Annotated in this window: 56 protein-coding genes and 3 pseudogenes (1 of these 59 cut by a window edge); 21 read left to right on the top strand and 38 right to left on the bottom strand. The window is 50.5% G+C overall.

Going from position 1 to position 57,325, the window contains the following annotated elements:
* Both mppA and pgrR read right to left on the bottom strand, forming a co-directional pair.
* Window positions 1-132 carry the 5' portion of a murein tripeptide ABC transporter substrate-binding protein MppA gene (gene mppA / locus HBM92_RS12740; RefSeq protein WP_000682995.1) on the bottom strand. 1,482 nt of this gene lie to the left of the window's left edge, so the window shows 132 of its 1,614 coding nt (coding positions 1-132); it begins with the start codon at window positions 130-132; its stop codon lies beyond the left edge, outside the window.
* A gap of 336 nt (window positions 133-468) precedes the next feature.
* Entirely contained in the window at window positions 469-1,368 is a 900-nt protein-coding gene (pgrR, locus tag HBM92_RS12745; RefSeq protein ID WP_000817700.1) for a DNA-binding transcriptional regulator PgrR, read from the bottom strand.
* A gap of 137 nt (window positions 1,369-1,505) precedes the next feature.
* Between pgrR and HBM92_RS12750 the strand changes: the two genes are divergently transcribed.
* From HBM92_RS12750 to mpaA, 3 genes and pseudogenes are all read left to right on the top strand, one after another.
* On the top strand, window positions 1,506-2,426 hold the full coding sequence (locus HBM92_RS12750; protein WP_001529058.1) for an alpha/beta hydrolase: 921 nt from the start codon (window positions 1,506-1,508) through the stop codon (window positions 2,424-2,426).
* Between the two features lie 70 nt (window positions 2,427-2,496).
* Complete coding sequence (locus tag HBM92_RS12760; RefSeq protein WP_000800178.1) at window positions 2,497-3,135, top strand: SDR family oxidoreductase; 639 nt, start codon at window positions 2,497-2,499, stop codon at window positions 3,133-3,135.
* A 290-nt stretch (window positions 3,136-3,425) separates the two neighbouring features.
* Window positions 3,426-4,154 (top strand): annotated as a pseudogene (mpaA, locus tag HBM92_RS12765) (murein tripeptide amidase MpaA).
* Here the strand turns inward: mpaA and ycjG are convergent.
* Entirely contained in the window at window positions 4,129-5,094 is a 966-nt protein-coding gene (ycjG, locus tag HBM92_RS12770; RefSeq protein WP_001304405.1) for an L-Ala-D/L-Glu epimerase, read from the bottom strand. The pseudogene mpaA and the gene ycjG overlap by 26 nt on opposite strands.
* A gap of 118 nt (window positions 5,095-5,212) precedes the next feature.
* Here ycjG and tpx point away from each other — a divergent pair, with 118 nt between their 5' ends.
* Window positions 5,213-5,719, top strand: coding sequence for a thiol peroxidase (tpx, locus tag HBM92_RS12775; protein ID WP_000084387.1), 507 nt, complete (start codon window positions 5,213-5,215; stop codon window positions 5,717-5,719).
* Between the two features lie 43 nt (window positions 5,720-5,762).
* On the opposite strand, the gene tyrR is transcribed toward tpx, so the two are convergent.
* From tyrR to HBM92_RS12790, 3 genes are all read right to left on the bottom strand, one after another.
* On the bottom strand, window positions 5,763-7,304 hold the full coding sequence (gene tyrR, locus HBM92_RS12780; protein WP_001304406.1) for a transcriptional regulator TyrR: 1,542 nt from the start codon (window positions 7,302-7,304) through the stop codon (window positions 5,763-5,765).
* A gap of 147 nt (window positions 7,305-7,451) precedes the next feature.
* Window positions 7,452-8,513, bottom strand: coding sequence for a YcjF family protein (locus HBM92_RS12785; RefSeq protein ID WP_000138728.1), 1,062 nt, complete (start codon window positions 8,511-8,513; stop codon window positions 7,452-7,454).
* Window positions 8,510-9,907, bottom strand: coding sequence for a YcjX family protein (locus HBM92_RS12790; protein WP_001304407.1), 1,398 nt, complete (start codon window positions 9,905-9,907; stop codon window positions 8,510-8,512). The genes HBM92_RS12785 and HBM92_RS12790 overlap by 4 nt, the downstream gene beginning before the upstream one ends.
* Before the next feature lie 155 nt (window positions 9,908-10,062).
* On the opposite strand from HBM92_RS12790, the gene HBM92_RS12795 reads away from it, so the two are divergent.
* Window positions 10,063-11,061 carry a LacI family DNA-binding transcriptional regulator gene (locus tag HBM92_RS12795; RefSeq protein WP_000075386.1) on the top strand — a complete coding sequence of 333 codons (999 nt, stop codon included), beginning with the start codon at window positions 10,063-10,065 and terminating at the stop codon, window positions 11,059-11,061.
* Window positions 11,062-11,111: 50 nt separating this feature from the next.
* Here HBM92_RS12795 and ompG read toward each other — a convergent pair whose 3' ends face one another.
* The 16 genes from ompG to pspA all read right to left on the bottom strand — a co-directional run bounded on the left by ompG (window position 11,112) and on the right by pspA (window position 25,887).
* Window positions 11,112-12,017, bottom strand: coding sequence for a monomeric porin OmpG (gene ompG, locus HBM92_RS12800; RefSeq protein ID WP_001304408.1), 906 nt, complete (start codon window positions 12,015-12,017; stop codon window positions 11,112-11,114).
* A 44-nt stretch (window positions 12,018-12,061) separates the two neighbouring features.
* Window positions 12,062-13,144 (bottom strand): ABC transporter ATP-binding protein, encoded by a 1,083-nt coding sequence (locus HBM92_RS12805; RefSeq protein ID WP_000057992.1) that lies wholly within the window; start codon window positions 13,142-13,144, stop codon window positions 12,062-12,064.
* A gap of 13 nt (window positions 13,145-13,157) precedes the next feature.
* Window positions 13,158-13,817: a beta-phosphoglucomutase gene (gene pgmB / locus HBM92_RS12810; RefSeq protein WP_000775772.1), complete on the bottom strand. Its 660-nt coding sequence runs from the start codon at window positions 13,815-13,817 to the stop codon at window positions 13,158-13,160.
* On the bottom strand, window positions 13,814-16,081 hold the full coding sequence (gene ycjT, locus HBM92_RS12815; protein WP_000620931.1) for a kojibiose phosphorylase: 2,268 nt from the start codon (window positions 16,079-16,081) through the stop codon (window positions 13,814-13,816). Before ycjT ends, pgmB begins: the two co-directional genes overlap by 4 nt.
* Entirely contained in the window at window positions 16,078-17,133 is a 1,056-nt protein-coding gene (locus tag HBM92_RS12820; RefSeq protein WP_000833590.1) for a Gfo/Idh/MocA family protein, read from the bottom strand. The genes ycjT and HBM92_RS12820 overlap by 4 nt, the downstream gene beginning before the upstream one ends.
* A gap of 9 nt (window positions 17,134-17,142) precedes the next feature.
* Window positions 17,143-17,931, bottom strand: a complete 789-nt coding sequence (locus HBM92_RS12825; RefSeq protein ID WP_001441954.1) for a sugar phosphate isomerase/epimerase family protein — start codon at window positions 17,929-17,931, stop codon at window positions 17,143-17,145.
* Between the two features lie 18 nt (window positions 17,932-17,949).
* A complete protein-coding gene (locus HBM92_RS12830; protein WP_000737369.1) occupies window positions 17,950-19,002 on the bottom strand; it encodes a zinc-dependent alcohol dehydrogenase in 1,053 nt (350 codons plus the stop codon).
* Between the two features lie 30 nt (window positions 19,003-19,032).
* The gene (locus HBM92_RS12835; RefSeq protein WP_000224675.1) at window positions 19,033-19,875 is read right to left on the bottom strand and encodes a carbohydrate ABC transporter permease; all 843 of its coding nucleotides are present in this window, start codon (window positions 19,873-19,875) and stop codon (window positions 19,033-19,035) included.
* Window positions 19,862-20,743: a carbohydrate ABC transporter permease gene (locus HBM92_RS12840; protein WP_001080774.1), complete on the bottom strand. Its 882-nt coding sequence runs from the start codon at window positions 20,741-20,743 to the stop codon at window positions 19,862-19,864. Before HBM92_RS12840 ends, HBM92_RS12835 begins: the two co-directional genes overlap by 14 nt.
* A 20-nt stretch (window positions 20,744-20,763) precedes the next feature.
* Window positions 20,764-22,056, bottom strand: coding sequence for an ABC transporter substrate-binding protein (locus tag HBM92_RS12845; protein ID WP_000597415.1), 1,293 nt, complete (start codon window positions 22,054-22,056; stop codon window positions 20,764-20,766).
* Between the two features lie 13 nt (window positions 22,057-22,069).
* Window positions 22,070-23,749 (bottom strand): glucosylglycerate phosphorylase, encoded by a 1,680-nt coding sequence (ycjM, locus tag HBM92_RS12850; RefSeq protein WP_001441953.1) that lies wholly within the window; start codon window positions 23,747-23,749, stop codon window positions 22,070-22,072.
* A gap of 213 nt (window positions 23,750-23,962) precedes the next feature.
* The gene (pspE, locus tag HBM92_RS12855; protein WP_000473127.1) at window positions 23,963-24,277 is read right to left on the bottom strand and encodes a thiosulfate sulfurtransferase PspE; all 315 of its coding nucleotides are present in this window, start codon (window positions 24,275-24,277) and stop codon (window positions 23,963-23,965) included.
* A 74-nt stretch (window positions 24,278-24,351) separates the two neighbouring features.
* The gene (pspD, locus tag HBM92_RS12860) at window positions 24,352-24,573 is read right to left on the bottom strand and encodes a phage shock protein PspD (RefSeq protein ID WP_001441952.1); all 222 of its coding nucleotides are present in this window, start codon (window positions 24,571-24,573) and stop codon (window positions 24,352-24,354) included.
* Window positions 24,574-24,581: 8 nt separating this feature from the next.
* Window positions 24,582-24,941: an envelope stress response membrane protein PspC gene (gene pspC / locus HBM92_RS12865; RefSeq protein ID WP_000907387.1), complete on the bottom strand. Its 360-nt coding sequence runs from the start codon at window positions 24,939-24,941 to the stop codon at window positions 24,582-24,584.
* Window positions 24,941-25,165 (bottom strand): envelope stress response membrane protein PspB, encoded by a 225-nt coding sequence (gene pspB / locus HBM92_RS12870; RefSeq protein WP_001274963.1) that lies wholly within the window; start codon window positions 25,163-25,165, stop codon window positions 24,941-24,943. Before pspB ends, pspC begins: the two co-directional genes overlap by 1 nt.
* A gap of 53 nt (window positions 25,166-25,218) precedes the next feature.
* A complete protein-coding gene (gene pspA / locus HBM92_RS12875) occupies window positions 25,219-25,887 on the bottom strand; it encodes a phage shock protein PspA (RefSeq protein ID WP_000511015.1) in 669 nt (222 codons plus the stop codon).
* A 165-nt stretch (window positions 25,888-26,052) separates the two neighbouring features.
* Between pspA and pspF the strand changes: the two genes are divergently transcribed.
* The 8 genes and pseudogenes from pspF to sapF all read left to right on the top strand — a co-directional run bounded on the left by pspF (window position 26,053) and on the right by sapF (window position 33,297).
* Window positions 26,053-27,030, top strand: a complete 978-nt coding sequence (gene pspF, locus HBM92_RS12880) for a phage shock protein operon transcriptional activator (protein WP_001327153.1) — start codon at window positions 26,053-26,055, stop codon at window positions 27,028-27,030.
* Window positions 27,031-27,215: 185 nt separating this feature from the next.
* Window positions 27,216-27,323: pseudogene (locus HBM92_RS12885) on the top strand (hypothetical protein); the annotation flags it as partial.
* Between the two features lie 133 nt (window positions 27,324-27,456).
* The gene (locus HBM92_RS12890; protein WP_001015099.1) at window positions 27,457-27,702 is read left to right on the top strand and encodes a YmjA family protein; all 246 of its coding nucleotides are present in this window, start codon (window positions 27,457-27,459) and stop codon (window positions 27,700-27,702) included.
* 312 nt (window positions 27,703-28,014) lie between these two features.
* On the top strand, window positions 28,015-29,658 hold the full coding sequence (sapA, locus tag HBM92_RS12895) for an ABC transporter substrate-binding protein SapA (RefSeq protein ID WP_001250202.1): 1,644 nt from the start codon (window positions 28,015-28,017) through the stop codon (window positions 29,656-29,658).
* The gene (gene sapB / locus HBM92_RS12900; protein WP_000583286.1) at window positions 29,655-30,620 is read left to right on the top strand and encodes a putrescine export ABC transporter permease SapB; all 966 of its coding nucleotides are present in this window, start codon (window positions 29,655-29,657) and stop codon (window positions 30,618-30,620) included. The genes sapA and sapB overlap by 4 nt, the downstream gene beginning before the upstream one ends.
* On the top strand, window positions 30,607-31,497 hold the full coding sequence (sapC, locus tag HBM92_RS12905) for a peptide ABC transporter permease SapC (RefSeq protein WP_001146163.1): 891 nt from the start codon (window positions 30,607-30,609) through the stop codon (window positions 31,495-31,497). The genes sapB and sapC overlap by 14 nt, the downstream gene beginning before the upstream one ends.
* The gene (gene sapD, locus HBM92_RS12910) at window positions 31,497-32,489 is read left to right on the top strand and encodes a peptide ABC transporter ATP-binding protein SapD (protein ID WP_001128858.1); all 993 of its coding nucleotides are present in this window, start codon (window positions 31,497-31,499) and stop codon (window positions 32,487-32,489) included. The genes sapC and sapD overlap by 1 nt, the downstream gene beginning before the upstream one ends.
* 1 nt (window position 32,490) lies before the next feature.
* Complete coding sequence (sapF, locus tag HBM92_RS12915) at window positions 32,491-33,297, top strand: peptide ABC transporter ATP-binding protein SapF (protein WP_000573407.1); 807 nt, start codon at window positions 32,491-32,493, stop codon at window positions 33,295-33,297.
* 47 nt (window positions 33,298-33,344) lie between these two features.
* Here sapF and HBM92_RS12920 read toward each other — a convergent pair whose 3' ends face one another.
* The 5 genes from HBM92_RS12920 to HBM92_RS12940 all read right to left on the bottom strand — a co-directional run bounded on the left by HBM92_RS12920 (window position 33,345) and on the right by HBM92_RS12940 (window position 40,837).
* Window positions 33,345-34,508 carry a multidrug effflux MFS transporter gene (locus HBM92_RS12920; protein ID WP_000135018.1) on the bottom strand — a complete coding sequence of 388 codons (1,164 nt, stop codon included), beginning with the start codon at window positions 34,506-34,508 and terminating at the stop codon, window positions 33,345-33,347.
* Window positions 34,509-34,516: 8 nt separating this feature from the next.
* Window positions 34,517-35,890 (bottom strand): efflux transporter outer membrane subunit, encoded by a 1,374-nt coding sequence (locus tag HBM92_RS12925; protein WP_000946214.1) that lies wholly within the window; start codon window positions 35,888-35,890, stop codon window positions 34,517-34,519.
* Window positions 35,891-35,893: 3 nt separating this feature from the next.
* Window positions 35,894-39,001 (bottom strand): efflux RND transporter permease subunit, encoded by a 3,108-nt coding sequence (locus HBM92_RS12930; protein WP_000492814.1) that lies wholly within the window; start codon window positions 38,999-39,001, stop codon window positions 35,894-35,896.
* Window positions 39,001-40,122 carry an efflux RND transporter periplasmic adaptor subunit gene (locus tag HBM92_RS12935; RefSeq protein ID WP_000873806.1) on the bottom strand — a complete coding sequence of 374 codons (1,122 nt, stop codon included), beginning with the start codon at window positions 40,120-40,122 and terminating at the stop codon, window positions 39,001-39,003. Before HBM92_RS12935 ends, HBM92_RS12930 begins: the two co-directional genes overlap by 1 nt.
* Before the next feature lie 148 nt (window positions 40,123-40,270).
* Window positions 40,271-40,837, bottom strand: coding sequence for a TetR/AcrR family transcriptional regulator (locus tag HBM92_RS12940; RefSeq protein WP_000202113.1), 567 nt, complete (start codon window positions 40,835-40,837; stop codon window positions 40,271-40,273).
* Between the two features lie 477 nt (window positions 40,838-41,314).
* Here HBM92_RS12940 and fabI point away from each other — a divergent pair, with 477 nt between their 5' ends.
* The 3 genes from fabI (at window position 41,315) to rnb (ending at window position 45,377) form a co-directional block, all read left to right on the top strand.
* Window positions 41,315-42,103 carry an enoyl-ACP reductase FabI gene (fabI, locus tag HBM92_RS12945; RefSeq protein WP_000506492.1) on the top strand — a complete coding sequence of 263 codons (789 nt, stop codon included), beginning with the start codon at window positions 41,315-41,317 and terminating at the stop codon, window positions 42,101-42,103.
* Window positions 42,104-42,247: 144 nt separating this feature from the next.
* Complete coding sequence (locus HBM92_RS12950; protein WP_001443124.1) at window positions 42,248-43,375, top strand: carboxymuconolactone decarboxylase family protein; 1,128 nt, start codon at window positions 42,248-42,250, stop codon at window positions 43,373-43,375.
* Between the two features lie 67 nt (window positions 43,376-43,442).
* The gene (rnb, locus tag HBM92_RS12955) at window positions 43,443-45,377 is read left to right on the top strand and encodes an exoribonuclease II (protein WP_000485012.1); all 1,935 of its coding nucleotides are present in this window, start codon (window positions 43,443-43,445) and stop codon (window positions 45,375-45,377) included.
* A 76-nt stretch (window positions 45,378-45,453) separates the two neighbouring features.
* On the opposite strand, the pseudogene HBM92_RS12960 reads toward rnb, so the two are convergent.
* Window positions 45,454-45,557, bottom strand: a pseudogene (locus HBM92_RS12960) (hypothetical protein).
* Window positions 45,558-45,610: 53 nt separating this feature from the next.
* On the opposite strand from HBM92_RS12960, the gene pdeR reads away from it, so the two are divergent.
* Complete coding sequence (gene pdeR, locus HBM92_RS12965) at window positions 45,611-47,596, top strand: cyclic di-GMP phosphodiesterase (protein WP_000859933.1); 1,986 nt, start codon at window positions 45,611-45,613, stop codon at window positions 47,594-47,596.
* Here pdeR and ymiD read toward each other — a convergent pair.
* Window positions 47,578-47,706 (bottom strand): protein YmiD, encoded by a 129-nt coding sequence (gene ymiD / locus HBM92_RS25355; RefSeq protein ID WP_023148853.1) that lies wholly within the window; start codon window positions 47,704-47,706, stop codon window positions 47,578-47,580. The genes pdeR and ymiD overlap by 19 nt on opposite strands.
* Window positions 47,707-47,743: 37 nt before the next feature.
* Here ymiD and yciZ point away from each other — a divergent pair, with 37 nt between their 5' ends.
* From yciZ to osmB, 3 genes are all read left to right on the top strand, one after another.
* Window positions 47,744-47,917 (top strand): protein YciZ, encoded by a 174-nt coding sequence (gene yciZ, locus HBM92_RS12970; RefSeq protein WP_001288368.1) that lies wholly within the window; start codon window positions 47,744-47,746, stop codon window positions 47,915-47,917.
* 88 nt (window positions 47,918-48,005) lie between these two features.
* On the top strand, window positions 48,006-48,755 hold the full coding sequence (locus HBM92_RS12975; RefSeq protein WP_001088608.1) for a DNA-binding transcriptional regulator YciT: 750 nt from the start codon (window positions 48,006-48,008) through the stop codon (window positions 48,753-48,755).
* A 268-nt stretch (window positions 48,756-49,023) separates the two neighbouring features.
* Window positions 49,024-49,242: an osmotically-inducible lipoprotein OsmB gene (gene osmB / locus HBM92_RS12980; RefSeq protein WP_000498253.1), complete on the top strand. Its 219-nt coding sequence runs from the start codon at window positions 49,024-49,026 to the stop codon at window positions 49,240-49,242.
* 125 nt (window positions 49,243-49,367) lie between these two features.
* On the opposite strand, the gene yciH is transcribed toward osmB, so the two are convergent.
* The 5 genes from yciH to pgpB all read right to left on the bottom strand — a co-directional run bounded on the left by yciH (window position 49,368) and on the right by pgpB (window position 53,019).
* Window positions 49,368-49,694, bottom strand: a complete 327-nt coding sequence (yciH, locus tag HBM92_RS12985) for a stress response translation initiation inhibitor YciH (protein WP_001443123.1) — start codon at window positions 49,692-49,694, stop codon at window positions 49,368-49,370.
* A complete protein-coding gene (gene pyrF / locus HBM92_RS12990) occupies window positions 49,694-50,431 on the bottom strand; it encodes an orotidine-5'-phosphate decarboxylase (RefSeq protein WP_001357400.1) in 738 nt (245 codons plus the stop codon). The genes yciH and pyrF overlap by 1 nt, the downstream gene beginning before the upstream one ends.
* Window positions 50,432-50,621: 190 nt before the next feature.
* A complete protein-coding gene (lapB, locus tag HBM92_RS12995) occupies window positions 50,622-51,791 on the bottom strand; it encodes a lipopolysaccharide assembly protein LapB (protein ID WP_000891370.1) in 1,170 nt (389 codons plus the stop codon).
* Window positions 51,792-51,797: 6 nt separating this feature from the next.
* On the bottom strand, window positions 51,798-52,106 hold the full coding sequence (gene lapA, locus HBM92_RS13000; protein WP_000876285.1) for a lipopolysaccharide assembly protein LapA: 309 nt from the start codon (window positions 52,104-52,106) through the stop codon (window positions 51,798-51,800).
* Window positions 52,107-52,254: 148 nt separating this feature from the next.
* Window positions 52,255-53,019 carry a phosphatidylglycerophosphatase B gene (gene pgpB / locus HBM92_RS13005; protein ID WP_001256548.1) on the bottom strand — a complete coding sequence of 255 codons (765 nt, stop codon included), beginning with the start codon at window positions 53,017-53,019 and terminating at the stop codon, window positions 52,255-52,257.
* 169 nt (window positions 53,020-53,188) lie between these two features.
* On the opposite strand from pgpB, the gene ribA reads away from it, so the two are divergent.
* On the top strand, window positions 53,189-53,779 hold the full coding sequence (gene ribA, locus HBM92_RS13010; RefSeq protein ID WP_001176294.1) for a GTP cyclohydrolase II: 591 nt from the start codon (window positions 53,189-53,191) through the stop codon (window positions 53,777-53,779).
* A gap of 63 nt (window positions 53,780-53,842) precedes the next feature.
* On the opposite strand, the gene acnA is transcribed toward ribA, so the two are convergent.
* The 4 genes from acnA to HBM92_RS13030 all read right to left on the bottom strand — a co-directional run bounded on the left by acnA (window position 53,843) and on the right by HBM92_RS13030 (window position 57,187).
* Entirely contained in the window at window positions 53,843-56,518 is a 2,676-nt protein-coding gene (gene acnA / locus HBM92_RS13015; protein ID WP_000099498.1) for an aconitate hydratase AcnA, read from the bottom strand.
* Window positions 56,519-56,667: 149 nt separating this feature from the next.
* The gene (gene ymiC / locus HBM92_RS13020) at window positions 56,668-56,763 is read right to left on the bottom strand and encodes a small membrane protein YmiC (RefSeq protein ID WP_001310756.1); all 96 of its coding nucleotides are present in this window, start codon (window positions 56,761-56,763) and stop codon (window positions 56,668-56,670) included.
* 113 nt (window positions 56,764-56,876) lie between these two features.
* The gene (gene yciX, locus HBM92_RS13025; protein WP_001296035.1) at window positions 56,877-57,044 is read right to left on the bottom strand and encodes a protein YciX; all 168 of its coding nucleotides are present in this window, start codon (window positions 57,042-57,044) and stop codon (window positions 56,877-56,879) included.
* Window positions 57,045-57,046: 2 nt separating this feature from the next.
* Window positions 57,047-57,187 carry a YmiA family putative membrane protein gene (locus HBM92_RS13030; RefSeq protein ID WP_001815854.1) on the bottom strand — a complete coding sequence of 47 codons (141 nt, stop codon included), beginning with the start codon at window positions 57,185-57,187 and terminating at the stop codon, window positions 57,047-57,049.
* Between the last annotated feature and the right edge of the window lie 138 nt (window positions 57,188-57,325).

Below are 57,325 nucleotides of genomic sequence, written 5' to 3' on the forward strand. Positions count from 1 at the left end.
CTCATCTTTAATGTGGCGCACCAGCTCCTGCTTCTCTGCCAGTACTGTGCCGCTCGGAACTTCAGCAGCATACGAAAGAGAAATGCTGCTGACCAACAGCGCACAACACGTGACTGAAACAGAGTGCTTCATAAGTTTCCCTCTAACCGACATTAAAATTGATGCGTAATTATTTGTTTCGCCTTAAAGAAATGCAAACAACTTCCATCAAAAAAGTGACAAAGGAAGCATCAAATGTTTTAAGTATCAATATATCAAATCAGATTTAGTGTAAATAATAGTCTCCAAAATGCGGTAAAGCACATAGAACTCCGAACACTACGTTCGGGCTTCGCACGTTCAAACCCGTTTTCGGTATCATAATCAGCATCTGTCGCCATTGTGCGAAGAATAAAAAATAACCAAAACGTTGAAAGGAACTGAGAATACGTTAAGAGAAGAATTAAATTAATGTATCAGCAAGTAGTGCTAAACAGCACCTTTATACTTCAGCCTATCTATAAATAATGAGAATGCCGAGCCAGCATGTCGACGGTGTGGATAGTACAGGTGATAACCGGGTAAATCTGGTGTGAATTTATCCAAAACACGTATCAGTTTTTTTTCTTTAATAGCCCGCTCAACCTGATCATAAGGTAGATACGCCAATCCATGCCCATCAATTGCAGCATCAATGATCAGGTCTATCGTATTCAGTAAAAGCTGACCTTCCATGCGAACACGAACTTCACGTCCACCGCGTATTAATCTCCAGCGATTTGCTGTACCCGATGTGGGAAGATACAAATTAATTGCCTGATGATCTATTAATTGTGACACTGACGTTGGAGCACTTCGACGAGAAAAATAATCCGGTGAGCCAACAATAGCCATTGGTATGTCTGGCCCGATTCGAATGGCGATCATATCTTTATCCATCTCCCCACCCAGACGGACGCCTGCATCAAAACGTTCAGAAACGACATCGGTCAAACCATAATCAATGGTAAGCTGAATATCAATTTCAGGATGCGATTTCAGGAATGTGCGCATAGCTGGTAACAATATCGTTTTTGCTGCATGTTCTACAGTAGTAATACGTATTGTCCCGGATGGGCGGTTCTGCAGATCGCTCAGGGATGTCAGGGCAGAATCTATGTCATGCAACATAGGGCCAAGAACAGACAAAAGATGCTCGCCCGCTTCAGTGGGTACAACGCTGCGCGTGGTTCGCGTCAGAAGCCGCAATCCCAATCGTTCTTCTATACGGCGCACTATCTGGCTTAAAGCTGACTGCGCCATGCTCAGGCGGGCTGCTGCGCGAGTGAAGCTACGCTCCTCTGCAACGACGACAAACGCCATCAGATCAGCGATTTCTTCACGCTTCATTCAGTATCTCCATACAATCTATTAATCATTTAAATGATAGGTCTAATCATGATTTTGGGTCTAATCAACTTAATGATCAATATCTATAGTGATATCACCAACCGTTAAAACGAACCGACAACTCCATGAGGAACGGAATGATGAATAATAAAGTCAGCGTCACTAACAGCAATAATCCAACCATCTCTTTGTCTGCAGTGATCTATTTCCCTCCAAAATTTGATGAAACCCGTCAGTATCCGGCAATTGTGGTATCTCACCCAGGTGGGGGCGTTAAAGAGCAAACGGCCGGAACCTATGCCGAAAAACTGGCGGAAAAGGGATTTGTCACTATTGCTTATGACGCATCTTATCAAGGTGAAAGCGGCGGCGAGCCGCGTCAGTTAGAAAACCCATACATTCGTACTGAAGACGTCAGTGCCGTGATTGATTACCTGACAACGCTTTCTTATGTCGACAATACCCGAATTGGTGCGATGGGAATTTGTGCCGGAGCAGGATATACAGCCAATGCTGCAATTCAGGATCGCCGCATCAAGGCCATCGGTACTGTTAGTGCGGTCAATATTGGTTCGATGTTCCGTAATGGTTGGGAAAACAATGTGAAATCTATTGATGCCCTACCATACGTTGACGCGGGTTCAAACGCCCGAACCAGCGATATTAGCAGCGGAGAATACGCCACTATGCCACTGGCACCAATGAAGGAGTCCGATGCGCCGAACGAAGAACTGCGTCAGGCCTGGGAGTATTACCACACCCCTCGCGCGCAGTATCCAACAGCACCGGGTTACGCTACTTTGCGCAGCCTTAACCAGATTATTACCTATGATGCTTACCATATGGCGGAAGTGTACCTGACTCAGCCGATACAGATTGTGGCGGGCAGCCAGGCTGGGAGCAAATGGATGAGTGACGACCTGTACGATCGAGCATCAAGCCAGGATAAACGCTATCACATTGTTGAAGGCGCAAACCATATGGATCTTTATGATGGCAAAGTCTATGTGGCTGAAGCAATTTCAGTATTAGCTCCGTTCTTTGAGGAAACTCTGTAATGAAACATATTCAAATCCGTAATAGTGATATGGCCTGGCATATTGCTGCCAATAATCTGGGAAAAGTTTCATGAAAAATGTACTGATTCTTGGTGCTGGCGGTCAGATAGCCCGCCATGTGATTAATCAACTGGCAGATAAACAAACCATTAAACAAACTTTATTTGCCCGTCAGCCAGCAAAAATCCACAAACCCTATCCAACTAATAGCAAGATTATTATGGGGGATGTACTGAATCATGCAGCACTGAAGCAGGCCATGCAGGGACAGGATGTTGTGTATGCCAACCTTACGGGGGAAGATTTAGATATTCAGGCAAATTCAGTGATCGCTGCGATGAAAGCCTGTGATGTTAAACGTCTGATCTTTGTTCTTTCCCTCGGTATTTATAATGAAGTTCCAGGAAAATTTGGCGAATGGAATAATGCAGTTATTGGTGAACCCCTAAAACCATTCCGCAGGGCTGCGGATGCAATTGAGGCTTCTGGACTGGAATATACAATTCTTCGCCCTGCCTGGCTGACTGATGAAGATATTATTGATTATGAGCTTACCTCACGCAATGAACCATTCAAAGGTACGATCGTATCACGTAAGAGTGTCGCAGCATTAATCACAGATATCATCAATAAACCTGAGAAACACATTGGTGAGAATATAGGCATCAATCAACCCGGGACTGATGGTGATAAGCCCTTCTTCATGTAAATCAATTATATAGCTACCATCGTACTGTACTATGTGCAGTACGATTTATTAAACTTATTAAGGTGAACTGATCAATCAGATGCGATTAACATGTGTAGAACCAGTAAGAATAAAATACGCCATGTATATAACATTACGACAATTCTAATATCTGCACATCAATGAAAATACAAACAACTTCCGGCAAAAAAGTGATACAAGATCGATGGCATAGCGTTGAAGAAAAGGATTTGATAATCCGCAAAATTTGCACAACACTGCCTGTAATACTTCCTGAACCAGAGACGATCATGACCGTAACTCGCCCACGCGCCGAACGCGGCGCATTTCCGCCCGGAACAGAACATTACGGACGTTCATTATTGGGCGCGCCGTTAATCTGGTTTCCGGCCCCAGCCGCCAGTCACGAAAGTGGTTTGATTCTGGCTGGCACTCACGGTGATGAAAACTCTTCGATCGTCACGCTCTCCTGTGCTCTGCGGACTTTGACACCGTCTTTGCGCCGCCATCATGTGGTGCTGTGTGTGAATCCTGACGGCTGCCAGTTAGGGTTACGGGCCAATGCTAATGGTGTGGATTTAAACCGAAACTTTCCGGCAGCGAACTGGAAGGAAGGTGAAACAGTTTATCGCTGGAACAGCGCCGCTGAAGAACGTGATGTCGTTTTACTGACAGGTGACAAACCTGGCTCCGAACCTGAAACCCAGGCGCTGTGCCAACTTATACACCGCATTCAACCTGCCTAGGTGGTCTCATTCCACGATCCGCTGGCCTGTATTGAAGATCCCAGACACAGCGAATTAGGTGAATGGCTGGCCCAGGCGTTTGAATTGCCTCTGGTAACCAGCGTCGGTTATGAAACGCCTGGCTCTTTCGGCAGTTGGTGTGCAGATCTCAACTTGCATTGCATCACCGCAGAGTTTCCACCCATCTCCTCCGACGAAGCCAGCGAAAAATATCTCTTTGCGATGGCAAACTTGCTGCGCTGGCATCCTAAAGATGCAATTCGCCCGTCGTGAACTGAAGCGCCGGTTCCACATCTACCGCCAGCCAGGTCGGTCCGTCAAGATCGGCGAAACTGACCTGCGGCACCAGCGGTAAAGCGGCGCTAATGGCCCGAGAGGTACACAACATGCAGCCCAGCATCAGACGAAAACCTTGTGCACGCGCTTCAGTCGCCAGCGCCAGCGCTTCCGTCAGACCACCGGTTTTATCAAGCTTAATGTTAACCATCTCATAGCGCCCTTTCAGCGCCTTCAGATTGCTACGAGTATGACAACTTTCATCAGCACAAATCGGTAACGGATGAATAAAATTCTCCAGCGCCGCATCGTCCTGCGCAGGAAGCGGTTGTTCAAGCATCGCAACGCCTAAATCTGCCAATAGCTGGCAACGCGCCGCCAACCCTTCTGCACGCCAGGATTCATTTGCATCAACGATCAGCGTCGCATCGGGCACAGCTGTGCGAATTGCCACCATCCGCTCACTGATAAGATGGTTATCCAGCTTCACTTTCAGTAATTTCGCGCCTGCCTGCCAGAGTGTTGATGCACTATTGGCCATCTGATCAGGCGTACCGATGACTATCGTCTGTGCCGTGGTGACTGTCTCGGGAAGCGTTATGCCGATCAAATCAGCCAGCGATTGCTGCTGTTTTCGCGCCGCCAGATCCCACAATGCACAATCCAGCGCATTACGTGCTGCGCCGGCAGGGAGGATTTTTTGCAACTCCTCCCGTGTCAGCCCTTTCTCTAATTGCGGCACGACGCTCATAATTTGCGCCATTACCGAGGCATCACTTTCCCCATAACGCGGATACGGCGTGCATTCGCCGGTGCCTTTAATACCTTCTTCTTCCAGTTCAACCACCACCACGCGCACTTCACTGCGACTTCCCCGAGCAATCACAAACGGGGTATGTAAGGGCCAGGCCTCCTCAAATACCTTAACGGTTCTCATCTTTACTCCTTGTTGTCGCGGTGGTCTGCGGATTAAGCGCAAATAGCGTTTGCTGTGTTATTGACAGTTAGCATAAACTAGGTGTGACGTTAACTATATGTAAACAGGAAAGATAATCATGTCACAAACCGTTCATTTCCAGGGCAACCCGGTTACAGTCGCCAATTCCATCCCGCAGGCGGGTAGCAAAGCGCAGACTTTTACTCTCGTGGCAAAAGATCTGTCTGACGTCACCCTCGGTCAGTTTGCGGGTAAACGCAAAGTGCTGAACATTTTCCCGAGTATTGATACCGGTGTTTGCGCCGCATCAGTACGTAAGTTTAACCAACTGGCAACCGAGATCGACAACACCGTTGTGCTGTGTATCTCTGCCGATCTGCCGTTCGCCCAGTCTCGTTTCTGCGGCGCAGAAGGTCTGAACAACGTTATCACCCTCTCCACTTTCCGTAACGCTGAATTCCTGCAAGCCTACGGTGTGGCAATTGCTGATGGCCCACTGAAAGGTCTGGCAGCGCGTGCCGTTGTGGTTATTGATGAAAATGACAATGTGATTTTCAGCCAGCTGGTGGATGAAATCACCACCGAGCCGGATTACGAAGCAGCTCTGGCTGTACTGAAAGCATAAGTTAATATGCCTGATGGTGTTGCACCATCAGGCATATTCACGCTTACTCTTCGTTCTTCTTCTGACTCAGACCATATTCCCGCAACTTATTGGCAATCGCGGTATGTGAAACGCCGAGACGTTTTGCCAGTTTGCGCGTGCTGGGATAATTGCGATAAAGCTGGGTTAATACCGAGCGTTCAAAACGGCTGGTGATTTCGTCCAGCGAACCTTCCATCGCATCTTCGCCCACGGCTACCGTTGCGGCGTCATAATCCGGCAACAAAATATCCTGTGGACGCAGCTCATAACCGTCCAGTTGTGTCAGTGCGCGATAGATAGCGTTCTTTAACTGCCGCACATTTCCCGGCCACGCATAACGCGTAAGTACAGTATTCAGATCAGCGGCCAGTTTCGGACGCGGCACGCCCTGCTCGTCGGCAAAGCGGGCGACGAACAACTCGGTTAACGGCATGATGTCCTGCGGACAGTCACGTAGCGGCGGCAGATTGAGCGTCAACACGTTCAGACGATAATAGAGATCTTCACGGAACACGCCTTTTTGCACCAGTTCGACCAGATTCTTCTGCGTAGCACAAATCACCCGCACATCGACATGCACCTCATGGTCTTCGCCAACCCGACGGAAGGTGCCATCATTAAGGAAACGCAGTAATTTCGCCTGCATCCGTGGTGACATCTCACCTATTTCATCCAACAGCACCGAACCACCGTTCGCCTGCTCAAAGAACCCTTTCTTCCCTTCCGGAGCATGACCAAACAGTTCACTCTCGACCGCATCTTCCGGTATAGACGCACAGTTCAGCGCCAGGTAAGGTTTGCTCGCTCTGGGGCTTGCCTGATGACAGGCATACGCAAAGAGATCTTTTCCGGTGCCGGTATCACCCGTAATCAGCAGCGGCGCGCTTAGCATCGCCAGTTTCTGCGCCTGTTCGACAACATGCTTCATTTTCGGGCTGACAGCGACAATTTGACTGAAGGCGCTGACATCCTGGGCGGCGACATTTTGCAACTGACGGCCCATACGAATCGTTGATCGCAGCATCACCACCGCACCGGTCAGGACGTGTTGATCATTTTCATCCTGAAGATAAACAGGCGTAATCTCCATCAGGAAATTCTGCCCATTAATAACGACATGCTCGTTATGCGAATCTTGCGGTTCGCTTTCCAGCCAGCGTAAAAAATTAAAGCCGTTAATCAATTGCGCGGCGGTATGGTTGCGCAGGCGATCCAATTTTTGCCCAAAAAGCTGACAGCTCGCCGGGTTCGCCATATCCACTTTGCTTTTCATATCGACAGAGAGCACAGGTTCAGGCAACGCCTCCAGTAACGCGCTCAACGCCAGATGCTCACGTTCGGAAGGCATCCACGGGACAGTACGCACATCGGTAACACCTGCAATACGGCGTATTTCGGCCATCAGAGTGCTGAAACTCTCAAACTCCAGTTCAGCAAAATTGAGGTAGATTCGCCCAATGGGGTCAATCTCAATACCGCGTAAATCAATGCCTCTTAGCACGAGTAGATCGAGTAATTCGCGGGTCAGACCGAGTCGGTCTTCACAAAAGACTTCCAGACGCATGGGAACCTTCACCTGAAAAAAGAACAATTAATATGATGATATGACACTATTTGGATAGCAGGAAGGTTTCTGTCAACAATCATTGACACAAAGACGGAAAAACGGGCACTTCGGCGTAAAGATATCCGGTCAGCACCCGATATTGCATTATTTTTCGCTGGGCGTTTTGCCTTTTTGCAGAGTTTCTTTCACCTGACCGATAAGCTGACGACGGAAATCCCCGAGGCGAGGTTTGTCATCGTCAATCCACGGCAGCGGGCGGCAAAGCTCCATAGCTTTAATCCCCAGTCGTGCCGTCAGAAGTCCAGCACCAATCCCCTGAGCTGCGCGGGTAGACAAACGCGCAGCGAGATCTTGCGACATCCAGTCCATCCCCACTTCGCGCACCAGTTCGCTGGCTCCGGCAAAAGCAATATTCAGCAATACCAGCTTAAACAGGCGCAAACGGCTGTAATATCCCAGTTCAATGCCATACAGCGTGGCGATGCGATTAATCAAACGCAGATTGCGCCAGGCGATAAACGCCATATCCACCAGCGCCAGTGGGCTAACGGCAATCATTAACGTTGATTCCGCCGCTGAGCGGCTGATTTCGCGCCGCGCCTGGGCATCTAAAACTGGCTGGACCAGGTGAGCATACAGGCTGACCACTTCACGATCGTTCTGCGTTTCATGGATTGAGGCATACCAGCGCTGCAGCGCCGGATGTGACTGATCGATGCCCGCCTGCTGCGCCAGTTTTTCGCAGAATGCACGGCCTTTACCCGTGCCGTGACTGTGCAACAAATCGCGCGCTTCGTCGCGTTCATGGGCGCGCTGTCGCAAGCGCCATAAGCGCCGCCACTCTGTTACCACAGAACCTACGCCAGCGCCGATAATCAATGCCCCAGCGGCACATCCACCCAGCGCCACCCAGTCCTGGGTTTGCCAGGCGTTCATTGTCCACTGCACGCCCTGCCCGACAACGCTTGCGCCAAACAGAGCCAGCCCGCCCATCACCATTTTGCGCCACAGGCTGCGTTTCGGACGTAACGCTGCGTCCATCACCGCTTCAACTTGCCCCTCTTCTTCCTGCGCTTCATCGAGCGTGGCTGGGGCAAAATTTTGCGCCTGATTTTCGTCAAAGGTCTGCTGCGCCCTGAATTTTGGATTCTGATCGACCTCCAGTGGACCGTCGAAATCAATACGTGGTTTTAACGGTTCGGTCATCGCAATTTATCTCCTATTAAAAATTCCAGCGCAGCATCAAGACGAATATGCGGTAGCGGTTTGTCGACATCCATCACCTGCGGACGAAACGCCTCAAACTGGAAGCCTTGCTTATCCCAGAACGCCTGACCTGGCAAACGTGCGGGAACTTCGCCAGGATAAACAGTGAGCGGTGCGCCATCGCTGAGTCGATTACCGCGCAGCGCCGGGATTTTCTCACCGTTAACATCAATAATTCCGCCGGTGGTCGCCTGAACAGACGCCAGCCCCAGGCAGTCCATACTGATCCCTTCGAACGCCGCATTTTGCCAGGCATCCTGAATCAGTTGTTGCAGCAATGAAACCATATTGGCGTGCTGATCGATGGTCACATGGTCCGCTTTAGTGGCAGCAAACAATAGCTTATCGATAACCGGCGAAAACAAACGCCGGAACAGGGTACGCTGCCCGTAGTGGAAACTTTGCATCAGCTGCGTCAGCGCCAGACGCATATCATTAAATGCCTGTGGTCCACTGTTGAGCGGTTGCAGGCAGTCCACCAGCACAATCTGGCGGTCAAAACGCAGGAAGTGATTCTTATAGAACCCCTTCACCACTTTCTCGCAGTAATAATTAAAACGCTCGCGCAACATTCCGGCATTGGTGTGCTTATCGGCCTGCGCCAGTTTGGACTCGCCCCAGGCATCGACATCTGGCCATGGGAAGAATTGCAGCGCGGGCGCTCCTGCCATATCGCCAGGCAAAACAAAGCGTCCTGGCTGAATAAAGTGCAGCCCCTGCTGTTTGCAGTGGTGGAGATAATCGGTCCACGCGGCGGCAATGTCTGCCAGTCGGTTTTCGTCGGCAGGCGCTAGCGGGTCCAGCCCTTCGCACATCATTCGCCATTTCGCCGACCATTCGCCGCGCTGACCATTGAGTAAGCCCGTCATCTGGCGCGACCAGCTTAAATAGTCCTGCGCCAGCATCGGCAGGTCGAGCAACCATTCGCCGGGGTAATCCACAATCTCCAGATACAGCGTGGAGGTGTCCTTAAAGTGGCGCAGCAGCGAATCGTTCGATTTATAGCGTAGCGCCAGGCGAATTTCGCTGACGCCGCGCGTTGGCGTCGGCCAGGCGGGAGGATCGCCATATAACTGCGCCAGTCCTTCATCATAGGTGAAGCGCGGAATGCCAAAGTCACGCTGAGGAATGCGTTTTACGCCCAGCAGGCGCTCTTCACGCACCGCACTTAAAAGCGGCAAACGTGCTCCGGCATGAATATTGAGCAACTGATTAACCATCGCGGTGATAAACGCTGTTTTGCCGCTGCGGCTAAGTCCGGTTACAGCGAGGCGCAGATGTCTGTCGACACCCCGATTCACCAGCGCATTGAGTTCATTTTTAAGTCGCTTCATTGCTGTCCTGTGCTGCTCTGAAGACCAGAAAAAAAATCGTTCGTAAGAATATGAATGTGGGGGCCAGGCCATTGATTATCAACTACCCGTGTTGTCATCGACGGGCGAACTCCATAAGATGTGCAGCATTCACGTTCGGACGGAGTTCCTGACCTATGTCCCCTACTATTTATGATATTGCCAGGGTTGCAGGCGTATCAAAATCCACCGTATCACGCGTGCTGAATAAGCAAACCAATATCTCCCCGGAAGCGCGCGAAAAAGTGTTACGGGCCATTGAAGAATTACAGTATCAACCAAACAAGCTGGCCCGCGCGCTGACCTCTTCGGGTTTTGATGCCATTATGGTGATTTCTACCCGTTCGACCAAAACTACGGCGGGTAATCCGTTTTTCTCTGAAGTTTTGCATGCCATCACCGCCAAAGCGGAAGAAGAAGGTTTCGACGTGATATTACAAACGTCGCACAATCCAGCAGAAGATCTGCAAAAATGCGAAAGCAAAATTAAGCAGAAAATGATTAAAGGCATTATTATGCTAAGTTCGCCTGCCGATGAATCCTTCTTTGCACAACTCGACAAATACGAGATCCCGGTGGTGGTGATCGGTAAAGTTGAAGGTCAATACAGCCATGTTTATTCCGTCGATACCGATAATTATGGCGACAGTATTGCGCTAACCGATGCGTTAATTGAAAGCGGGCATAAGAATATTGCATGCCTGCATGCGCCGCTTGATGTTCATGTTTCAGTGGATCGGGTAAATGGTTATAAGCAAAGCCTGGCTACGCATAATATTGCAGTGCGTGATGAATGGATTGTTGACGGCGGTTATACCCATGAGACAGCATTAAAAGCAGCACGGGAATTATTAAGCCAGTCACCGTTGCCTGAGGCAGTGTTTGCTACTGACAGCCTGAAATTAATGAGTATTTATCGTGCGGCGGCAGAGAAAAACATTGCTATTCCGCAGCAGTTAGCGGTGGTGGGTTATAGTAATGAAACGCTGTCGTTTATATTAACGCCTGCACCAGGCGGCATCGATGTTCCGACGCAGGAGTTAGGTCAACAAAGCTGCGAGTTATTATTCCAGCTAATTGCCGGAAAACCGTCACCACAAAATATTACCGTTGCTACGCATATGTCGTTGAAATAAATGTATGCCGGATTTGGCGCTCGCCCCGCATCCGGCAATTTAGCACATTATCAGAACGAGTAATTCACCCCAACACCCGCATAATGGAATTTATCGCTGTCGCCTTCGTCGTGATCCTGCCACTCAAACGCGTATTCCAGCGAAACGGAAAGACCATTCTGGAAATCATAACCGTAAAATAAACCCACACGGTTAAAATCATGGCCTTCACGTTCAATATCATCCTGCCAGTCCCAGTTACTCCAGCGATCCAGCCCAATGCGCGTATACGGCGTCACCGAGTGGTTGCCGAGCGTCAGCAGCAAATAGGCGCGAATTTCTTGCGTGGAAAACTCACCGTTATTGCGGCTATCATCCATATTGAAACCGCGCTCGAGATAATAGTTCACTCGCAAGGCAACCGTTTCGTTGAAGGTATATTGCAGACCCGTTTCCGTTTCGACACGGGTATCAGCGTAACCGGTCGTGTTCAAATCGTTGGCAAATTTATACATCGACAGCCAACCGTTGAAACGTAAATCGTCAGTCAGTTTCACATCCCAGTCTGGCGCAATTTTCCAGCGCTGCATATTCGCCGTGTCTTTACCCGGTTCATCAACGTAGTGATAACCATAATTACGGAAACCACCAGTCAGACCGAAACTGAAATCATCGCTTTCGAGGAACTGATAATGTACCTCCAGCTCCGGGCGATCAAACCACGTTCCACGTTTACCCGCGCTATAATCTACCGGCCCTTCCTGATAATAGGCCAGAGAAATTCTCCACGGCCCGTTGGCGGCATTAAAATAGACAGAAGGCTCCGCCAGCCCATCCATATCTTCGCCATAACCTTCGACGTTTTCTATTTCGTACATCGCGCCGATATTAAAGTGCCAGTCGTTCTTTTCCTCGGCCTGTGCGCAGGCCATTCCCGCACACATCACCAGTGCGGTACAGAGTAATAACTTTTTCATTATTGTTCCTTGTATTATCCTGGGAGAATGCCTTCCCCCTGTATTTAGCAAATTGCTATTTCCGTTTCTGCATCAAAGAAATGACATTTAGTCATATCAAAATGAATAGTGATATTTTCTCCTGCATGATAATCATTTAACGCACCAGCACGGACCACTAACTCGTGCCCCCCAACCGTGGTGTAGAGCATAAATTCCGCACCGGTTAATTCCGCCACGCTAATTTTGGCGGAAATGTTATTTTCCTCTTGCGCGTCCGGATGAATATCTTCCGGGCGTATTCCCATTACGATGGGCTTATGCAAACTTTCCTGTGTTTTCAGAACCGCTAATTTCTCTTCGGGTATGGTTAATTTAAGCGTTTCCGTAACGAATTTATTGCCATCGATCGTGCCGCGAATAAAATTCATCGCTGGTGATCCAATAAATCCGGCAACAAACATATTCGCAGGTTGGTTATAAACCGTTTTCGGCGCACCGACCTGCTGAACAATCCCATCCTTCATAATGACAATCCGCGTCGCCATGGTCATCGCTTCGGTCTGATCGTGGGTCACGTAGATCATGGTGGTGTTCAGTTTCTGATGCAGCTTGCTGATCTCTGCGCGCATTTGCACGCGCAGCTTGGCATCCAGGTTAGAGAGCGGCTCATCCATTAAAAACACGCCCGCTTCGCGCACAATCGCCCGCCCAAGCGCCACTCGCTGACGTTGCCCGCCGGAAAGCGCGCCCGGCTTGCGTTTCAGGTACTCACGCAGGCCGAGAATTTGCGCCGCCCAGTTCACCCGCTCATCAATCACCTCTCTGGCGATTTTTTGCATCTTCAGGCCAAACGCCATGTTGTCGTAGACCGTCATATGCGGATACAGCGCGTAGTTCTGGAACACCATCGCGATATTGCGTGCTTTGGCTGGAACGTCATTCATTCGTTTGCCGTCGATCAACAGATCACCGCCGCTGATCTCCTCAAGCCCGGCAATCATACGCAGGGTGGTCGATTTACCGCAGCCCGACGGACCGACAAACACGATGAACTCTTTATCGGCAATCTCCAGGTTGAAGTCCTTCACCACATGCACCTGGTTATCGTAGATCTTTTGAATATGTTGTAACGAAAGCTGTGCCATGTTGATTCCTTTGCTATACGTTTTGCCAGAAGGCCGATAACCGCGGCCAGGTCAGGGAGTCCGTTGAGGGCAACAATAATTGCGCCCCGGTTAAGCCCGCGCCGATCCCCACCGAGCGCATACCGCTGGCGTTAATGGCTTCAATGCCCGCCTGCGCATCTTCAATGCCGATACATGCCTGTGGCGGCACGCCCAGCCCTGCACAGGCGGCGAGAAAGATTTCCGGGTCCGGTTTCGAATTTTTGAGTTGGGAAGCGTCCGCGCAGAAGGTGAAAAACTCGCGCAGCTCCAGCGCTGCTAAAATCGTCGGCGCATTCAGGGAGACAGAAGCCAGCCCAACCGGAATCTGCTGTGCTCGGAGATCTACCAGCAAATTGTGAATGCCAGGCAGCACAGCATTAACCGTCAGTTCGCGCAGTGAGTGGACGTAAAGCAGATTTTTGCGATACGCCAGTTGCGCCCGTTCCTGTGGGTTAAAATCGCCCTCTTTACCCCCGTGCTGCAGAATTCGCCGCAGGGACTCATCGCGGCTGATCCCTTTTAGGAATTCGTTAAACTGCGCATCAATGCTGATGCCAATTTCAGCGGCAATCTGCTGCCACGCCTGGAAATGCAGATGCGCGGTATCTGTGATTACTCCATCCAGATCGAAAATTACCCCCTGCAGTTTCATTCACCCTCCAGATGCGTGGTAGCGGTCCCATTGAAGGGCAAAATAAAATCCCCCAAACAGAAAACAGATTCTTCAGCCACAGATATAAGCTGACCGTTCAAGCGCAGTGAAACGGGCGCAGAAGTTCGAATCGCAATACGCTGCGCGTCGAGAGTGACCTGTAATTCGCAGCCCTGCCAGAACAGAGGGAAAGACAACTGTTGCCACTGCTCAGGTAACGCCGGATTGAGATGTAATTCACCGTCACGCACGCTCACCCCGGCAAAACCCTGAATCGCCCCCAGCCAGATAGCGCCAGTTGCGGCAGCGTGGATACCGTCATCACAGCTATGTGGATCAGCACCAAGATCGATTTCAGTCCCCTCGCGCCAGAACTGATAACTTTGGGTCAGCAGGCCACAGCGTGCGGCAACAATGCCGTGGATTGCTTTACTTAATGACGAGTCGTGAATAGTGCGCGGTTCATAAAATTGCAGATTGGCAAGACACGATGCCGCTGAGAACTGCTCCGGCAGCATGTAATTGAGCATCACCACATCAGCTTGTTTGAGGATCTGCATCTCGTTCACTTCTGCGCGTGAATAATCCAGCAGAATGGTTTGCTTCCCCGCCGCCGCTTTGTATTTCGCCAGATTAATCACCGGCTTAGCCATAAACGAATCATCCTGCGGCAAAACGCCGTCGGGCTGAATTTCTGGCAGCAGCAGTTCTTTGAGGTACATTTCTGCACGATGAATAAACGCGTCGTCGCTACAGCCAAACTGACGAGCGATATTCAGCGCCTGCTGGACGTTGTAATACGCCATATAGCTGGTGAAGGCGTTATTATTGACATGTTCGGTATATTCGTCTGGCCCAATAACATCATGAATTTCCAGACGGTCGTTAACCCTCACCGCGCGGCTAATCCAGAACTTTGCCGTCTCCAGAAGTAGCGCCATGCCTTCATGAGCAATGAAACTTTCATCCCCCGTGGTCCGCCAGTATTGAATAACCGCCCAGGCGATATCGGCCACCAGATGATGTTCCGCCTGCGCAGAGGCCACTTTTTGCCGCAACCCGGTACGAATGTTAATGGCGGCAAATTCCGGCGTCTCTTCTTCGCCACTACGCGCGCTTTCCCACGGAAACAGAGCGCCCTGCCAGCCGTTGCGTCGCGCTTTCTCCTGCGCGCCAGGCAAGTTGTGCCAGCGATAACGCAGTAAACTTCGGGCAACCGTCGGATCGCTAAACAGATGGAACGGTAGCAAAAATACTTCTGTATCCCAGAAAACGTGGCCTTTGTAGCCTTCGCCGGTTAAACCTTTCGCCGCAATGCTGCTGCGCTCATCGTGGGCAGGCGTCATGATGCGCAGGTGATAAAGCGCATAATCTAACGCTTGCTGATCGTGCGCATCGCCGCCGTTTACCGTGATACGACGTTTCTGCCACCATTGACGCCAGTTTTCTGTTGATGCTGCAAGAAGTTGGTCGTAACTCTGCTGCGCGCACATTTCAAGCTGACGAAGCGACGCACTGCCCCATTCGTCTAAAGCGGCTTGTCTGTCGTCCCGCCAGTCGATCCACACCCGTTTTTGCAGCGTCAGCGTCTCACCTGCGTGAAGCTGCGCGCAGGTATGTTGCAGTAAACGGCGCTCTTTGGCGGTATAGCATTGCTGCACATCACCGCTCACCTTACAGCAACAGCTGATGGCCACATCACTGCGCCCATCCTGGGTGGTGTAGATCCCCTGCATCAGATGCTGACCAAATACCCGCACCTGGGTTTCGTCGAGATGTTGGCGACCGTGGTTGGTTTGCGTGGCGTCAATGCCTGTTGAAATCAGCACTAACGCGTCGGCGTCCAGTGGCGTAATAGTGATTTCCAGCGCAATGAGCGGCAGTTGGTCTGCCGAAACAAAGCGACGGCTGGTGATGGTGTAACCTGCGCCGTTGCTGGTACGCCAGACAACGTTGCGGCGTAATTCGCCACTGGCAAAGTTAAGCTCACGCTGCCATGCTTCGCGGGATAACGAGAAAATCTCACCATTTATGGCAATCTCCATCCCCACGACATCAGGCAGGTTCACCAGTTCGTTGATTTCACCTTTACCCGCCCGATGATAAAGCCCTGCCAGATACATCCCACGGGTCTGGCGCGTGTAATCTTCTTCATGGCTGGCGCGAAGCCCAAGATAGCCGTTCCCCTGCGCCATCAGCGAAGCATACTTGTTCAGGGTATGCTGGCTGAAATGGGGTTCCGTTAACGTTACTGGCCTGATCATAATTCCACACGCGTCCCTGTTTCTGCGGATTGATAAAGCGTCGCCACCAGTTGCTGGATGATGTATCCCTGCTCGGCGTCGGCTATCATCACGGGCTTACCTTGTACGTGGTTGATAAAGGCTTCCATACTGCGCAGATGACGGTTGTCGTCTGCCATTTCCCGTTGCATCAGCGTCATTAATTCACCGTTGTTATCGGTGTAGATATGTGCCGGAAACAGCGTCGCCCCGGCTTTATCACCACAAAAGCTGACGTTCATAATCGACTGTTCGCGGATGTTGAGTGCAAATGACGTTTCCAGCCACAGAATGCCGCCGTTATGAAATTCAATGGTGCCAAACAGCGAATCTTCGACGCTGTAGGTTGCCGGGTCCCACTCGCCAAATTGACCGCAGCTCTTTTGCGTGCCGATCTTTTGAAAGCTATGCGCAGTCACGCTTTTCACCGCTGGAAAACCCAGCACATACATCGCCGCATCCAGCATATGAATGCCGATGTCGATCAGCGGGCCTCCGCCCTGCAATTCTTTATTAGTAAAGACACCCCAGCCGGGAACACCGCAACGACGCAGGGCGCGGGCGGTGGTAACGTAAATCTCTCCCAAAACGCCGTTGGTCACCTGTTCACGCAGCTGTTGCGTATCGAGTGCAAAACGATGGTGAAAGTCGTAGGCCAGCACCTTGCCCTGTTTGCGCGCGGTATCGCACATTTCCCGCGCCTGTTCTGGCGTCATGGCGGGCGGTTTTTCGCACATCACATGGCAGCCCGCTTCCAGCGCCATCAGGGTATGTTCGTAATGAAAACGGTTAGGTGAGCAGACGCTAACCACATCAGGTTTCACCGCCAGCAGCATGGCCTGCGGATCGTCCCACACGGATGCATTCCCGTATTTTTCTGCCAGCGCCTGCGCCTGGGAAAGGCGGCTGCCACAGACAGCCACCAGTTCCAGATCGTTGCGGGTGCAGTAGTACGAAGCATGAACTTTATCCGCCACCTGGCCCGCGCCTATGATCGCGACTCGCAGCGGAGAGCTTGTCATTGCACTTTTCACAAAGACCTCTTAGCAGGTACGCACCCAGGCCAAAGAATCACGGTACGCCTGGGCAGGATCTTCTGCCCGGATACGCCCTTCATACACCACATAACCCTGATAGTTATCGGCGCGCAGCTGTTCAAACAGCGCGTGGAAATCGAGGGTGCCGCTGCCCGGCTGGTAACGATGGTTATCGGCAATATGCACATGACCGAGCAAGTCGCGGTTGTCGTGCAACGCCTGCGCCAGGTTATCTTCTTCGATATTCATGTGATAGAAATCGCCGATAATCTGTACATGTTTAAGATCGTTTTCGACGATGTAACGACGAGCATCGGCGAGGGTGTTGATCATGTGATCCTGATAGCGGTTTAACGGTTCGAGGTACACCACGGTTCCGGTACGTGCGGCCGCCTGTTCCAGTACGCGCAGGGAATCACTCACCATTTTGCGGTCGCCGTCCAGGCTACGCGGCGAGGTCATCGGCGGTAAGCGGAAGGTAAACATGCCCCATGCAGCCGGAACGACGATACCTTTACCGCCCACTTCTGCCAGCGCTTCAAGAATGCGTTCGATCTGCTTTAAGCCATTAAGTCGACGCTCTTCGATAAAGTCGCCAATCCAACCGTCATAGCCACCACAGGCGGTGGTCACCGGTAAACCGGTTTCTTTGATTGCTGCTTTGACTTCTTCGAGATTGTTGACCAGCAGTTTGCCGTCGATCTCAAAACCATCGAAACCCATCTCTTTGATATAACGAAATTTCTCCAGAATGTTTTCCGGAAAGAACGCCTGATTCTGTGTGCCGATTTTCATTTTTTTCATTCCTTTGAATTAAAACGTAACGCCCATTTTGATGCTCTGTTCCGGATGCTGGTCGACATACTGCATGTAACTTTCCGGGCTATTGGCAAAGGTCACCACCGGGTCGATTAAATCTTCACAATTGAGATAACCGTTCATCAGCAGTTCCCAACAGGTTTCTTCGATACGTTTGCGGCTCCAGCGCGGATAATCCGGGTTCGGCTCGCTGCACGCACGGGAGAAAACAATTTTGGCGTTATTGAAATGCGCTTCGCGTCCGAGGTTAAAACCTTCAGCAAATGGTTTGGCAAACGCGACATAGGAGATGGTGCCGCCGTAGGCCAGACCGCGGAGCGCCGATTGCAGCGCGTCGGCGTAACCGCTGGTTTCGATAATCACATCGGCACCCTGCTTGCCGGTCAGCGTTTTGATCTCTTTACCTACGTCAGCGCCAATGGGGTTAAGACAGAAATCCGCACCGTGGCGACGGGCAATATCACAACGACGGGTAATAGGATCGACGCCAATTACCACCGACGCGCCAGCGCGTTTTGCCAGTTGAATGGCAATTTGACCAATCGCGCCAAGCCCGACCACCACGACAAAATCCCCTACGCGTACGTTGGCATCGCGCACGCCGCTCATGGCAAACTGCGCCGGGTCGTAGCAGACGGCGTTTTTCCAGGAGCTGCCTTGCGGCATTTTGCGCAGCTTGTAGTTATTCACTGCGTTAATGATGACCGTCTCGGAGAGCGGGCCGTAGCCGCATACGCTGTCGCCCACCGCGTAGTCGTTAACGTCGCTGCCGCACTCGATAATGTCGCCAACCACCATGTTGCCAAGCTGGAACTTGCCAAACTCAATGCCGCGCGGCGCATCTGCCGGACGCGGGGTGAACATCTGCCATTCGCCATTAAAGTCGTCATTAATAAACGGGCTGGCGGCGCGGAAATCAACCACTTCCGTCCCGTGTTTCGGCGCGCCGAATCGCACGCGGATCTTCACTTCATTGGCTGAAATCGCCCGATCTTCATACTCAACCAGCGCAGCAACGCGCGGTGCTGTGGCTACTAACTTTTTCATGTAAAACTCCTTGTAAAGAAACTGGCCGCTTTATCCCTTCACGCCACCGGCGGTCAAACCACTCTTAATAAAACGTTCAGAAAGCGCGTACATAATCACCACCGGCAATGCGGTCACCAGCGAGGCCGCCATCATCCGTCCCCAGATGTAATCTGGCGTACTGAACAGCGCGTTCAGGCCTACCGGTAAAGTGAAATTGCTGGCGCTGGAGAGGAAAATCGACGCAAAGAGATAGTCGTTCCACGCCACCATAAAGCAGTAGACGAACACGGAGATCAGCCCCGACATCGCCAACGGCACGGTGATACGGAAGATAATTTGCAGACGATTGAGGCCATCCATCATTGCCGCTTCTTCGATTTCATCGGGGATGGTGTCGAAGTAGCTTTTCAGCATAAACACGGCGGTAGGCAGAGTTTGCGTCACCATGGTGATGATCAGCGCCATCTCAGTGTCGTAAATGCCAAGCGCGGTGATGATTTTGAACAGCGGCACCACCAGCAAAATGCCGGAGAACATGTACACCGTGTAAAAGCTGGCGTTGATGGTCATCCGCCCTTTAAAGCGCAGGCGGGAAAGCGCGTAAGCCCCAAGAATGCCGAGAAATACCGCCACCACGGATGAAACCACCGACACCACCATGCTGTTACGGAAGTAGTCGACAAACGGGAAAATCACCGGATTAAAAATGTCGACGTAATGCTCCAGCGTCCACTGCTGTGGCAGCAGCGTAGGATGCAGCGAGATCGCCTCTTTTGCGCTCTTGAACGAGGTCATCAGCATCACAAAAAATGGAAACAGCGTGATGATGAGAAACAGCGCCAGCCCGCAGTAAAAACCGATTCGACTGAGTGTGCGTTTATTTGTTGCCATTGAGGTTCACCCGTTTCCTGGTCAGCAGAATGACAGCGAAAATAATGATGAAAAGCACCACCGAGATCGCCGCCGCTTTCCCTAAGTCATTAAAGGCAAAGGCGGTTTTGTAGAGATAGACACCGAGAATATCGACCTTGGTCGTCAGCAGATAAACATCCGCGAACATGTAGAACATCCAGATAGTGCGCAGGGTCACCACCGTCGCCAGGACCGGCATAATCGCGGGCAGCGTGACGATGCGAAACCGCTGCCAGGCATTCGCGCCATCCATCTCTGCCGCTTCGTACAGCGATTTGTCGATGGTCTGCAAAATCGCCAGAAACGAAATAAAGGCATAGGGGAAGTAGCGCCAGATGGCGAACAGCACCACCAGCACAAAGCTACTGCCCGGATTATCGAACCACAGCGGTGCCTGCTCATAGAGATGCAGAAGATCGACGCCGAGGTAGTTCACAATGCCGTAACCGTTGTTGAACATGTATTTCCAGGCGAACACCAGCGAAATAGACGGCGTTACGTAGGAGAGGAGCACCAGCGAACGCGCGGTTTTGCGCAGGCGGAACTCGCGGTTGAAAAACATCGCCACGGCCAGCCCGAGCACGGTGCTGCCCGCCACCACCAGTGTGGTATACCAGACCGTCATCCACAGCGAGTGCCAGAAGCCGGGATCGGAGAGAATACGCACGTAGTTGCTTACCCCAACAAACGTTGACTCGATGTTGGGATTGAGCGGCAGACGTAAAAAACTGATTTCGATATTCGACAGCATCGGCCACGCCACCAGACCGCCCAGCAGTAATAAGCTGGGCGCGAGAAGCAGCAGTGCAAAAGGCATATCGGAACGACCTGAAAAAAGCCTGTTCATTGCGGATTCCTGTCCTGGGTTTAGTGCTGTTCGATCAGTTCATCCAGCTTTTTCTGGCTCGCTTGCAGCGTGCCAGGGAGATCGGCTTTCCCCACGGTGACGTTATGCACCATTGAACTCACCACGCCAGACCCCGTCACATCGCCCATGCGGGTAAAGTTTTTATCCCCTACTGCGCCAAAGACCTGAATATTTGGCAGTTCGCTGATTAGCTGATTCGGCAATTCTCCCAGCGCCTTAATAACGTCGTTGTCTTTCCAGGTGGCGGTAGTCACCACCGCTTTGTTCACCGGCAGCGCCGCGCCTGGCGACATCATCACCCAGTCGGCAATGTTGTCCGCCTGCTCCATAAAGGTGACAAATTTTTCTGCTGCTTCCGTCTCTTCGGCCTTTTGCCCGGCGGTAATGGTCAGCGAGGTCAACATGCCGTAGACCGCAGAATTTTTCTCGGTTGGCACCACGAAACCGACGTTTTTCGGATCGCCTTCTTTAATCACAGCCGGAAGGATATAGGTGGAGTAAATCGCCATCGGCGCGGTGCCGTTCATAAAAGCGTCTTTCACTTCCATGATGTCGTTAGAACCTGGCATGGTGTTGGCAGCAAGGTTGCGGTAATAGGTCAGCGCCTGCATCATCTCTGGTGTATCAAGGGTGATTTTGCCTTCGGCGTTAAAGACGTTAGCCTGATTGGATAACGCAAACTGGGAGAAAGACTGTTCCGTCAACACGCTTTCTGCTGTAGGCAGCGCAATACCGTATTTTTTATTCGCCGGGTCATTCAGTTTCTGTGCAACGTCCAGCAATTGCTGCCAGTTTTTTGGCTCCTCCAGCCCAGCTTTTGCCAGCACATCTTTGCGATACCAGATCCCGCCAATCCATGCGCTGACAGGAACACCGGTCCAGGCGCTGCCATCTTCGGTGCGCACAATCCGCAGTACGCCATCGTAGAACGCGCCTTCACCGACGTTGCTGATGACCGTGGCAACCGCCTGGCGATCGATAAGCTGCTCTTTGTCCATCACTTTGGCGTAGTCATGGCTGGTTTCGATCACTTCCGGCAGCGAACCGCTACGTGAAAGGGTAATGACTTTGGTGTTATAGGCGTCTTCTTCCACGGGCACTTGTTTTACGGTGATACCTGGGTTTTCTTTTTCAAAACGGGCAATCAATTTGCTGATGACGGCCTGGCGCTCCTGCTCCACCGAAGAATGCATAAATTCGATGGATACATTATTTTTATTTTCTTCTTTACAGCCTGAAATCAGGGCGCAGGAAACCAGTGCTGATAACAGCACGATTTTTGATTTAATCATGAAATGTTCCTTTTTATTTAATCCACATAACCTGCCAGGGATGCAGTGTTATTTCATTACCCAATATATCAACTTCACTAATCAGATCCCGACCGTGCAGGTCAGTAATATTTATATGCTGAATATTTTCACTGACATTAAACAATCCCGTCAGGCAATCGCCATCCGCATTGCTTCTTTGAATTCGCATTACAAATGAATTAATCGCATCAATGGTGAAATTATTATCCGGATGAAACTCTTTATGACTGCGACGAAGTGTAATTAAATGCGACAACTTATAATATATCGAATACCTTAATGTCGCTTTATTGTTCAGTTCTGTCGTTATCTCTTTACTAGAGTATTTTTTACGGTTAATCGCGCGATTATATCCAAGTTTTTCGACACCTGCGTAATCATTACGCGACCCCAGAATGCTTTGAATATATATCGCTGGCACACCGGGAAAACTTAACAAAATCGCATGGGCGAGAATAAACCTGGCACACCGTTCTTCGTCGCTACACTCACGGCGGCTCAACGCATCCATATAGGTGACATTCATTTCATAGGGGCTACGCGTACCGTCGGGATTATTTTTCCAGTTTACTAATGCCCCTTCCTGCTGTAACACCTCGACCAGCGCTAATATTTCGTTTTCGGGCAACAACCCCCGCAGTGGGTTAAGCCCGATGCCATCGTGAGAGGCAAGGAAGTTAAACCAGGTGGTGTTGCTGGAAGGTAGTGTCAGGTTTTGCGCCCACGCACAAAGTGCCTCAACGTTCTGTTTTTGCACCGCATGCAGCACCAGCGGCGGCATCGAGAACTGGTACACCATATGCGCTTCGTCATCGCCTTCGCCAAAGTAAGCAATGTTGTCTTTATGCGGAACATTGGTCTCGGTAATGATCACTGTGCCTGGCGCGACGTTATCAATAATCGACCGTAACAGTTTGATAATCAGATGTGTTTTTTCCAGATGGATGCAGCTTGTTCCCGGCTCTTTCCACATAAAGCCAACGGCATCCAGACGGACATACTCTGCGCCCTTTTCCAGGTAGCACAGCAATACATCCACCATCGCCAGCAACACTTCAGGGCTACGGTAATTGAGGTCAATTTGATCGTCGCTAAAGGTGGTCCATAAATGGCGCATTGAATGATCGCGCATCTGGAATGGCGTTAATAACGGTAACGCACGCGGGCGAGTGACGGCGCTGAGATCGGTTTTCGGATCAATGGCAATAAAAAAATCTTCAAAACCTGGCTGCTGTTGTAAATAGTTTTTAAACCATTCACTTTTTGCCGACATATGGTTGCAGACAAAATCAAACATTAAATGGCTGCATTCACCGAGTTGCTGAATATCCTGCCACTCCCCCGCTTCACTGGCGACCTGATGATAATCAATTACCGAAAATCCATCATCAGATGACCATGGATAAAAAGGTAATAAATGAACATGTGAAAAAATTCTTTGCAGCCATTGAGGGTAAAACTGATTAAATGTGGGTAGTGGCTTTAAATCATTACTGTGAAATTGATCGGCATAGGTAATTAACACGACATCACTTTCATCCCAGTGTTTTTTACGTCGCTGTGTAATTAATCGTTTCGCACTCTCAAGACGCGTTACAAGTTTCTGTAAATGAGTCGCGGTAAATGTTCCACCGTAGATTTCGTCCAGGTAATCCGTAATTTTCTGTTTCATGTTGCCTTTCCGTGGTAGCGGTCCCATGAAACGAGAGACTACTCCGCATAAAATAAACTGTCAATTGAGCTCAAGGGGTTTAGTCACGCAGGAAATCTTTTTTTACCTGGGAAAAAGCGTATTTGTGAGCTGACGCAAATAATCTATGGGGATGTAAATAAGGTGTGACAGAAAAAGTAAACGGCGCATAAGCGCCGCTTAGGGTGGATTCTTTTAACCTTTGACCTTCGGCATTGCGATGTCTTTCAGGCCGCCGGCGTTCTCAACGTGGGTATATCCCATCTCGCTAAGGATGTCTTTTGCCTGCCCTGACTGGCGTCCGGCATTGCAATACACTTTCACGGTGTCGTTTTTATCCGGAACGGCGGTGGCAATGCGCTCTTTCACTTCCTTCAGGGGAATATTGATGGCTCCCTGAACGTGCTCTTGCTGATACTGCTCTGGAACACGAACATCGATCCAGTGTTCAGCGGCGAAAACGGGCAGTGAAAACACCAGTGTCAGAGCAAGTAAGCCTTTTTTAAACATGTAAGCGTCCTTCTATGGATGAAAATTGCCATCCATAATACGCCTTAGCTTTAACAATTTTTGCGAAATTCCCCTCACCTTTTATAACGCCGCGCCAGTTTATTGGCAGCCCGACTTAACAGCGGTTCCAGCGCCACAGCCAGCAACATTTTCAGTGGTCGGCGAGCAACTGATTTTATCGCCCAGCCAGCTACACCCGCCGGGCCATAGCGCAGCGCGGTAAGAAGTACCAGCTTGCCTGCTAATTTGAAACCAGGCTTCACCTTTTGCCCGGCCTGTTGCCAGCGAGTATTCATAACTTTCCTCACAGTTGACGGAAACGGCTACGTAACGTGAAAGTATCGGAAGTGACATAACGTTCCATCTCGCGTAAACGCGTTTCACTTGCCGCCAGTTCACGGTCGACTTCATCCAGCAATTCACTGCTGGAAGGTAGCTGCTCACCAAAGGCCATGTTGTCCGGCATTGGATCAAGCGCAAATGACAAAATGATGTAAGCAACCAGGGTAAACAGCGCCAGACCGAAGAAAATCGACAGCACCACCAGGATACGCACCAGTTTTACTGGTACATCAAAATAGTTGGCAATCCCGGCGCAGACGCCACGGACCATGCCCTGCTGTGGAATACGCCATAATTTTTTATTGAGATTAATGCCCGCCATTAGCGATCCCTCCAGTTCGGATGTTCTGCATCAAGAATGGATTCCAGCGCCTGAATACGTTCGCGCATCCGTTTTGCTTCATCAGCCAGTTGCGCTAATCGCTGCTGCTCACTTTGCGACAATTCACTGCGACCAGAACGATTGCTGTAATGCAGCCATAACCAGATCGGTAAAACAAACAGCACAAAAATGGTTAACGGAATAGCCAGAAATAGCGCGCTCATAAGTACTCCTTAGACGATGAGCGGCGGCGCGTTCGGACGCCGCCTGGATGTTATTATTGATTGTCTTGCTTCATTTTGGCTTTTAATTGTGCCAGTTGCTCGCTGATTGCATCATCGGCTTTCAGTTCGGCAAACTGATCGTCCAGCGATTTTTGTTTACCGAAGCTGTGGCTTTCTGCTTCCGCTTCCATCTGGTCGATACGGCGTTCGAAAGATTCGAAACGAGCCATTGCTTCATCCAGTTTGCCACTGTCCAGCTGACGACGCACATCGCGCGACGAGTTTGCCGCCTGATGGCGTAACATCAATGCCTGCTGGCGAGCGCGTGTTTCGCTCAATTTGTTTTCCAGCTCGCCGATCTCTTTCTTCATACGCACTAGCGTATCGTCCACCAGCGTCACTTCATGTTCCAGGCTCTTAATCAGATCGGTCAGTTTCTGTTTTTCAATTAACGCCGCACGCGCCAGATCCTCTCTATCTTTCAGCAGTGCCAGTTCCGCTTTTTCCTGCCATTCAATTTCACGCGCCGACGCTTGTTCAATACGACGAGTCAGCTGTTTCTTTTCTGCCAGCGCACGCGCCGAAGTAGAACGTACTTCAACCAATGTATCTTCCATCTCCTGGATCATCAGACGCACCAGTTTCTGTGGATCTTCCGCTTTCTCTAACAGAGCGTTGATGTTGGCATTCACGATGTCGGCAAAGCGAGAAAAAATACCCATAATGTTGTCCTCTTGATTTCTGCGTTCAGGATTGTCCTGCTGAACTGTTAATACAATTTGCGTGCCAATTTTTATCTTTTTGATTTATAAAGATCTGATTGAAGAATCAACAGCAACATGCCAGGATGAATTAGCGAATTACACTAACAAGTGGCGAATTTCATCATGGCAGAATACAAAGATAATTTACTCGGTGAGGCGAACAGCTTTCTCGAAGTGCTGGAACAGGTTTCGCATCTCGCACCGCTGGACAAACCGGTGCTCATCATCGGCGAGCGCGGCACCGGTAAAGAGCTGATCGCCAGCCGCCTGCATTATCTCTCCTCCCGTTGGCAAGGGCCGTTTATTTCCCTTAACTGCGCGGCGTTAAATGAAAATCTGTTGGATTCCGAACTGTTTGGTCACGAAGCGGGGGCGTTTACCGGTGCGCAAAAACGTCATCCAGGGAGATTTGAACGTGCCGACGGCGGTACGCTATTTTTTGATGAACTCGCTACGGCACCGATGATGGTGCAGGAAAAATTATTGCGTGTGATTGAGTACGGTGAACTGGAGCGCGTCGGCGGCAGCCAGCCATTGCAGGTGAATGTGCGGTTGGTATGCGCGACGAATGCCGATCTCCCGGCGATGGTCAATGAAGGTACTTTTCGAGCTGACCTGCTCGACCGGCTGGCTTTCGATGTAGTGCAACTGCCACCACTGCGCGAGCGTGAAAGCGACATTATGTTGATGGCAGAACACTTTGCCATCCAGATGTGTCGGGAAATCAAGCTGCCTCTGTTCCCGGGTTTTACAGAGCACGCCAGAGAAACATTGCTGAATTATCGCTGGCCGGGAAATATACGTGAATTGAAAAACGTGGTGGAACGTTCAGTGTATCGTCACGGCACCAGCGATTATCCGCTTGATGACATCATTATTGATCCCTTTAAACGCCGTCCATCTGAAGAAGCCATCGCCGTTTCAGAAAACACCTCGCTTCCGACGCTGCCACTGGATTTACGCGAGTTTCAGATGCAGCAGGAAAAAGAGTTGCTGCAACTCAGTTTGCAACAGGGGAAATATAACCAGAAGCGCGCCGCTGAATTGCTGGGGTTAACCTATCATCAGTTCCGCGCGTTGTTGAAAAAGCACCAGATTTAGCGAAGTTGGGCAATACAACTTGCCGGATGCAGCGTGAACGCTTTATCCGGCATACATAATCAATACGTCGTTTGCAGGCCTGATAAGCGCTGCGCATCAGGCATTATTGCGTTAACCCTGCTTCTGCGTATTAATCTCTCAGCGCATCCTGCAAAATTTTCATTGCCGCATCGAATTGCGCAACCGGGATGGTATGGGCTTCGTTAGGCGGCGCATATTTGTGGTATTTGATCCGCCGCTATCGCAAAGTGCCGTTGTATGATGGCGACAGAACGCCGGTGAGCGAAACGTAATAGTCGAATGCGCGGCGCATTATCCTGCCTGAGGGTAATGCACCGCGCCATTAACTATAAAAATATGTATGACCCGGATCACGAGTGCTATCATCCGCCTTTATGCTTAGCGCATTAACCCCAGGGGCAAATAATGAACCACGATATCCCGCTAAAATATTTTGATATTGCCGATGAGTACGCGACCGAATGCGCAGAGCCTGTCGCAGACGCTGAACGCACACCGCTGGCCCACTACTTCCAGTTACTGCTCACCCGTTTGATGAATAATGAAGAGATCAGTGAAGAAGCCCAACATGAAATGGCTGCTGAAGCGGGGATTAATCCCGTACGCATTGATGAGATCGCAGAGTTTTTGAATCAATGGGGTAATGAGTAATTATTTAATTGCAGACTATCGGTCAGTATCGTTGCCCGGATAAAGCGTTCGCGCCGCATCCGGCTAAAAATGACACGCACTGCAGCATGCTTTAATGGGTTTCTCACGATCGTACCGCTATGCTCCTCGCTAAGTTGTTCTGTGAGTTATAGTTATAAAGAAATCACGGGTACGAATGTTGAACTGATGGCGACGCCACCTGTTCAATGACCAACCACACGGCCCTCATTACGACCTCTGAACACAAACGGTAATGGCAAATGTCATTAAATATTAGTAAGATAGCCTCTTTACATAAAATCCCTTAATATTATGCGCCAGGTATTATCGTCTCTTTTGGTGATTGCTGGACTTGTGAGTGGTCAGGCAATCGCCGCGCCTGAATCCCCCCCGCATGCTGATATCCGCGACAGCGGTTTTGTCTATTGCGTCAGCGGGCAAGTCAACACCTTTAACCCATCCAAAGCGAGCAGTGGGTTAATTGTCGATACCCTTGCCGCCCAGTTTTATGATCGACTGCTGGATGTCGATCCCTATACCTATCGCCTGATGCCGGAACTTGCCGAAAGCTGGGAAGTACTCGACAACGGCGCGACCTATCGCTTCCACCTGCGTCGCGATGTTCCGTTTCAAAAAACCGACTGGTTTACTCCCACTCGTAAAATGAATGCCGATGATGTGGTGTTTACCTTCCAACGGATTTTTGACCGCAACAACCCGTGGCATAACGTCAACGGCAGTAACTTCCCCTATTTCGACAGTCTGCAATTTGCCGATAACGTGAAAAGCGTCCGCAAGCTGGATAATCATACCGTTGAGTTCCGTCTCGCCCAGCCGGATGCTTCTTTTTTGTGGCACCTGGCGACCCATTATGCTTCGGTCATGTCGGCAGAATATGCAGGGAAGTTAGAGAAAGAAGATCGCCAGGAGCAACTCGACCGTCAACCGGTCGGCACCGGTCCGTATCAGTTGTCGGAATACCGCGCCGGGCAATATATTCGCTTACAACGTCATGATGATTTCTGGCGTGGTAAGCCGTTGATGCCACAAGTGGTGGTGGATTTAGGCTCTGGCGGTACAGGACGATTGTCGAAACTCCTGACCGGGGAGTGCGACGTTCTGGCCTGGCCTGCTGCCAGTCAGCTATCCATTTTGCGTGACGACCCACGCTTGCGTTTAACGCTGCGTCCTGGGATGAATGTCGCCTATCTGGCATTCAACACCGCCAAACCGCCGCTAAATAATCCGGCGGTCCGCCATGCGCTGGCACTGGCGATTAATAACCAGCGCCTGATGCAATCCATCTATTATGGTACGGCTGAAACGGCGGCCTCTATTTTACCGCGAGCCTCGTGGGCCTATGACAACGAGGCTAAAATTACTGAATACAATCCGGCAAAATCGCGCGAACAGTTGAAGGCGTTGGGGCTGGAAAACTTAACGCTGAAACTGTGGGTGCCCACACGTTCGCAGGCGTGGAACCCCAGTCCACTGAAAACCGCCGAACTGATTCAGGCGGATATGGCACAGGTTGGCGTAAAAGTGGTGATTGTGCCGGTAGAAGGTCGTTTTCAGGAGGCGCGGTTGATGGATATGAGCCATGATCTGACGTTATCCGGTTGGGCGACGGACAGTAACGACCCGGACAGTTTCTTCCGTCCGTTACTGAGCTGCGCAGCAATTCATTCGCAGACCAACCTCGCCCACTGGTGCGATCCGAAATTCGACAGCGTATTGCGTAAGGCGCTCTCTTCGCAGCAGCTGGCGGCGCGTATTGAAGCCTATGACGAAGCGCAAAGTATTCTGGCGCAGGAATTACCTATTCTGCCGCTGGCGTCGTCATTGCGTTTGCAGGCCTATCGGTACGATATCAAAGGTCTGGTACTTAGCCCGTTTGGTAACGCCTCCTTTGCTGGGGTGTATCGCGAGAAACAGGATGAGGTGAAAAAGCCATGATTATCTTCACCTTACGCCGTATTTTGTTATTGATTGTGACCTTGTTCCTGCTGACCTTCGTTGGCTTCAGCTTGAGCTATTTCACCCCACATGCGCCGTTACAAGGCGCGTCACTGTGGAATGCCTGGGTGTTCTGGTTTAACGGCCTGATCCACTGGGATTTTGGTGTTTCCAGCATTAACGGTCAACCGATTGCCGAACAGTTAAAAGAGGTCTTCCCGGCGACGATGGAACTGTGCATCCTCGCCTTCGGTTTTGCGCTGATTGTTGGCATCCCCGTAGGAATGATTGCCGGGATTACGCGCCATAAGTGGCAGGATAACTTGATCAACGCCATCGCCTTACTGGGCTTTTCAATCCCGGTGTTCTGGCTGGCGCTTCTGCTGACGCTGTTTTGTTCACTCACGCTAGGTTGGTTGCCCGTTTCTGGGCGTTTCGATTTGCTCTACGAAGTGAAACCGATTACCGGTTTTGCGTTGATTGATGCCTGGCTTTCGAACTCACCGTGGCGGGATGAAATGGTCATGAGCGCAATCCGCCATATGATATTGCCCGTGATCACCCTGTCGGTTGCGCCAACAACTGAAGTGATCCGACTGATGCGTATCAGCACTATCGAAGTGTATGACCAGAACTATGTTAAAGCAGCGGCAACCCGCGGTTTGTCGCGCTTTACTATTTTGCGTCGCCACGTTCTGCATAACGCGTTACCTCCGGTTATTCCTCGCCTGGGCTTACAGTTTTCCACCATGCTGACGCTGGCGATGATCACCGAAATGGTTTTTAGCTGGCCGGGTTTAGGGCGCTGGTTAATTAACGCCATCCGCCAGCAGGATTACGCAGCCATTTCCGCCGGAGTGATGGTGTGTGGCTCACTGGTCATTATTGTTAACGTGATTTCTGATATTTTGGGTGCCATGGCTAACCCTCTGAAACATAAGGAATGGTATGCCTTACGATAGCGTATACAGCGAAAAGCGCCCGCCGGGCACGCTGCGTACCGCCTGGCGCAAATTTTATAGTGACGCCTCTGCGATGGTCGGCCTGTACGGCTGCGCGGGGCTGGCTGTACTGTGTATTTTTGGCGGCTGGTTTGCGCCTTACGGCATCGACCAGCAATTTCTCGGTTATCAATTATTGCCGCCGTCATGGTCGCGCTATGGCGAAGTTTCTTTCTTCCTGGGGACTGACGACCTCGGACGCGATGTTTTAAGCCGTTTACTGAGCGGAGCTGCGCCAACCGTAGGTGGCGCATTTGTGGTGACGCTCGCCGCGACGATCTGTGGCCTGGTACTGGGCACCTTCGCCGGGGCGACCCACGGCCTACGCTCAGCGGTGCTTAACCATATTCTGGATACCTTACTGGCGATCCCTTCGCTGCTGCTGGCAATTATCGTTGTAGCGTTTGCCGGACCGAGTTTGTCTCACGCCATGTTTGCTGTCTGGCTGGCATTGCTGCCGCGTATGGTACGTTCGATTTACAGCATGGTGCATGACGAACTGGAAAAAGAGTACGTTATCGCCGCCCGTCTGGATGGCGCATCAACGCTGAATATTCTCTGGTTTGCTGTGATGCCCAACATCACCGCCGGACTGGTCACCGAGATCACTCGCGCATTGTCGATGGCAATTCTCGATATCGCCGCGCTGGGCTTCCTTGACCTCGGCGCACAACTGCCCTCGCCTGAATGGGGCGCGATGCTCGGTGATGCGCTGGAACTGATTTATGTCGCCCCATGGACTGTCATGCTGCCAGGTGCGGCAATTATGATTAGCGTGCTGTTGGTTAACCTCCTTGGCGACGGTGTCCGTCGTGCAATTATTGCGGGGGTGGAATAATGCCATTACTCGATATTCGTAACCTGACCATTGAATTTAAAACCGGTGATGAGTGGGTTAAAGCCGTCGACCGCGTAAGTATGACCTTAACCGAAGGTGAAATCCGCGGTCTTGTTGGCGAATCAGGTTCCGGCAAAAGTTTGATTGCGAAAGCGATTTGTGGGGTGAATAAAGATAACTGGCGTGTTACTGCTGACCGTATGCGTTTTGATGATATCGATTTGCTGCGTCTCTCCGCACGCGAACGGCGCAAGCTGGTTGGTCACAACGTGTCGATGATTTTCCAGGAACCGCAGTCGTGTCTTGACCCTTCAGAACGTGTGGGTCGCCAGTTGATGCAAAACATCCCTGCCTGGACCTATAAAGGCCGTTGGTGGCAGCGTTTTGGCTGGCGCAAACGCCGTGCCATTGAACTGCTGCACCGCGTGGGGATTAAAGATCACAAAGATGCGATGCGCAGTTTTCCCTATGAGTTGACCGAAGGTGAATGTCAGAAAGTGATGATAGCCATTGCACTGGCGAATCAACCACGTCTGCTAATTGCTGACGAACCGACCAACTCAATGGAGCCAACAACCCAGGCGCAAATCTTTCGCCTGCTGACGCGTCTCAACCAAAACAGCAATACCACTATTTTGCTTATCAGCCATGACTTACAAATGCTTAGCCAATGGGCGGATAAAATTAACGTGCTTTACTGCGGTCAAACGGTGGAAACCGCGCCGAGTAAGGAGTTGGTGACGATGCCACACCATCCTTATACCCAGGCGCTGATCCGCGCGATACCAGACTTCGGCAGCGCGATGCCGCATAAAAGTCGCCTCAATACGCTGCCCGGCGCTATCCCGCTGCTGGAACAGTTACCGATTGGTTGTCGTCTGGGGCCACGTTGCCCGTATGCACAACGAGAATGCATTGTGACGCCACGTTTGACGGGGGCGAAAAATCATCTCTATGCCTGTCATTTCCCGCTGAACATGGAGAAAGAGTGAGATGATCGAAACGCTACTTGAAGTGCGCAATTTAAGTAAAACGTTCCGCTACCGGACCGGCTGGTTTCGTCGTCAGACCGTAGAAGCGGTAAAACCCTTGAGCTTTACGCTACGTGAAGGCCAGACACTGGCGATTATCGGCGAGAATGGTTCGGGTAAATCCACGCTGGCAAAAATGCTGGCGGGAATGATAGAACCTACCAGCGGCGAGTTATTGATTGACGATCATCCGCTGCATTTTGGCGATTATTCCTTCCGCAGTCAGCGTATTCGCATGATTTTTCAGGATCCTTCCACCTCGTTGAATCCCCGTCAACGTATCTCGCAAATTCTGGATTTTCCACTGCGCCTGAACACCGACCTGGAACCGGAACAGCGTCGCAAACAGATTATTGAAACGATGCGTATGGTTGGGCTGCTACCGGATCACGTCAGTTACTATCCGCATATGTTAGCACCCGGGCAAAAACAGCGTCTGGGTCTGGCGCGCGCGCTGATATTGCGCCCAAAAGTCATTATTGCCGATGAAGCCCTCGCCTCACTGGATATGTCGATGCGTTCGCAGTTGATTAATCTGATGCTGGAGTTACAGGAAAAACAGGGCATTTCGTATATTTATGTTACCCAGCATATCGGAATGATGAAGCACATTAGCGACCAGGTGCTGGTGATGCATCAGGGCGAGGTTGTCGAGCGAGGCAGCACCGCAGATGTGCTGGCATCGCCGCTGCATGAACTCACCAAACGGCTGATCGCCGGTCATTTTGGCGAAGCATTGACGGCGGATGCGTGGCGTAAGGACCGTTAGTGTTTTGCACCTCATCCTGACAGGCCCCCCTCAGGATGAGGTGTTCATTACTTTTGATTGTCGATTCTGGTGAGAGCAACCAGCAATGCCAGCGTATAACACACCGTAATTGCCAGACTCATTTTTAACAGTGTTTCTCCGCCAATTCCCGACAATGGCGCGGCTATACCGCCGAAGACAAACATGCTCATCCCCATCAACGCAGACGCCGTTCCAGATTCCTGCGTCCCTACTGCACTCATAGCCTCTGCCCCGCCAACAGTGCCGATGCCGCTACAAAATGCGATGGTGAAAAATAATGCCACCAGTGCCGGAATGGGCAATTGTATCCATGCGCATAAGACCGTGAGCAATGCACACAAAATTGCCGCTATCAGGCCACCTCGCAACAATGTCATCGCGTTAATCCGTCGCGCCAGGCGCGAGAAGATCCATGAAGCAATGATAAGTCCGATGCCGTTAAGGCCAAACACCAGGCTAAATTGCATTGGACTAAAGCCAAATTCCTTCTGCAACACGAACGACGAAGAGCCGATATATGCAAACAAACCAGCCAGCATAAAGCTTTGAATCAGGCAAAAGCGCATAAAACGGCGGTTCTGCACCACGCTTCGTCCGGTTAATAGCAATGATGAGCCCCTTTTATTTTCTGGCAAGGTCTCATTAATAAATAACAGGCAGCCCAGCAACAGTACGGTGCTAATTTCAGCCATTACCCAGAATAAAGTGCGCCAGTCAAAAGTGCTAACAATGTACCCGCCCAGCACTGGCGACAACACCGGTGCCAGGCCATTCACCGTCATTAACAGCGCAAAAAACTGGGTCAACGTTACTCCCTGATATTTGTCACGAGCAATAGAACGAGAGAGCACCGAACCACCCGCCCCCGCGATCCCTTGAATAAAACGCCAGACCACCAGCCAGTAAATATTGTTCGTTGTCGCGCATAAAATGGAAGAAACAATAAACAATAGCAACGACAAGATTAACGGACGTTTACGCCCTATTTTGTCGCTCAGAGGGCCAAATAACAGTTGTCCGACGCCAAGACCAATCAGTGATGCGGTCAGGGTTAATTGCGTTATGGTCGTGGTTGCCGCCAGTTGCTCAGACATCTCCGGCAAAGCCGGCAAATAAAGATCGGTACACATCGGGCCGATACCGGCTAAAAGACCAAGAATCAATGCCCATGAAAGAGAGACTCTAGCCATATTATTCCTTACTTGAGTGATGACATACCGCCGCCCAGCGACTGCCAGAGCGTGATTCGGTTTGTAAAATCAGTCAGTTGCAGTGCCAGCAGCTCCTGCTGTGCGCTCCACAAGCTGCGCTGCGCCGTCAACACGGTCAGGTAATCACCAACACCCGCCTGATAGCGACGCAAGCCAACATCGACCGTTTGTTGCTCAGCTTTAACATACTGGCGCTGTGCATCCAGTTGCTCTTCAAGCGTGGTCCGCCGCGCCAGTGCGTTAGCGACATCTTTAAATGCGCTCTGAACGTTTTTTTCATAGGTGGCAATGAGCCCACGCTTTTGTGCTTCTGCGTAACGAAGCTGCGCCAGATTACTTCCGCCAGTGAACAGCGGTAATGTGACCGATGGCGCAAATGACCAGATCTGCATTCCGTGGCTGAACAACGACGACAATGCGTCACTGCCAACACCGGCACTGGCAGTCAGCGAAATCGTCGGGAAAAAGTTAGCCCGCGCCGCGCCAATATCTGCATTGGCGCTCTTCAAATTATGTTCAGCTTCCTGGATATCCGGGCGACGCAGCAGAACATCAGATGATACTCCCGCAGGAACCAGACTTATCATTTGTTCCGGCAGGCTTTCCAGTGTTCCCGGTAGCAGATTTTCCGCAAGCGTTGTACCTGCCAGTAAGTTCAGCGCATTTTTATCCTGCATCACTTGTGTCTGATAGCTGGCAACGCTGGCGCGCGCTTGCTGATAAACACTCATCGCCTCACTGACATCTGTCGCTGCCGCCGTGCCAACCTGTTGCTGGCGCTGGATAATTTTCAATGAGTTTTCTGCACTGGCCATCGTTTCTTTTGCCAGGGCCAGGTTGCTGTTATCGGCCGCCAGTGTCAGCCAGGCGGTGCTGATTTCAGCAATCAGCGTTAAACGAGTGTTCTGGGCTGTAAATTCACTGGCAAGCCAGGTTTCCCGCGCCGCCCGAGATAAACTCTGATTACGACCAAACAGATCTAGCGTATAACTGGACACCGTGCCGTCAGCCTCGGCAGTTGTTCCCGTACCATTCGCCAGCGAACGACTGCGAGTCGAACTTAAGGCCGCATTCACCGTCGGAAATAACGACGCATTAGTTTGCCCATAGAGCGCCCGTGCTGAGTCAATATCAGCAATCGCTTTTTGCACATCGCGGTTACGGTTCAGTGCAATGGTTACTACCTGCTGCAATCGGGGATCGTGGATCACCTGCTGCCAATCATGGCTGATTGCCTTCCCCTGGCCCTGTGCTCCCGGCAAGGTCGCCGGGATTGGGGATTCAGGCGTACTGTAGTGAGGATCGAGCGAGACACATCCCGCACTCAACAACACCAGAAAAATAAGAGAACGACGCAACATAACTTACTCCTGACGGCGCGGTTTACCGGCAAACAAACGTTTCACCAGTACAAAAAACAGAGGAACGAAGAAAATGGCCAGTAATGTAGCGGTCAGCGTGCCGCCAATAATGCCCGTACCAATGGCGATGCGGCTGTTCGCCCCTGCGCCGGTTGCTATCGCCAGCGGCATTACCCCCGCAATAAACGCCAGCGAGGTCATGATGATTGGGCGTAAACGAGTCTGCGCCGCGCGTAATGCCGCACGACTCAAGGAATAGCCCTCTGCAACCGCCGCTTCAGCAAATTCCACAATCAGAATGGCGTTTTTCGACGACAAGCCGATAGTAGTTAATAGCGCTACCTGGAAGTAAACGTCGTTGTTTAAATCACGCATCCAGGCCGCCAGCGCCGCGCCAAGAAGCCCCAGAGGGATCACCAGAATGACCGAGAACGGGACTGACCAGCTTTCGTACAGTGCTGCAAGGCAGAGGAAAACCACCAGAATAGAAACTGCATACAGACTTAATGCCTGACCGCTGGCCAGTTTCTCCTGCAATGACAAACCACTCCAGGCCCAGGTTGTTCCCGCAGGAAGACTGTTTGCCAGTTCCTCCATTTTTGTCATTGCATCGCCGGAACTAAAGCCAGTCGCGTTTTCGCCCTGAATTTCATAGGCTGCCGAGCCGTTGTAGCGCACCAGTCTTTCCGGTCCATACAGCCAGCGGGTGGTCGCAAAAGCAGAGAATGGTGTCATGGCGTTATCGCTACCGCGCACAAACCATTTACCTAAGTCTGACGGCGCGGAACGAAATTCGCTGTCGCCCTGAATGTAGACTTTTTTCACACGACCACGGTCAATAAAGTCATTCACATAAGTACCGCCCCACGCACTGGACAGGGTGTCGGTGACATCATTCAAACTCAACCCTAATGACACCGCTTTATTACTATCAATATCTACCTGCAATTGCGGCATTTGTGGCAAATCATTGGCGCGTACAGAATGTAACTCCGGACTTTGATTCGCTTTTTCTATCAACTGATTACGCATTTGCAGCAGTGTTTCACGATCGGTTCCACCGTTAGCTAACAATTCAAACGTAAAACCATTGCTTTGCCCCAGCCCATCAACGGCTGGCGGCGTCATCGCAAATACCGTGGCATCACGAATTGTGCCCAGCTCTTTGGTAGCCCGTAGGGCGATAGCCTGGGCGGTGTTTTCTGCCCCTTTACGTTGAGACCAGTTTTTCAACGAAACAAACGCCATCCCGGTGTTCTGTCCGCTGCCGCTAAAACTGAAACCATCAACGGTAAAGATGACATCGGTATTTGCTTTCTCGTTAATCAGGAACCAGTCAACAATCTGGCGATTCACTTCTGCTGTACGGGCAGCGGTCGCCCCGGCCGGCAGCGTGTACTGCACCATGATTTCGCCCTGGTCTTCAGTGGGTAAGAAACTGCCCGGCAGCTTCCACATCATCAGGGCCATTCCACCACCCAGCACGACATAAAGCCCCATCGTTCGGGCTGCACGGCGCAGGACATAAATTACGCCTCGCTGATATTTATCTTCAGTACGGCGGTAAAAGCGGTTAAATGCGCCGAAAAAGCCTTTTTTATGTGGCGGAACATGCTGGAGGACGGAACCGCACAGGGCGGGAGTCAAGGTCAATGCCACCACCACGGAAAGCAGCATTGCGGAGATGATGGTGATGGAGAACTGACGATAAATTACGCCCGTAGATCCCCCAAAGAAGGCCATCGGCAGGAATACGGCTGACAACACCAGCGCAATGGCAACCAGTGCGCCAGAAATCTCGCCCATTGATTTTTCCGTGGCTTCACGCGCGGGCAACCCTTCGTCACGCATAATGCGTTCGACGTTCTCTACCACCACAATGGCATCGTCCACCAGCAAGCCGATCGCCAGCACCATTGCAAACAACGTCAGGGTATTAATCGAATAGCCAAACAACGCAAGAACGCCGAATGTGCCCAGCAAAACGACGGGGACAGCTAACGCCGGAATCAGTGTGGCACGCAGGTTTTGCAGGAATAAATACATCACGCAAACCACCAATACGATGGCTTCAAACAGCGTCTGAATTACGTCCTCTACGGAGATTTTAATAAATTCAGTGCTGTCTTTCGGGTATGCGATGTCGTATCCCTGCGGCATGTTCCGCTGGAATTCGGCAATCTTATCCTTGACCAGCGTCGCCGTATTCAGCGCATTCGCACCGGGCGAAAGCATTACAGCAACCCCGGCAGACGGGTGACCGTTAAGTTTGCCAATAGCGGTATAATCTTCACTGCCCATCTCAACGCGAGCCACATCTTTTATACGAACAACTGCGCCGTCTGACTGGCTTTTCACGATAATATTTTTGAACTGATCCACCGTCTGCAAGCGAGACTGCGCACGTACCGTTGCGGTCAGTTGCTGAGTATTCGGTGAAGGCAATGCCCCTATTTTCCCGGCAGTAACCTGCACGTTTTGCGCTTCAATAGCACTTTGCACGTCTGAAGGCATCAGCGAGTAAGACGCCAGTTTGGCCGGGTCGAGCCAGATGCGCATGGCGTATTCCGCGCCAAAGACTTGCAGACTCCCCACACCTTCAACACGCGCCAGGGGGTCCTGAACGTTACTGACCAGCCAGTCGGCGATATCCGAACTGGAGGCTTTGTCAGTGGTGTCATACACGGCAGCAATCAGCAAAAAGTTGCTTTGTGATTTCTCCACCGTAACACCCGTTTGCTGCACTTCGCTGGGTAGGCGCGACTCCGCCTGCTGAATTTTATTCTGCACCTGAACCTGTGCAGTATCTGGATCGGTACCTTGTTCAAAGGTCACATTAATACTGACCGAACCATCAGAGCTACTGGTTGAGCTGAAATAGAGTAAATTATCAAGCCCAGTGAGTTGTTGCTCGATAACCTGAGTCACGCTGTTCTCCAGCGTTTCGGCAGAAGCACCAGTATAAGTGGCTGAAATTTTAATGGTCGGCGGTGCAACGTCAGGATATTGCGCGACGGGCAATGTGCGAATAGCCAGAATCCCCGCCAACATAATCAAAATGGCGATAACCCAGGCAAAGACCGGGCGGCGAACAAAAAAGCGCGAAAACATCAGGCGTTGCCTCCATTAGCCTGAACTTCAACAGCCTTGACGGTCTGCCCTGAAGTGACTTTGGCAGAACCTTCAACAATCAGTCGGTCGCCGTTGTGCAGGCCGTTCAGCACCAGCCATTTATCACCATACGTTTCTCCCGTTTCGAGCGTTCGCTGCTCTACTTTATTGTCTTTATTCACCACCAGCGCAGTTGCATTGCCTTTAGCATCGCGCGTAACGCCCTGTTGAGGCGCGAGAATAGCGTCTTCCATCACGCCTTCATCGACACGAGCGCGAACAAACATTCCCGGTAATAACTGCTGTTGTGGATTGGGGAAAATTGCCCGTAATGTCACCGAACCGGTAGACTCATCCACCGCGACTTCGGTGAGTTCCAGACGCCCTTTTTCGCTGTAGGTTGTGCCATCTTCCAGAATAAGTGAGACGCTCATGGTGTCACTGTTGGTCGCCAGTGACTGTTTACGCAGACGTAATAAATCGACACTGGAGCGAGTGAGGTCGACATACATTGTATCCAGACCACGAATAGTCGTTAACGCTGTATCCTGCGACGCGGTCACCAGTGCGCCAGGGGTTACCGACGAAATGCCAATACGCCCCGAAATCGGTGCGGTTACCGTGGTCCAGTCAAGATTAATGCGCGCAGTTTCCAGTGCGGCTTTTTTCGCCTCTACACTGGCTTTATCTTGTGCACAGGTAGACTGAGCATCATCAGCATCCTGTTGTGAAACACCGTTCTCTTTCACCAGTCGGGTATAACGCTGCGCTTTCTGGCAATCGGCTTTTACCAGTGCCTGTGCTTGTTGTAATGCTGCCCGGGCTTCATTCCATGCAGCCTGATAACTGGCCGCATCAATCTGGTAGAGAGGCTGTCCAGCCTTGACCAGATCACCTTCCTTAAATAAGCGTTTCTGGATAATTCCCCCAACCTGCGGACGTACTTCAGCACTGAGCGCAGCACTGGTACGTCCGGTTAATTCACTGACTACCGAAACCGGTTGAGATTTGAGCGTAACAACGCCGACTTCTGTTTCTGACGGGGATGAATTGTTACTTTGCGTATTATCACAACCCGATAAGAGCAGCATTGCCACTACAGATGTTGCTATATACTTCATTATTTTCTCCAGGGTGAGAAATACCCTCCTCATTGAAATTAATGAGGATATGTCAGGGATATTCAGTTATAACGAACCCGCATCGCGAAATGAATTTCGCAATGAAATAAGGGGGATTAATATCCCCCGCTATTGGTTAATTCTGTTCTTATTTATTTATCAACATACTAACAATATCCTGATATATTTCCTGCAGATGTTGTGGATCGCTTTTTTGCGGTGTTAAACGACGATAAACCGTACCTTCCATCATGGTAGCAAACACTTCAACGCAGCAACGAATGTGCTCGTCGCTAAGATGGGGATGCATTCTTTTCATATGTGCACAACCGTTAGCGAACATTCTGGCGTCAGCTTCTTCAAGCATTGCCATAACCCGCGGGTTGCGTGTGGCTTCTGCAGCCACTTCCAGCATCAGCGCGTCGTCGTCCTCATTTAAGGATTTACGCAAGGCAAGGACTTCCGGGAAGTGATCGGTACGCGCGTCAATGTCCATTTGGGCAATACGAAAGTCGATGATACGACGAACCATCTCTTCAATAATGGCGTCTTTGTTGGCGAAGTAACGATATATCTGACCCACGCTAAGCTGAGCTTCGCTGGCAATTTGCGACATACTGGCGGCATGAAATCCGCAGCGACGAAAACACCGACGGGCGGCGTTAATGATTTCATCCTGGCGCTGTTTGTGGCGTATCTCCAGCTTGCTGGTCATTTCTGTCTCCTGGCCTATCACTTGATGAGAATGATCGTTCTCATTTTTGCTAATTATACGTTTCTCCAAAGTAATGGAAAGTATTTTTATCTTATTCATGATGCATATTCTGATAATGAAGAGATTGTGGAGATTCTGTGAAGATAGTTGACAATATTAAGTTGGGGTCAATTCATCAGAAAGACAGCGACTTGTTGTCGCCAGTTCTGTTTTCATCATCAAATTTATCGGAGCTAATACGAATAGTTTCATAGTCAGATTCTATAAGATATTTCCCCAACCTCCCCCTTGCAGGCGTCAGGAGTAGATAACGCAAAATGCTCTGTACCGCAGCTTCTCTCCGCTACAGAAAGCGCAACTATAGCCACCCACAGCCAGGTTGATTATAATAACCGTTTATCTGTTCGTACTGTTTACTAAAACGACGAATCGCCTGATTTTCAGGCACAACAAGCATCAACAATAAGGATTAAAGCTATGGGTTTTCTTTCCGGTAAGCGCATTCTGGTAACCGGTGTTGCCAGCAAACTGTCCATCGCCTACGGTATCGCTCAGGCGATGCACCGCGAAGGAGCTGAACTGGCATTCACCTACCAGAACGACAAACTGAAAGGCCGCGTAGAAGAATTTGCCGCTCAATTGGGTTCTGACATCGTTCTGCAGTGCGATGTTGCCGAAGATACCAGCATCGACACCATGTTCGCTGAACTGGGGAAAGTTTGGCCGAAATTTGACGGTTTCGTACACTCTATTGGTTTTGCACCTGGCGATCAGCTGGATGGTGACTATGTTAACGCCGTTACTCGTGAAGGCTTCAAAATTGCCCACGACATCAGCTCCTACAGCTTCGTTGCAATGGCAAAAGCTTGCCGCTCCATGCTGAATCCGGGTTCTGCCCTGCTGACCCTTTCCTACCTTGGCGCTGAGCGCGCTATCCCGAATTACAACGTTATGGGTCTGGCAAAAGCGTCTCTGGAAGCGAACGTGCGCTATATGGCGAACGCGATGGGTCCGGAAGGTGTGCGTGTTAACGCCATCTCTGCTGGTCCGATCCGTACTCTGGCGGCTTCCGGTATCAAAGACTTCCGCAAAATGCTGGCTCATTGCGAAGCCGTTACCCCGATTCGCCGTACCGTTACTATTGAAGATGTGGGTAACTCCGCGGCATTCCTGTGCTCCGATCTCTCTGCCGGTATCTCCGGTGAAGTGGTCCACGTTGACGGCGGTTTCAGCATCGCTGCAATGAACGAACTCGAACTGAAATAATCGTTCTGTTGGTAAATATTGGGCGGCGTTCTGCCGCCCGTTATCTCTGTTATACCTTTCTGATATTTGTTATCGCCGATCCGTCTTTCTCCCCTTCCCGCCTTGCGTCAGGATAACGATTTCCTTTACGACCAAGGAGCGCCCATGGAACAACGCCACATCACCGGCAAAAGCCACTGGTATCATGAAACGCAATCCAGTACTGCGGAGTATGACGTTCTGCCTCTGGTCCCGGAAGCCGCAAAGGTCAGCGATCCCTTTCTGCTCGACGTGATCCTTGATGAAGAAACGCTGGCACCCTTCCTTTCATGGCTGGTCCCTGCGCGCGTTCTTGCAGTAGAGTTGTTCCCTGACCCGCTTACCGTGACCCGTTCACAGACCTTCACCGCTTATGAACGCTTGTCGACGGCCCTGACGGTTGCTCAGGTTTGCGGCGTCCAACGGTTATGTAACTACTATTCGGCGCGACTTACGCCGCTCCCCGGGCCTGATTCCTCCAGGGAAAGTAATCATCGGTTGGCACAAATCACGCAATATGCCCGCCAACTGGCTAGCTCGCCTTCTATTATCGACAACCGATCGCGCCAGCATCTGAATGACGTTGGTCTTACTGTCTGTGACTGTGTGATCATTAACCAAATCATTGGTTTTATTGGCTTTCAGGCGCGGACAATTGCGACATTTCAGGCTTATCTCGGGTATCCGGTACGCTGGTTACCCGGGCTGGAGATACAAAACTACGCCGACGCGTCACTGTTTGCTGATGAATCATTACGCTGGCGAAGCAGCTATGAGGTGGAAAAACTCCCTGAAGAGCACACAAAAAGTTCAACTGCAGAACTTTGCCAACTGGCCGAAACACTCTCTCTCCACCCTATTTCACTTTCCCTTCTCGAAAAGTTGTTAAACAGCACACGGGTCAATACACAGCCGGATAATCAGCTTGCGGCGTTGTTATGCGCGCGGATAAATGGCAGTCCTGCTTGTTTTGCCGCCTGTATGAATTCATCAAATGAATATAAAAAAATCAGCCCCTTTCTGCGCAAGGGCGAAAATGAAATTAACCGATGGGCTGACCGTCATTCTGTTGAGCGCGCTACCGTTCAGGCGATACAATGGCTGACCCGAGCACCCGATCGCTTTAGCGCCGCCCAGTTCAGCCCATTACTCGAACACGAAAAATCATCAACGCAGATTATTAATCTGCTGGTATGGAGCGGGCTGTGTGGCTGGATAAATCGCTTAAAAATCGCGTTGGGTGAGACATATTAACCTTGCCGCGTCAGACAGATTCGCGTAAAACTGTCAGCCGCTCTAATGGCCACCAAAATAGACAATTATGTTTCAGGACAACCCGCTGCTAGCGCAGCTTAAACAGCAACTGCATTCCCAGACGCCACGCGCTGAAGGGGTGGTAAAAGCCACAGAAAAAGGCTTTGGCTTCCTGGAAGTCGACGCGCAAAAAAGTTATTTCATTCCGCCGCCGCAGATGAAAAAAGTCATGCATGGCGACCGAATTATCGCGGTGATCCACAGTGAAAAAGAACGTGAATCCGCGGAGCCAGAAGAACTGGTTGAACCGTTCCTGACTCGTTTCGTGGGTAAAGTTCAGGGCAAAAATGACCGTCTGGCCATCGTTCCTGATCATCCACTCTTAAAAGACGCCATTCCTTGCCGCGCAGCCCGTGGCCTGAACCACGAGTTTAAAGAAGGCGACTGGGCGGTTGCCGAAATGCGCCGTCATCCGCTGAAAGGCGATCGTTCTTTCTATGCTGAACTGACACAATACATCACTTTTGGTGACGATCACTTTGTACCGTGGTGGGTTACCCTTGCGCGTCATAATCTGGAAAAAGAAGCACCAGACGGCGTCGCTACCGAAATGCTCGATGAAGGTCTGGTTCGTGAAGATCTGACTGCGCTGGATTTTGTCACCATCGACAGTGCCAGCACAGAAGATATGGATGACGCCCTTTTCGCCAAGGCGTTACCGGATGGCAAACTTCAGCTGATTGTGGCGATTGCCGATCCAACCGCGTGGATTGCTGAAGGCAGCAAGCTGGACAAAGCCGCGAAAATTCGCGCATTCACCAACTATCTGCCTGGCTTCAACATCCCTATGCTGCCTCGCGAGCTTTCTGACGATCTCTGCTCACTGCGCGCCAATGAAGTCCGCCCGGTACTGGCATGCCGCATGACGCTCTCCACTGATGGCACCATTGAAGATAATATCGAATTCTTTGCCGCCACCATCGAATCCAAAGCGAAGCTGGTGTATGACCAGGTTTCTGACTGGCTGGAAAATACCGGTGACTGGCAGCCTGAAAGCGAAGCAATTGCCGAACAAGTCCGTTTGCTAGCACAAATTTGCCAACGCCGCGGCGAGTGGCGTCATAACCACGCACTGGTGTTTAAAGATCGCCCGGATTACCGCTTTATTCTCGGTGAAAAAGGTGAAGTGCTGGATATCGTCGCCGAGCCTCGTCGCATTGCCAACCGTATCGTCGAAGAAGCGATGATTGCCGCTAACATTTGTGCGGCCCGCGTACTGCGCGATAAGCTCGGTTTTGGCATCTATAACGTGCATATGGGCTTTGATCCGGCGAATGCCGACGCGTTGGCAGCGTTGCTGAAAACGCACGGTCTGCATGTCGATGCTGAAGAAGTGCTCACGCTGGACGGTTTCTGCAAACTGCGTCGTGAACTGGATGCGCAACCAACTGGTTTCCTCGACAGCCGCATTCGTCGCTTCCAGTCATTTGCTGAAATTAGCACTGAACCCGGTCCTCACTTTGGCCTCGGTCTGGAAGCATACGCCACCTGGACTTCGCCGATCCGTAAATATGGCGACATGATCAACCACCGTCTGCTGAAAGCGGTTATCAAAGGCGAAACTGCGACGCGTCCACAGGATGAAATCACTGTCCAAATGGCCGAGCGTCGCCGTCTCAACCGGATGGCAGAACGTGATGTTGGCGACTGGTTATACGCACGCTTCCTGAAAGACAAAGCCGGGACCGACACCCGTTTCGCGGCGGAAATTGTCGATATCAGCCGTGGCGGCATGCGTGTTCGTTTGGTTGATAACGGCGCTATCGCCTTTATTCCAGCACCTTTCTTACACGCTGTGCGCGATGAACTGGTTTGCAGCCAGGAAAACGGCACTGTACAAATTAAAGGTGAAACGGCTTACAAAGTGACTGACGTTATTGACGTCACCATTGCCGAAGTCCGCATGGAAACCCGCAGCATTATTGCGCGCCCAGTCGCGTAATCTCCTTTCACGGCCCATTCCTCATGGATGGGCCGTTTATTTCCCCGCTCAACCTTCGTCATATCCCGGCAGATTTTTAACTGACTTTCGTTTGAAAACTGGCGTTTTTCCAAAACTGGATTACAAATAAATATATAAAAAAACAATGTGTTTAGCCGCCGTTAATTTCATGTAAGTCATGTTGTTCCTTTTATTTAACTGCGGACTCCGCTGTTAACCGGAGGATATGCATCATGAAAACCGTTAGGGAGTCCACAACGTTGTACAACTTTCTCGGATCGCACAATCCATACTGGCGGTTGACGGAAAGCAGCGATGTTTTGCGCTTTTCTACCACCGAAATCACAGAACCCGATCGTATTTTGCAACTATCTGCCGAACAGGCTGCTCGCATCAGGGAAATGACGGTCATCACCTCCAGCCTGATGATGAGTCTGACCGTCGATGAAAGCGATCTTTCTGTGCATCTGGTAGGACGAAAAATCAATAAACGAGAATGGGGAGGCAACGCGTCTGCATGGCATGACACACCGGCGGTTGCTCGTGATTTATCACATGGGCTTTCCTTTGCTGAGCAGGTAGTTTCTGAAGCACATTCCGCAATAGTGATTCTCGACAGCCGGGGGAATATCCAGCGCTTCAATCGGTTATGTGAAGATTACACAGGGTTGAAAGAACACGACGTCATTGGGCAAAGCGTGTTTAAACTGTTTATGAGTCGTCGTGAAGCTGCGGCATCCAGGCGCAATAACCGTGTATTTTTTCGAAGCGGCAATGCATATGAAGTCGAACTATGGATACCAACACGTAAAGGCCAGCGGCTGTTTCTGTTTCGCAATAAATTTGTCCACAGCGGCAGTGGCAAAAACGAGATTTTTTTAATCTGTTCCGGCACCGACATTACCGAAGAGCGCCGCGCTCAGGAGCGACTGCGTATTCTGGCAAATACCGACAGTATCACCGGACTGCCGAATCGTAACGCGATGCAGGAGTTAATCGATCACGCTATTAATCAGGCAGATAACAATAAAGTTGGGGTTGTGTATCTTGATTTGGATAATTTTAAAAAGGTCAACGACGCCTATGGGCATTTGTTTGGTGACCAGTTATTACGCGACGTGTCATTGGCTATTTTAAGCTGTCTCGAACATGACCAAGTATTGGCGCGTCCAGGTGGCGATGAGTTTCTGGTACTGGCATCCAATACCTCACAAAGCGCGCTGGAAGCATTGGCATCACGAATTTTGACCCGCTTACGACTCCCCTTTCGCATTGGTTTAATTGAAGTTTATACCAGCTGTTCAGTAGGTATTTCACTCTCTCCCGAACATGGTTCGGACAGCGCGGCTATTATTCGTCACGCCGACACAGCAATGTACACAGCGAAGGAAGGCGGACGAGGACAATTTTGCGTTTTTACCCCAGAAATGAATCAGCGGGTATTTGAATATCTCTGGCTGGATACCAACTTGCGTAAAGCACTGGAAAACGATCAGTTGGTTATTCACTATCAACCGAAAATCACCTGGCGTGGCGAAGTGCGCAGTCTGGAAGCACTAGTACGTTGGCAGTCACCTGAACGTGGGTTGATTCCACCGTTGGACTTCATTTCCTACGCCGAAGAATCAGGGCTAATTGTGCCTTTAGGCCGTTGGGTGATTCTCGATGTCGTACGCCAGGTAGCGAAGTGGCGGGATAAAGGCATTAACCTGCGAGTGGCGGTAAATATTTCTGCACGTCAGCTCGCCGATCAAACCATTTTCACCGCCCTGAAACAGGTTCTCCAGGAACTCAATTTTGAATACTGCCCTATAGATGTTGAACTGACGGAGAGCTGCCTGATTGAGAATGATGAACTGGCACTGTCTGTTATTCAACAATTTAGCCGATTAGGTGCGCAAGTTCATCTGGACGATTTTGGTACCGGCTACTCTTCACTTTCGCAACTGGCGCGCTTTCCGATCGATGCCATCAAACTTGACCAGGTTTTTGTTCGGGATATTCACAAACAGCCTGTCTCGCAATCACTGGTCCGGGCGATCGTCGCTGTGGCCCAGGCATTGAATCTTCAGGTGATCGCCGAAGGTGTAGAAAGTGCAAAGGAAGATGCTTTTTTAACCAAGAACGGGATCAATGAGCGACAAGGATTTTTGTTTGCCAAACCGATGCCCGCCGTTGCCTTCGAACGCTGGTATAAACGCTATCTGAAGCGCGCATAAGTAGATGAATATATATACTTAGCGCTATATTCCGTCATTATATATCGTATTCCCGGATGATAATTAGCCGTTGCTGTTAAACACTTCTCTTTTAGCGGCAATTTTTGCATTATTCATTTTTCCCCTTTTGCTATAAGGATGTCCTTGATGTCTGAATTTGATGCCCAACGCGTTGCCGAACGTATTGATATTGTGTTAGATATCCTTGTGGCAGGCGATTACCACTCTGCGATCCATAATCTCGAGATACTTAAAGCAGAACTCTTGCGCCAGGTTGCTGAATCTACGCCAGACATCCCGAAGGCACCGTGGGAGATCTAACAATCGTGCCTTCAGGTTTTCCTATTTGAGGATGCCCGGCGCGTCAGTATTTTTTATTTAGTATTATAACGTTATAAGAATTACAGCGATGAATTCCCGACAACAAACTATTCTACAGATGGTCATTGACCAGGGTCAGGTTAGCGTAACCGATCTGGCAAAAGCCACTGGAGTTTCTGAAGTTACCATTCGCCAGGATCTCAACACCCTCGAAAAACTGAGTTACCTCCGACGTGCACATGGTTTTGCAGTTTCGCTTGATAGTGATGACGTCGAAACCCGTATGATGAGCAACTATACGCTGAAGCGTGAACTCGCCGAGTTTGCCGCGTCACTGGTTCAACCGGGCGAAACCATCTTTATCGAAAATGGTAGCAGCAATGCCCTGCTCGCCAGGACTCTGGGCGAGCAGAAGAAAAATGCCACTATCATCACGGTCAGCAGCTACATCGCGCATTTGCTGAAAGACGCGCCTTGTGAAGTCATTTTGCTCGGTGGCGTGTACCAGAAAAAAAGCGAAAGTATGGTTGGCCCTTTGACACGCCAGTGCATCCAACAGGTGCATTTCAGCAAAGCATTTATTGGTATTGATGGCTGGCAACCTGAAACTGGGTTTACCGGTCGCGATATGATGCGTACCGATGTGGTCAATGCCGTGCTGGAAAAAGAGTGCGAGGCGATAGTCCTGACCGACAGCTCGAAATTTGGTGCTGTACATTCATACTCCATCGGCCCCGTTGAGCGATTCAATCGCGTGATTACCGATTCGAAAATACGCGCCAGCGATCTGATGCATCTTGAGCACAGTAAACTCACCGTTCACGTCGTTGACATTTAACCATTTCCCTTCTCTACGGATGATTTGCAGTTTGGCAAATCATCCGCTCTAAGATGATTCCTGGTTGATAATTAAGACTATTTACCTGTTATTAACACTCTCAAGATATAAAATTATTATCAGCGATATAACAGGAAGTCATTATCACCTGCGTGATATAACCCTGCGCGCGAGCGGATTTCACGGAATAATTTCACCTGGCTTATTCTTAGCTATTATAGTTATAGAGAGCTTACTTCCGTGAATCATAAATTCAGGAGAGAGTATTATGTTTGTAACGAGCAAAAAAATGACCGCGGCTGTTCTGGCAATTACCCTGGCAATGTCTCTGAGTGCCTGTTCTAACTGGTCTAAACGGGACCGCAACACCGCAATCGGTGCAGGTGCAGGGGCATTAGGCGGTGCAGTACTGACCGATGGCAGTACGTTGGGTACATTAGGTGGTGCAGCCGTCGGTGGTGTTATTGGTCACCAGGTCGGTAAATAATCGTAAATAAATGTCGATTATCGACTCGCAATTATAATACGCTTGATTCTGTTCAGTACGAAATAACTGAATAATACACACAGTAAAATATTCGAAAGCCACGGATATATCCGTGGCTTTTTATGTTAGCCGCCTGCGAGTTTTACCTTCATCCCTTTCGCTTCAAGCATTGATTTTAATAAATCACGCTTATCGCCCTGAATTTCAATAATTCCATCTTTAACTGCTCCGCCGCAGCCGCATTTTTTCTTCAGTTCAGCTGCCAGTTTCGTCAGTTCGGCATCATCGAGATCGACACCGGTAATCAGGCAAACGCCCTTACCTTTGCGTCCACTGGTCTGACGCTGAATACGCACCACACCGTCGCCTTTAGGGCGTACAGGGGCCGCTTTTGGCTCATCAATACGTCCGGTTTCCGTTGAGTAGACCAGACGACTGTTGGAATCACTCATCATGCACTCCGCTGTAAAGAGGCGTTGATCGCTTTCAGCGTCTGCGCTGGATCTACCGATTGCGTTACCGGGCGACCAATCACCATATAATCAACACCAGCCGACAACGCCTGTTCTGGCGTCATAATGCGGCGCTGGTCACCAGCATCACTCCCCTGCGGACGAATGCCCGGCGTAACCAGTTTGAACTCCTGACCGAATACCTGTTTAAAGCGCACAGCTTCCTGAGCAGAACACACCACACCATCAAGGCCACATTTTTGCGTCAGTGCCGCCAGACGTTCTGCATAATCTGCAGGTGACAGTGTCACGCCAAGATCGGCCAGGTCGCTGGCTTCCATGCTGGTCAACACTGTCACAGCAATCAAAAGCGGTGCATCTTTGCCAAACGGAACCAGTGCCTCACGCGCTGCGGCCATCATACGCGCCCCACCGGAGGCATGAACATTCACCATCCACACGCCTAAGTCAGCCGCAGCAGCGACAGCGTGTGCTGCAGTGTTGGGAATATCGTGGAATTTCAGGTCAAGAAAGATATCAAAACCACGCTGTTGAAGTTCGCTCACAAACTGTGGCCCAAACAATGTAAACATCTCTTTGCCGACCTTCAGACGACAATCGCGTGGGTCGATCTTGTCGACAAAGGCCATCGCGGCATCGCGATTATGATAATCAAGGGCAACAACTACAGGAGAATTCGTAACAGCGCGGGAAGAAGATGAAGCAGTTAACGTCATGACCAGACCTTCTTGATGATGGGCACCGGAAGTGGCGCGAAACAGGTAAACGGCGAGCATTCTACCCGTGGAAATAAAAAATTAACAGTTGCGATTTCTCCTCTGGCAGGCTTTTCCGCGCCGTCGGTGCCGGAGCACAATAGAACATCAATAATTAGTATGTTGTAACTAAAGTCGGATTTTTTTAAAATTACAGGCCATCAAGACCGCGAATTGGTTTAATGGTTGACCAGGCCCGACAAGACGGACAATGCCAGTAGAGGGTGTATGCGGTAAAACCACATTTCTGGCAGCGATAACGGGGCTTACTACGTACCTTCTCGCCAACCATGTCACGCAGCACCATCAGACTCTCTTTGGCACGCCCTTCTTCTGCTTCATTTAAGTGGTAATCCATTAACTTATGGAACACACGCATGGTCGGATGACGCTGAAGCTGGCGAGTAATATAGACCTGTGCGGCCTCACTACCGTCGCGCGCTTCGATGATATCCGCAAGCATCAATTCAGCATCGGCACCGGTGTTCTCTTCCACCGCGCGCTGCAGGAATTCTGCCCATTCGGCAGTTTTACCCAACTGCTGATAGCATGTTTGCAGCATTTCCAGCGTTTCGCTGACCAGTTCTCTGTCCTGGGATATGACACGTTGCAAACTTTCGACGGCTTTGGCGTATTCTCCTTTCGCCATAAACACGCGTCCCATCATGATGGATACGCGGGCGCTGTTTTTATCTGCCGCCGCACCTTTTTTTAGCAAAGTCATGGCACGATCGAGATCGTCGCTGGCCATATGCTGCAGAGCTAACTCACAGTAGAAATGGGCAATTTCGACGCGCTGTTTATCTTTACCCAGCTTCACCAGGCGTTCGGCAACATCAATTGCTTTCTGCCACTCGCTGGTAGCCTGGTAAATTTGTAGCAGTTGTTGCAGCGCGCCAATGCGGAAGTCAGTTTCATCGGTCAGCTGATTGAACATGTCTTCCGCGCGGTCGTATAACCCGGCAGCCATGTAATCACGCCCCAGTTGTTGAATCGCCAAAAGCCGCTGTTCATAGGTCAGCGAGGCGCTTTCCATTAGGGTCTGATGGATGCGAATAGCGCGATCAACTTCGCCACGCGAACGGAACAGGTTTCCGAGCGTAAGGTAGGCTTCAACGGTACCTGTATCCTCTTTAAGCATATCGAGAAACAGGTCTACCGCTTTATCCTGTTGATTACTAAGCAGGAAGTTAACCCCCGCTACGTAATCACGCGACAAGCGGTTGGCTTCATCTTGCTTGTTTTGTTGCGCACTTCTGCGGCCCATATACCAGCCATAGGCAGCGGCTACAGGCAAAAGCAGAAACAACAACTCCAGCATAGAAAGTTATTCCTTCGACGCAGACGAGTGCGGCGCTACAGCCACGTCAGTCGCGGGTGAAAGCTGGTTTTCCAGTCGCTTTATTTTACGTTCAGCGCGCGCCAGGGAAACACGAACTCGCAGCCAGAACAGGCCACAAATCAACCAACCGATAGCAAACCCCGCAGCAAACAATACCGCCAGCAATGTGGAAATACGGTACTCCCCTTGCGCTAACAGATAATTAAACGTCACCTGTTGATCGTTCTGCGCACCCAACGTGACCGAAATCACGAAGATCGCTAACACCAGTAAGAAAATGAGTAAATATTTCACATTACTTCCCGTTATGTGGTTAGAGCGAATAAATTATGGTCAACTTACCGCAATAGCCCTTTAAAGTACCATTTTCGCGCCGTCTGCGAAATGGCATCCACGCGCATTGTTGATGATTTAAGGGCTAAATTCGGAAAATCAACCAGCGTTAACTTTCTTGTTCTCGTTGTGCAATTTCGCGATTTTCTTCCGCAGGTGGTGTTAATGGCCCACAAATTCGTTGCGCAAGCCACGTTGCCACCGCCACCAGCGCCCAGGAAATCAACGTAGCTACAACCAGATCGCGTGGCCAATGCATCCCGAGCAGCAGGCGGCTTCCCATGACTCCCGTTGCCCAGACCAACAAGATAGCAATGGTTAACGTTCGCCGACGCGGCCACAGCAAACCAACGGCCAGCAGTGCCCAACTGGCAGCAAACATCGTGTGACCGGAAGGAAAGGCAAACCCCGTCTCTTTCTGCCAGTGTGAACGCAAATATTGTGGGATATTTTTCTCTTCAGCCAACTGTTCTTTCACCAGATTTCCGCGTTCTGCTCGCTTTAAAGTGTAGAACTCATCAACCGGAATATGATGTGTTTTTTCCAGCCACATAACAAAAGGTCGTGGTTCCTGGACTTTGTCTTTGATCCAGGATTTAACGCCTTGTCCCATAAGGATTGCCGCCGCCAGAATGGCAAATAACATAATGGCAGCCTTAATGCGAAAACGCAGACACCAGAGAAACCAGCCGAATAAAATCAAATGTGTAATGACGCCCCAGGGCTGGGTGACAGTTTCAGTAACCCAAAAAGCCGCTTTTAGTAACCAACTTTGTTCTCCAGGTTGCCAACGCCAGCCAGAAATCCATACGGCTACTGGCATGACAAGCAATAGTGCAGCTCCCACTGCGGTACGTCTGGCAATCGAACGCATGGCCTCTCCTTTTTGATAAGTCCCACAATCATAACTGAAAATGCCAGTTCCAGGAAAAATTGACAGATTTGTGCCATTCCGTGAACGATCGACGCGTCGTGATTAGGTGAACCCCTTCTCGTTATGGCAAAATAAGCCAATACAGAACCAGCATTATCTGGAGAATTTCATGCAGCTTAAACGTGTGGCAGAAGCCAAACTGCCAACCCCATGGGGCGATTTCCTGATGGTGGGATTTGAAGAACTGGCAACCGGACACGATCATGTCGCGCTAGTCTATGGCGATATTTCCGGGCATACCCCGGTACTTGCGCGCGTCCATTCCGAATGTCTGACCGGTGACGCCCTGTTCAGCTTGCGCTGCGATTGTGGCTTCCAGCTCGAAGCGGCATTGACGCAAATTGCCGAGGAAGGCCGTGGTATTTTGCTGTATCACCGTCAGGAAGGTCGTAACATTGGTCTGCTGAATAAAATCCGCGCTTACGCACTGCAGGATCAAGGTTACGATACTGTAGAGGCTAACCACCAGTTAGGCTTCGCCGCTGATGAGCGCGACTTCACTCTTTGCGCTGATATGTTCAAACTCCTTGGCGTCAATGAAGTCCGCTTGTTAACCAATAACCCGAAAAAAGTCGAAATTCTGACCGAAGCAGGGATTAATATTATTGAACGCGTACCGTTGATTGTAGGTCGTAACCCCAATAACGAACATTATCTCGATACCAAAGCCGAGAAAATGGGTCATTTGCTGAACAAATAACCCTCTTGCATTGTGTAATTAATTTGCTTGCCGGAAGCAAAATAACCGGCAAGCAAATACTCGTTACTTCAACATATTACGAATGACATAATGCAAAATGCCGTCGTTCTGGTAGTAGGTCAACTCCGTCGCGGTGTCGATACGACAACGGCAGGGTACGACTTCCTGGCTACCATCCGCGCGCGTAAGCGTCACCGGAACCGTCGCGCCGGGTTGTAGATTTTGCAGATCACCAATATCAATCTTCTCTTCCCCGGTAAGCTCTAACGTTTTACGCGTCACACCTTGTGGAAATTCCAGCGGCAGGATGCCCATGCCAATTAAATTCGAACGGTGAATTCGTTCAAACGATTCGGCAATCACAACACGAATACCAAGCAGACGCGGACCTTTTGCCGCCCAGTCACGGCTGGAGCCTGATCCATACTCTTTCCCGGCAATCACCGCCAGCGGCGTTTGCTCCTGCTTATAGCGCATTGCGGCATCATAAATAGAGACGACATCGCTGTCAGGTAAATGGCGCGTCATCCCCCCTTCAACGCCAGGCACCATTTCATTACGGATGCGAATATTGGCGAAGGTGCCGCGCATCATCACTTCATGGTTACCACGCCGCGAACCATAGGAGTTAAAGTCTTTCCGCTCAACACCCCGACCTTGTAGATATCGACCCGCCGGGCTGTCGGGCTTAATACTGCCCGCCGGAGAGATATGGTCAGTGGTGACTGAATCCCCCAGCATTGCGAGGATCCGCGCACCGTGAATATCTTCCACAGGTGCTGGTGTTGCCTGCATTTCATCAAAGAAAGGCGATAAGCGAATATAGGTTGAATCCTCCTGCCAACCGTAGGTATCGGATCGTGTGACGTTAATTTCCTTCCACTCAGATGTGCCTTCAAAAACTTCTGCGTACTCTTTGCGGAACATTTCTGTGGAGACTTGGTCTACCGCACGGGCAATTTCTTGTGCCGATGGCCAGATATCTTTCAGATATACCGGCTCGCCTTTGCGATCATGGCCGATAGGCTCAGAAGCCAGGTTGATATTCATATTTCCCGCCAGCGCATAGGCAACCACCAGCGGCGGCGAGGCCAGCCAGTTGGTTTTAACCAGCGGATGGATACGGCCTTCAAAGTTACGGTTGCCGGACAGCACTGCACCGACGGTTAAATCGCCTTTTTTGATTGCCGTTTCGATAGGATCGGGCAACGGTCCAGAGTTACCAATACAGGTGGTACAACCGTATCCCACAAGGTTAAATCCCAGTTCATCGAGATACGGTGTCAGTTTCGCTTTTGCCAGATAATCAGAAACGACTTTCGAACCCGGTGCCAGCGACGCTTTGACCCACGGTTGCCGCTTGAGGCCCAGCGTTACGGCTTTTTTCGCCAGCAAGCCTGCGGCCATCAACACACTTGGGTTAGAGGTGTTGGTGCACGACGTTATCGCAGCAATGACCACAGCGCCATCAGGTAACTGATACTGATGTCCGTTCATAACATAATCGACCGGCAGGCGATCTTTATGCGTGGCATTCACTTCCAGTTCGCTACTGGCAGCAAATGCTTTTGGTACATCGGGCAGTGCAACGCGATCCTGTGGGCGTTTTGGCCCTGCCAGGCTCGCTTCAACGTCATTCATATCCAGTTCTAACACACTGGTAAAAATTGGTTCATCGCCCGGATTACGCCACATGCCCTGCGCTTTGGCATATTTTTCGACCAACTCGACCTGATCTTCACTGCGCCCGCTTAAACGCATGTAATCGAGGGTGACAGCATCGATTGGGAAGAAGCCACAGGTGGCACCATATTCTGGCGACATATTGGCAATGGTGGCGCGATCCGCCAGCGGTAGTGAATCCAGCCCATCACCATAAAATTCGACGAATTTCCCCACCACGCCATGTTTGCGCAACATTTGGGTAACAGTGAGAACCAGGTCTGTGGCGGTAATACCTTCACGTAATTTTCCGGTAAGTTTAAAGCCCACTACGTCCGGGATAAGCATGGAAACCGGCTGGCCTAACATTGCGGCTTCTGCTTCGATGCCACCAACGCCCCACCCCAGCACGCCAAGGCCGTTGATCATGGTGGTGTGCGAGTCAGTACCAACGAGTGTATCCGGATAAGCAATCCATTCACCGTCCTGCAATTCGCTCCACACTGCTTTGCCGAGATATTCGAGGTTAACCTGATGGCAAATGCCTGTGCCTGGCGGCACGACGCTAAACCGACTGAACGCCTGCTTTCCCCATTTCAGGAACACATAACGTTCGTGGTTGCGCTCCATTTCCAGGCGTACGTTTTCTTCAAATGCCTCATCATCACCAAAACGATCGACGGTCACCGAGTGGTCAATGACCAGGTCGACCGGTGAGAGTGGGTTAACCTTTGCAGTATCGCCGCCGAGGCGTTTAACCGCTTCGCGCATTGCCGCCAGATCAACAACGGCAGGTACGCCGGTAAAGTCCTGCATCAGCACTCTTGCCGGGCGGTAGGCAATTTCACGGTCAGCATGGGCATTTTTCAGCCATCCCGCCAGCGCGTGGATATCCTCTTCGGTAACCGATTTACCATCCTGCCAACGCAGCAGGTTTTCGAGCAAAACTTTGAGTGACTTGGGTAGACGGGTGATATCGCCCAGTGATTTGGCAGCAAGCGGCAGGCTGTAGTAGTGGTAAGTTTTATCTTTGGCCTGCAACGTGTCTTTACTGGCTTCTCGTAGGGTTGACGACATAGCTCCTCCTTAATGACAGGGTTGCGAAGCCCTGATTCTCTTCAGGGTGAATATTAAAGATAACACAAACATCGCGTAACAATTTGATAACAACCCAAATTGATAAAAGAGGAGAAACCTTGAGGCAAAGCAAACAGCGGGGTCAGGGATCAGTGAGTAATGATCCAGAGGAGTTCGGCCCAGAAGAGCATCGACAGAGAAAATGCGCCCATCCAGGACCAATATTTCATATTTGTGTTGATCATAGGCTACACCCTTAACGGTTATTACTTTGTGTTGAGATAACTCAACCTGTTATTGCTGCGGTGTATTAAAAGCCCTGTAATTCATTAAAAATGGGTAATAAGAATGATGATAATTATTGTTTCGGCTGATCATCTTCAGCAAACAGTTCTATAAAGGCTTGTTGCTGCGATGTTAGTTGCCAGTCGTCTGGAATAACGACGGAACATTCCCGTTTTGCTTCTGGTTCATTGTCACTATGCTGACATAATGGTGACGACTCCAGTTGCTCCTGACCGACCATAGTTATCCCCACAATTTCCAAATAAGCAGTGCGACAACCACCCAGAAAAGTGCAGAACCAAGAAAAACCGCCAGCCAGGCTTTACGTTTTAATTCAGGATTGCGGCGGGGTTCCTGATTTCCAGAAGGCATTGCTAACCTCATATAATCGCCATCACTTATCAGCAAGACGTTGAACGATTGGTGTAATTAATCATACGATGAGACAAATCCTAAAGAAACTTTAGTCAAAAATCCAGCGAATTTACGAATCGTCTCCAGTGAATAATTCAATCTTTTGAC

It is taken from the genome of Escherichia sp. E.sYA108 (assembly GCF_011754335.1).
Lineage (GTDB): Bacteria > Pseudomonadota > Gammaproteobacteria > Enterobacterales > Enterobacteriaceae > Escherichia > Escherichia coli.

Coding starts and splice junctions, on each gene's coding strand:
- yciH (WP_001443123.1), bottom strand. CDS start 49,694: ATGAGTGATTCCAACAGTCGTCTGGTCTACTCAACGGAAACCGGACGT.
- pspD (WP_001441952.1), bottom strand. CDS start 24,573: ATGAATACTCGCTGGCAACAGGCCGGGCAAAAGGTGAAGCCTGGTTTC.
- yciX (WP_001296035.1), bottom strand. CDS start 57,044: ATGGTCGGTCAGGAGCAACTGGAGTCGTCACCATTATGTCAGCATAGT.
- HBM92_RS12795 (WP_000075386.1), top strand. CDS start 10,063: ATGTCCCCTACTATTTATGATATTGCCAGGGTTGCAGGCGTATCAAAA.
- fabI (WP_000506492.1), top strand. CDS start 41,315: ATGGGTTTTCTTTCCGGTAAGCGCATTCTGGTAACCGGTGTTGCCAGC.
- tpx (WP_000084387.1), top strand. CDS start 5,213: ATGTCACAAACCGTTCATTTCCAGGGCAACCCGGTTACAGTCGCCAAT.
- pspE (WP_000473127.1), bottom strand. CDS start 24,277: ATGTTTAAAAAAGGCTTACTTGCTCTGACACTGGTGTTTTCACTGCCC.
- yciZ (WP_001288368.1), top strand. CDS start 47,744: ATGTCTGAATTTGATGCCCAACGCGTTGCCGAACGTATTGATATTGTG.
- acnA (WP_000099498.1), bottom strand. CDS start 56,518: ATGTCGTCAACCCTACGAGAAGCCAGTAAAGACACGTTGCAGGCCAAA.
- ycjT (WP_000620931.1), bottom strand. CDS start 16,081: ATGATCAGGCCAGTAACGTTAACGGAACCCCATTTCAGCCAGCATACC.
- pgrR (WP_000817700.1), bottom strand. CDS start 1,368: ATGAAGCGTGAAGAAATCGCTGATCTGATGGCGTTTGTCGTCGTTGCA.
- ribA (WP_001176294.1), top strand. CDS start 53,189: ATGCAGCTTAAACGTGTGGCAGAAGCCAAACTGCCAACCCCATGGGGC.
- HBM92_RS12805 (WP_000057992.1), bottom strand. CDS start 13,144: ATGGCACAGCTTTCGTTACAACATATTCAAAAGATCTACGATAACCAG.
- sapA (WP_001250202.1), top strand. CDS start 28,015: ATGCGCCAGGTATTATCGTCTCTTTTGGTGATTGCTGGACTTGTGAGT.
- pspB (WP_001274963.1), bottom strand. CDS start 25,165: ATGAGCGCGCTATTTCTGGCTATTCCGTTAACCATTTTTGTGCTGTTT.
- ycjG (WP_001304405.1), bottom strand. CDS start 5,094: ATGAGAACCGTTAAGGTATTTGAGGAGGCCTGGCCCTTACATACCCCG.
- pgpB (WP_001256548.1), bottom strand. CDS start 53,019: ATGCGTTCGATTGCCAGACGTACCGCAGTGGGAGCTGCACTATTGCTT.
- HBM92_RS12790 (WP_001304407.1), bottom strand. CDS start 9,907: ATGAAGCGACTTAAAAATGAACTCAATGCGCTGGTGAATCGGGGTGTC.
- pgmB (WP_000775772.1), bottom strand. CDS start 13,817: ATGAAACTGCAGGGGGTAATTTTCGATCTGGATGGAGTAATCACAGAT.
- HBM92_RS12890 (WP_001015099.1), top strand. CDS start 27,457: ATGAACCACGATATCCCGCTAAAATATTTTGATATTGCCGATGAGTAC.
- sapF (WP_000573407.1), top strand. CDS start 32,491: ATGATCGAAACGCTACTTGAAGTGCGCAATTTAAGTAAAACGTTCCGC.
- HBM92_RS12750 (WP_001529058.1), top strand. CDS start 1,506: ATGATGAATAATAAAGTCAGCGTCACTAACAGCAATAATCCAACCATC.
- pspF (WP_001327153.1), top strand. CDS start 26,053: ATGGCAGAATACAAAGATAATTTACTCGGTGAGGCGAACAGCTTTCTC.
- tyrR (WP_001304406.1), bottom strand. CDS start 7,304: ATGCGTCTGGAAGTCTTTTGTGAAGACCGACTCGGTCTGACCCGCGAA.
- pyrF (WP_001357400.1), bottom strand. CDS start 50,431: ATGACGTTAACTGCTTCATCTTCTTCCCGCGCTGTTACGAATTCTCCT.
- HBM92_RS12950 (WP_001443124.1), top strand. CDS start 42,248: ATGGAACAACGCCACATCACCGGCAAAAGCCACTGGTATCATGAAACG.
- lapB (WP_000891370.1), bottom strand. CDS start 51,791: ATGCTGGAGTTGTTGTTTCTGCTTTTGCCTGTAGCCGCTGCCTATGGC.
- HBM92_RS12935 (WP_000873806.1), bottom strand. CDS start 40,122: ATGAAGTATATAGCAACATCTGTAGTGGCAATGCTGCTCTTATCGGGT.
- pdeR (WP_000859933.1), top strand. CDS start 45,611: ATGAAAACCGTTAGGGAGTCCACAACGTTGTACAACTTTCTCGGATCG.
- pspC (WP_000907387.1), bottom strand. CDS start 24,941: ATGGCGGGCATTAATCTCAATAAAAAATTATGGCGTATTCCACAGCAG.
- ycjM (WP_001441953.1), bottom strand. CDS start 23,749: ATGAAACAGAAAATTACGGATTACCTGGACGAAATCTACGGTGGAACA.
- HBM92_RS13030 (WP_001815854.1), bottom strand. CDS start 57,187: ATGAGGTTAGCAATGCCTTCTGGAAATCAGGAACCCCGCCGCAATCCT.
- pspA (WP_000511015.1), bottom strand. CDS start 25,887: ATGGGTATTTTTTCTCGCTTTGCCGACATCGTGAATGCCAACATCAAC.
- sapB (WP_000583286.1), top strand. CDS start 29,655: ATGATTATCTTCACCTTACGCCGTATTTTGTTATTGATTGTGACCTTG.
- ymiD (WP_023148853.1), bottom strand. CDS start 47,706: ATGCAAAAATTGCCGCTAAAAGAGAAGTGTTTAACAGCAACGGCTAAT.
- HBM92_RS12920 (WP_000135018.1), bottom strand. CDS start 34,508: ATGGCTAGAGTCTCTCTTTCATGGGCATTGATTCTTGGTCTTTTAGCC.
- sapD (WP_001128858.1), top strand. CDS start 31,497: ATGCCATTACTCGATATTCGTAACCTGACCATTGAATTTAAAACCGGT.
- HBM92_RS12835 (WP_000224675.1), bottom strand. CDS start 19,875: ATGGCAACAAATAAACGCACACTCAGTCGAATCGGTTTTTACTGCGGG.
- HBM92_RS12760 (WP_000800178.1), top strand. CDS start 2,497: ATGAAAAATGTACTGATTCTTGGTGCTGGCGGTCAGATAGCCCGCCAT.
- osmB (WP_000498253.1), top strand. CDS start 49,024: ATGTTTGTAACGAGCAAAAAAATGACCGCGGCTGTTCTGGCAATTACC.
- HBM92_RS12940 (WP_000202113.1), bottom strand. CDS start 40,837: ATGACCAGCAAGCTGGAGATACGCCACAAACAGCGCCAGGATGAAATC.
- rnb (WP_000485012.1), top strand. CDS start 43,443: ATGTTTCAGGACAACCCGCTGCTAGCGCAGCTTAAACAGCAACTGCAT.
- HBM92_RS12975 (WP_001088608.1), top strand. CDS start 48,006: ATGAATTCCCGACAACAAACTATTCTACAGATGGTCATTGACCAGGGT.
- HBM92_RS12840 (WP_001080774.1), bottom strand. CDS start 20,743: ATGAACAGGCTTTTTTCAGGTCGTTCCGATATGCCTTTTGCACTGCTG.
- sapC (WP_001146163.1), top strand. CDS start 30,607: ATGCCTTACGATAGCGTATACAGCGAAAAGCGCCCGCCGGGCACGCTG.
- HBM92_RS12930 (WP_000492814.1), bottom strand. CDS start 39,001: ATGTTTTCGCGCTTTTTTGTTCGCCGCCCGGTCTTTGCCTGGGTTATC.
- HBM92_RS12845 (WP_000597415.1), bottom strand. CDS start 22,056: ATGATTAAATCAAAAATCGTGCTGTTATCAGCACTGGTTTCCTGCGCC.
- HBM92_RS12830 (WP_000737369.1), bottom strand. CDS start 19,002: ATGAAAAAGTTAGTAGCCACAGCACCGCGCGTTGCTGCGCTGGTTGAG.
- HBM92_RS12785 (WP_000138728.1), bottom strand. CDS start 8,513: ATGACCGAACCGTTAAAACCACGTATTGATTTCGACGGTCCACTGGAG.
- ymiC (WP_001310756.1), bottom strand. CDS start 56,763: ATGATCAACACAAATATGAAATATTGGTCCTGGATGGGCGCATTTTCT.
- ompG (WP_001304408.1), bottom strand. CDS start 12,017: ATGAAAAAGTTATTACTCTGTACCGCACTGGTGATGTGTGCGGGAATG.
- HBM92_RS12825 (WP_001441954.1), bottom strand. CDS start 17,931: ATGAAAATCGGCACACAGAATCAGGCGTTCTTTCCGGAAAACATTCTG.
- HBM92_RS12925 (WP_000946214.1), bottom strand. CDS start 35,890: ATGTTGCGTCGTTCTCTTATTTTTCTGGTGTTGTTGAGTGCGGGATGT.